We start from the raw sequence: 56,009 nt of genomic DNA on the forward strand, positions 1-56,009 counted from the left end.
AGATGTGTATAAGAGACAGCCCCCTGACCGGCGACAGGGACAGGGGGAGCCAGGCCAGGGCCATGATCGTGGCTCCTGTCCAGAGGGTGGTGTGGAGGGTCGTGAGGTCCGTCAGGAGGCCCGACAGGGCTGCGCCCAGGGCCAGGGCGCCGGTCAGCATGAAGCGGAAGGTGGCGTTCATGCGGCCCAGCAGGGCGTGCGGGGTCAGGTGCTGGCGGAGGCTGACGGCCAGGACGTTGTTCGAGCCGATCTTCATCATGGCCAGCAGCCACCCCGCGCCCGCCACCCAGAGCCAGACCCCACGGTCCAGCAGCGGTACCAGCAGGGTCGCCGGGGTCAGGCTCAGGACCAGCGCACGGCCGTAGCCCACCCGGGCCGCGAACGGCCGGGCCAGCCGGGCGCCCAGGAGCAGCCCCACGCCGCCCGTGGCCCAGAAGAGGCCGAGAGTGGCCGGGGACAGCCCGAGCTCCCGTACGAACAGCACCGGCAGCATGGTGTTGATGATCGCGCCGCCGAGGTTGCTGAGGGCGGCGTTGAGTGCCAGGGCCCGCAGCTCGGGGTGGCCCAGTACGTGCCGCAGCCCCTCGCGGATCTGGGCCCGCAGCGGTGTCCGGTCGGAGGCCGGCGGGGCCGGGGTGGCATCTATGCGGGTCAGGCGGAGCGCGGAGGCGAGGTACGCGGCCGAGGCGAAAGCCAGTGCGAGGGGGGCCGAGAGGATGGCGACCAGGGCTCCGCCCGCCCCGCGGCCGGCGATGTTGGCGACGGCCATCAGGGTGACGATGGCCGCATTGGCCCGGACCAGCCCCGCGCGGCCGATCAGCCGGGGCAGCACGCTCTGGGCGCCGACCTCCGAGAAGACCGTGGCGCAGCCGCCGAGCAGCACGACCGCGTACAGCTGCGCGAGCGTGAGCCCGTCCAGCCACCAGGCGACGGGGAGGGAGGCGAACAGCGCCGAGCGGGCGAGGTCCGCGGCGATCAGGACCCGGCGGGTGCGCAGGCGGTCCACCCAGGCTCCGGCCGGCAGCCCGATGAGGAGGAACGCGGTGGTGGACAGCGCGGCGAGGGTGCCGACCTGGCCGGCGGTGGCATCGAGGGCGGTGAGGGCGAGCAGCGGGACGGCAACGTGGCCGGTGTTGGAGCCGAGCTGGCTGAGTGTGGTGGCGGAGAAGAGGGTGCGGAAGTCCTTCGTGCGCCAGGGCGAGGGGTCGGCGGTCCCGGACCCGGTCTCGGTCTCTGTCTCGATGGCGGGTGTCATGCGGAGAACCGTGCCGGAAAACGATCTCTAAGGACAAGTTAATTGTTCTCCGGAATTGATTAAGCGTCGCTACGTCCGTCTCGAGTTCCGGGGTCGTGGCCGGAACTGCGCGGAGGCATGGCAGGCTTGGGGCATGGCCGCTCAGATTTATCCCAGCATCCTGTCCGCCGACTTCGCGCGCCTCGCCGACGAGGTGAAGGCCGTGGAAGGGGCCGACTGGCTGCATGTCGACGTCATGGACAACCACTTCGTCCCCAACCTCACCCTCGGTATGCCCGTCGTGGAGTCCCTGAGCCGCGCCACGGACATCCCGCTGGACCTGCACCTGATGATCGAGGACCCGGACCGCTGGGCCCCGCAGTACGTCGAGGCCGGAGCGGGGTCGGTCACCTTCCACGCCGAGGCCGCCGCCGCGCCCGTGCGGCTCGCCCGGGAGATCCGGGCCAAGGGGGCGCGGGCGTCGATGGCGCTCAAGCCCGCCACGCCGATCGAGCAGTACGAGGACATCCTCCCCGAGCTCGACATGCTGCTGATCATGACGGTCGAGCCGGGCTTCGGCGGCCAGCCCTTTCTCGACATCATGCTCCCCAAGATCCGCCGTACTCGGGAGCTGATCGCCAAGCACGGTCTGGAGCTGTGGCTCCAGGTCGACGGCGGGGTCTCGGCCTCGACGATCGAGCGGTGCGCCGAGGCCGGCGCCGACGTGTTCGTCGCGGGGAGCGCGGTCTACGGGGCGGTCGACCCCGCCGCCGCCGTGCGTACCCTGCGGGAGCAGGCGGACGTCGCGATCGCCGCGGCGCCCTGGGCCTGCGACCACTGAGACAAGGGTTGGTGAACAGCTCGGTGAACGGAAGCTGTCCAGGCTGATCAACGGCCGCCGGATCTGACAGGATGAACGGCGAGTCGAGAGTGTGAACAGCAGTGAGGAGAACGCGGTGTCTGCAATGTCGGCGGGACGGTCAGCCCTGCGGATGGGACCCGCGGAGCTGGTGCAGGCGGCGGCCATGGCCCGCCGCTTCTACCTGGAGGGCAAGTCCAAGATCCAGATCGCCGAGGAGTTCGGCGTGAGCCGCTTCAAGGTGGCCCGGGTCCTGGAGACCGCCCTCGAGCGCGACCTCGTACGGATCGAGATCCGGGTGCCCGCCGAGCTCGATGCGGAGCGGTCCGACGCGCTGCGGGCCCGGTACGGGCTCCGGCACGCCGTGGTGGTCGAGTCCCCGGCCGATGCGACCGAGGACGCGCCGGATCCGGAGAACCTGGGCGCGGTCGCCGCCGACCTGCTCGGCGAGCTGGTCAACGAGGGCGACGTACTGGGCCTGGCCTGGGGGCGGTCGACCATCCACATGGCCGCCTCCCTGCACCGGCTCCCGCAGTGCACCGTGGTGCAGCTGACGGGCGTGTACGACGCCGGTACGGCCGAGCGCGGGTCCGTGGAGGCCGTACGGCGGGCCGCCCAGGTCTCGGGCGGCGACGCGCACCCGATCTACGCGCCGATGCTGCTCCCCGACCCGGCGACCGCGGCCGCGCTGCGGAACCAGACGGGAATCGCCCGGGCCTTCGAGTACTTCGACAAGGTGACCGTCGCGGCGGTCTCGATCGGGTCCTGGGAGCCGGGGATCTCGACCGTCCACGACATGCTCACGGACGAGGAGCGGGCGCACTACGCCTCCCTGGGTGTCGCCGCCGAAATGTCCGCCCACCTGTTCGACTCCGAGGGTCGGCGCGTCGGACGGGACCTGGGTGAGCGCTGCATCACCGTCGAGGCGGACCGGCTGCGCCGGATCCCCGAGGTCGTGGCGATCGCCGGCGGGCTGCGCAAGGCCTCGGCGATCGGGGCGGTGCTCCGGTCCGGCCTGGTGACCAGCCTGGTCACGGACACGGCGGTCGCGGACTACCTGCTCACCGAGTCGGCCCCTGGGCTGAGGCCGGCGCTGGAGCGGGCCGACCCGGACGACTGATCCGGGGCGGCGGGTCCCGCGGCGGGCGTCGTGGGACGCCGTGAGGCGGATGGTGCCGCAATTGAGATCCGAACAGCGGGCCGTGCGGCGGCCTGCGGGGCGCATACTGGTCTCAATGACAAAGTCAGCAGTACCTCGCCGCCATTTGCCGTCCAGCCCGTTCAAGGCCCCCGTGGAACCGCCGCTCCGGCAGTTCAGCGTCGGCGACCGGGTCTCTCACGATGAGCACGGCCTCGGCCGTGTCGTCGGTATCGAGGAGGGGATCGCTGTCCTGGTCGACTTCGGGTCGGTCCAGAAGAGAATTCTGAGCCCTTACACCAAGATGTCCGCACTCTGAGGGTGCCGCCGTCGCGGAGACCGTTACCACGCGATTCGCGGGCGAATCGGATATTTGGCACGATCGGTGCATGATCTTCAGGGACGTGCCCCGGTCGTTGCTGCGTTGCGTCGTGGGGGCGGTGTTCCTTTGCGTCGCGCTGGTCGGCGTGGCGGGGTGCGGTGGGGAGAAGGCCGCGCCGTCCGCCGCGGCCGGGGTGAGTTCGGGGGCTGATGCCCCTGCGCCCGTTTGGGCCAAGGGGATGACCACCGTACGGGCCGATGCGCTGCCTTCGCAGGCGCGGGACGTGCTCGTGCTCATCGACAAGGGCGGCCCCTATCCGTACCGGCAGGACGGGACCGTCTTCGGGAACTTCGAGAAGGTCCTGCCGCAGCAGAAGCGCGGCTACTACCACGAGTTCACGGTGAAGACCCCGGGTGAGCGCGACCGCGGGGCCCGGCGGATCGTGACCGGTGAGGGTGGGGAGTTCTTCTACACGGACGACCACTACGACACCTTCAAGGCGGTTCTGCGATGACCCTGGACCCGCAGCCGCCCGCCCCGGCGGTGGCTGCCGCCGAGAAGGCGGGCTGGACGACCCTCCGGGTGGACCTGGCCGGCGTACGCAGCAAGGCCGAGCTGATGCGGCGGTGGGGAGCGGCGTTGGCCGTGCCGGCGTGGTTCGGCGGGAACTGGGATGCGCTGGCCGATGCGCTGATCGACTTGTCGTGGCTGCCGCAGGTGCCGGGGCGGCTGGTGGTGGTGACGTCGTGGTCCTCGTACGCGGGGGCGCGGCCGGGGGACTGGGAGACGCTGCAGGAAGTCCTGGAGGGGGCGCTGGAGTACTGGCGCGACGCCGAGGACGGGGCGTTGGCCGTGCTTCTGGCCGAGCCGCCGCCCGCGGGGTGAGGACCGGAGATGACCGTGGGGGCGGAGGCTTGGCCTCCGCCCCCACAGGGCACTAGCCCTTCGGGATCCACGGGGGTGTTTGGCCCCAGGACCAGACCGGGATCTTCGCCGCGTCCACCGGTGGGGGGTTGGGGCCCGAGTAGATCAGGGCCATGCGGGTGCCCCATTCGATGTAGTACGCGAACACCGCTCGGAACTCCGGGTCCGTCGGCAGGCCGACCTCGTCGGCCGTGTCCATCAGCAGGTCCACCCAGCGGCGGCGCTGCTTCTCGGTGATGCCGCGGCCCAGGTGCTTGGTGGCCATGTGCTGGTGGCCGCCGTGGTGGGCCGTGTACTGCGCCGGGCCGCCGAAGACCTCCGACAGCCAGACGGCGACGTGCCGGGGGTGCTCGGAGTCCATGCCCGCGAAGACGGGGGCCAGGATCTCGTCCTGCAGGGCGTGCGCGTAGAAGGCGTCCGTGAGGCGGTTCATCGCCTCCGCTCCGCCCATCCACTCGTAGATGGTGGGAGTGGTGCCGGGCGTGGTGCTCATGACTGGGGTGCGGCCTTTCCGGGGCCGGCCACGTCGGTGACGCGGTAGTGCTGCATCTCCTCGATGGCCTTCACGTACGGGCGGATCGCGCTGAAGAACGCCGGGAAGTGCTCGCCCTTGCGGAATCCGTTGAGGTGGGCGTCGACCGACGTCCAGCGGATGCGGAGGATGTAGCGCTCCCGGTCGTTCTCCTCCTCGCAGCGGGCCAGCTCGTAGTCGATGCACTCGGGTGACGCGGCCAGGGCCTCAGCGGCCTGGCGGTACGAGTCCTCGAAGGCCTGCTGGTCGTCCAATGCGATCCGGTAGCGGATGTATTCGACGGTGGTGGTCATGGGGCGTGCCTCTCCCTGCGATCGAGTGCCTGATGCCGGTTGCCGGCCGGCTCGCTGTCAGACTTGCGTGATCATGCCCGGGTGGGGAGGGCTTTCGTCATTCCGACCCAGACTTCTGGGAGTCCGGGATATCGGGGCCGGCCGCGCGGACCTGCTGGACCTTCGCCAGCGAGTCGCGGAGCTCGGTCAGCCACTCGTCCGTGTTGCGGCCGACGAGGCGGACGCACCAGGCGAGGGCGTCGGCCCGGCTGCGGGCGACGCCGCCCGCGACCAGCGTGTCGAGGACCTGGCGCTCCGGCTGGCGCAGGCGCGTCATCACAGGGACCGCCAGGTGCGTGAACAGGACGCGGTCGTCGCCGGACTGGACGGCCCAGGCGACCTTGCGGCGGTAGAGCTCCTCCGCCTCCCGTGCGACCTCGATGCGCTGCTCGCGGGTGCGCTCGCGGAACTCCTTGACCGACTCGGTCGCCGGGATGGCTCCGACGACCGTGATCTCCTCGCGGTCGACCGCCACGTCGACCAGGGACTCGTACACGTCCACCGGAAGGCGGTCCGCGAACCACTTGCGAAGCTGCTCGCTCTGCTCGGGTGTAATCATGTAATCAACGTTGCATCCGGCAGCCGCTTGATCGCAAGGGATTCGCGTTCGCTCTCAGCCCAGCCCCTCGGCCCAGCGCCCCCCGCCCGGCGCCCTCAGCCCATCGACCGGTAGCGGTGGATCAGCGAGACCGCCATCGCGCCCTCGCCCACGCCCGAGGCCACGCGCTTGACCGAGTGAGCCCGGACGTCACCGGCCGCGAAGACGCCCGGGACGCTGGTCTCCAGCGGGTAAGGGGCGCGCTCCAGGCTCCACTCCGCAGGGAGTTCGCCGCCGTTCGCGATCAGGTCGGACCCGGTGAGCACGAAGCCGTACTCGTCGCGTTCGACCACGCCCGACAGCCAGTCTGTGTGCGGCCGGGCGCCGATGAAGGTGAACATGAAGCGGGCCGGGACCTCCGTGTCCTCACCCGTCGTCGAGTCGTGGAGGGTCAGCTTCTCCAGGTGCTCGTCGCCGTCCAGCCGGACCACCGTCGTACGGACCCTGACCTCGATGTTGGGGGTGCGGTCGATCTCGTCGATCAGATAGCGGGACATGCTCGCGTCCAGGGAATCCGCCCGGACCAGGATGGTCACCTTGGCGGCGTACTTGGCGAAGTGCACCGCCGCCTGGCCGGCCGAGTTCGCGCCGCCCACGATGAACACGTGCTGCGAGATGCACGCCGAGCTCTCGGTGGTCGCCGCGCCGTAGTAGAGCCCGGCGCCTTCGAAGCGGTCCGCGCCGGGGGCCTCCAGGCGGTTGTACGAGACCCCGGTGGCCAGCAGCACCGTCTCGGCGCTGATCTCCGTGCCGTCGGCCAGGATCAGGATCTTCGCCGGGTCGTCCCGGGTCAGCGAGACCACCTCCACCGGGTGCAGGATCTCGGCGCCGAAGCGGGAGGCCTGGATGGTGGCCCGGCGGGTCAGGTCACCACCGGAGAGGCCCGAGGGAAAGCCGAGGTAGTTCTCGATCAGGCTGGAGGTGCCGGCCTGGCCGCCCGGGGCGCGGGAGTCCAGCATCAGCGTCGAGAGGCCCTCCGAAGCCGCGTACACGCCGGCCGCCAGGCCCGCGGGGCCCGCGCCGACGATGACGCACTCGTAGTGCGGGCGGGAGGCGGTGGTGGCCAGCCCCAGCCGCTGGGCGAGCGCGGTGTCGGACGGCGCGGAGAGCACCGTTCCGTCCGGGAAGCGGACGAGGGGGAGCGCCGCGTCGGGCTGGGCCGCGATCAGGGTCAGGGCCTCCGGGTCCCGCTCGACGTTGAGGAAGCGGAACGGCTGGCCGTTGCGGGTGAAGAAGTCCCGGACGGCGTGGGTGCCGGGGGAGACGAGGTGGCCGGCGACGATGATGCCGTCGTACGCGGGGCGGTAGGTGGCCAGCCAGTCGGAGAGCAGGTCGTCCAGGACCGGGAAGAGCCGTTCGTGCGGCGGGTCCCACGGCTTGAGCAGGTAGTAGTCCAGCCGGACCCGGTTGATGGCGGTGATCGCCGCGTCGGTCTCCGCGTACGCCGTGAGCAGGACCCGGCGGGCGTCGGGGAAGCGGCTGACGGCCTCGAGGAGGAACTCGACACCGGTCACGTCGGGCATCCGCTGGTCCACGAGGAACAGCGCCGGGTCGTGGCCCCGCTCGTCGAGGGAGTCCAGGATCTTGAGGGCGTCGGCGGCAGAGGACGCGCCGAGCACCCGGTAGCGGTCGCCGTAGGCGCTGCGCAGGTCGCGGCGCACGGCCCGCAGCACCTGCGGATCGTCGTCCACGGCCAGGATGACGGGCTTCCTGCTCTCCGCGCGCTCCGCCGCGGCCCCGGTGGCGGGGGTGGCGGCGTGGACGGTGGCGCTCTCCGGGGCCGCACTCATGCCGCGTCCAGCATCAGCTTGTCGGCGTAGCACCAGGCCCAGGTCTCACCGGGCTCGTGCGACGCGGCGATGGGGTGCTCGCTGCTGCGGTAGTGCTTGGTGGCGTGGCGGTTCTTGGAGGAGTCGCAGCATCCGACGTGCCCGCAGCTGAGGCACATCCTCAGGTGCACCCAGGTGTCGCCGAGGGCGAGGCACTCCTCGCAGCCCTCGGTGCCTGGCTTCACCGGACGTATCTGATCGATGTGTGTGCACAACAGGTCCGTCGTCATCGTCCCCGTCCCTCTCCTCGGTCCTTCGCGCACCCGTGATTCACGGAGCGTCCAGACCATAGGGCGGTGCCCCGGTAATGGTTCACTGATTCGGCCGAAGTCAGGAAGTCCCGCGGCTACTTCATGACCTCCGGCAGCGACTACGTGAGGTGCCCGTGCGACCTGCCTTCCTACCTCACGAAGTCGCATACGGGCGCTTTGACGCAGGCTCCGGGCGCAAGCAGTGTGGGTCACGCCAACGACAACAGGCGGCGCCTGGAGGAATCCGTGAGCAGAAAGATTCTGGTCATTGTCTCCGAACACGGTTACTGGGCCGAAGAACTGATAGGCCCCGTATCGAAGTTCGATGAGCGGGGCTACGAAGTCGTATTCGCCACGCCGACCGGAAAGCGTGCCCACGCTCTTCCGCCGAGCCTCGACGCGAACTTCATCGATCCTCCACTGGGACGGTCGGTCACCACCGAGGAGAACGCCCGACTGGGCCGGGAGTTCGAGCAGTCGAGCCGGCTGGACTCCCCGCTCGACATCGAGGCGTGGGTCCCCGAGCGCCCGTACACGAGCGAAGGGGGCTATCTGCGCAAGCTCGAGCAGTACCACCGCGACCTGGACAAGCTCGAGGCCGACATCGCCGGCTACGACGCGGTCCTCATCGTCGGCGGCAGCGGGCCCATCGTCGACCTCGCCAACAACGAGCGCGTGCACGCCCTGATCCTGGCCTTCAAGAAGGCCGGCAAGGTCGTGGCGGCCGAGTGCTACGGCGTGGCCTGCCTGGCCTTCGCCCGGGACTGGGGCGACCGCAAGAGCATCATCTGGGGCAAGCACGTCACCGGCCACTGCAAGGAGTACGACTACAAGGACGGAACCGGATTCCTCGGTACCGACTTCAACATGGGCCCCCCGCCGTACCCGCTGGAGTACATCCTGCGCGACGCGACCGGCCCGCGCGGGGCGTACCACGGGAACTTCGGCCACCCGCTCTCGGTGATTGTCGACTACCCGTTCGTGACCGGCCGTTCCACACCCGACTCGTATCTCACGGGGCAGAAGATCGTGGAAGTCCTGGAGGAAGGCCTCACCCGCTACGGGTGGTGATCCGGAAACCCGTGATCCGGAAACCCGTGATCCGGAAACCCGTGATCCGGAGACCGTGAGAATGAGGGGGAATTCATGGAAGCCACTCCCGGACGGGAAAGGCTGATCGAGCAGTTCAAGGCCGACGGCCTGAATGTGATGTTCGGAAATCCGGGGACGGTGGAACAGGGATTCCTCGACGCGGTGGACGCGGCGGAGGACTTCTCGTACGTCCTCGCCCTCCAGGAGACCGTGGCCGCCGGCATCGCCGACGGCTACGCCCGGGCCACCGGCGGCGCGGCCCTGCTCCAGCTGCACTCCGGAGTGGGGCTGGGCAACGGCATCGGGATGCTCTACCAGTCGCTGCGCGGCCACACCCCGCTCGTCGTGGTCGCCGGCGACGCCGGGGTCCGCTACGACGCGATGGACGCGCAGATGGCGTCCGACCTGGTGGCGATGGCGAAGCCGGTGACGAAGTACGCGACGCGGGTCACCGACCGGCACTCCGTACTGCGCACCATCCGCCGGGCGGTCAAGATCGCCCTGACCCCGCCGCGCGGCCCGGTGTTCGTGGCGCTGCCGATGGACGTGCTGGACGAGCTGAACTCCGAGCCCGTCCTGCCCGCCGCGGTGCCCCTCACGGACGTTGCGCCCTCGTCCGCCTCGGTGGGACGGGCGGCCGAGCTGCTCGCCTCCGCGGAGCGGCCCGTGGTCCTCGTCGGTGACGGGGTCTCGCTCTCCGGGGCCCAGCGCGAACTGGTCGCCGTCGCCGAGCTGCTGGGCGCCGACGTGTACGAGGTGGACTCGTCCGAGGTGAACATCGCGGCCTCGCACCCGCTGCGCCGCGGCCAGACGGGCCACATGTTCGGCCCGCACAGCAAGGAGCTCGTCGCCGACGCGGACGGGGTGCTGATCGTCGGCACCTATGTCTTCCCGGAGGTGTTCCCCGAGCTGGAGAGCCCCTTCCGGGCCGGCGCGAAGGTCGTCCACATCGACCTGAACGCGTACGAGATCGCCAAGAACCACCCGGTGGACCTCGGCCTGGCCGCCGACCCCCGGCAGGCGCTGCGCGCGCTGGCCGGCGTGCTCGAACGCCTGCTGACCCCGCAGCGGCGGGCGGCCGCGGCCGCCCGGCTCGACACCCGCACCCGTGAGCGGGCACTGTCCGCCCGGTCGGGGGAGGCCGAGCAGGACGGCACGCCGATGGCCGTCTTCCTGCGGACCCTGGCCGAGCGGACCGGCGGGGACCTGATCGTCTTCGACGAGGCACTGACCACCTCGCCGCTGGTCACCCGGTACCTGCCGCCGGAGCGGCCCGGCGACTACCACCTCACCCGGGGCGGTTCGCTCGGCGTGGGCTTCCCGGGGGCGGTCGGCGCCAAGCTGGCCCGTCCGGACCGCCTCGTCGTCGGGTTCGCGGGCGACGGCGGGTCGATGTACACGTACCAGGCGCTGTGGACCGCGGTCCGGCACGGCATCGACGCCAAGTTCGTGGTCTGCAACAACCGCAAGTACCGGCTGCTCGACGACAACATCGCCCAGTACTGGCGGGAGCGGGACATCCCGGAGCACGGCTTCCCGGGCTCCTTCGACCTCTCCCACCCCGAGATCGACTTCGCCGGGCTGGCGCGGGCGCTCGGCGCCGAGGGGATGCGGGTGGAGAAGCCGGACGAGGCGGTCGCCGCCGTGGCCCGGATGCTCGACCACCCCGGTCCCTTCCTCGTCGACGTACAGATCTGACGCACCGCTGCGCCCCAGACCCAGCGCACAGCACACCACCACGGACAGAAGGAGACCGCATGCCCGCCGAGCGGCTGACCGAGGAAGCGATCCGCACCTTCGCGGAGAACTGGTACGTGGCCCTGGACCAGCACCTTCCGCTGGACCGGGTGCTCCCGCTCATCACCGAGGACCTGGAGTTCAAGGTCCCCGAGGACACCTTCCTCGGACACCAGGGCTTCGGCCGCTGGTACGCGGCGGTCACGAACCGCTTCTTCGACGAGGTCCACACCGTCACCAAGGTGGAGCCCGTCATCGAGGGCGACCGGGCGATCGTCCGGGTCCTCGTCAACTGGCAGGCCAAGATCTGGGACCCGCCGGCGGCCCGCAGCCAGTGGCTCGGCTTCGACGCCGACCAGACCTGGACGGTCGTGGCCGGTCCCGACGGACCGCTGATCCAGCAGTACACCGTCAACGACCTGGCCCCGATGCCCGGTTCCGGCTCGCTCTGAACACGGGCACCGGCGAAGGAGAAGCGACGATGACCGAAGTGACACGGGAGCGGGTCGAGGCGGCGTACGCCGCCCTCGGCTCAGGCGACCGCGCCCGCATCCTCGAGTACTACTCCGAGGACCTGCGGTGGCTGGTGCCGGGCAACCACCCGCTGGCCGGCTGGTACGAGAGCCTGGACGCCTTCCTGGAGCTGATGGGGCAGACCCACAAGCTCACGGGCGGCACCTTCCGCATGGACATCCAGTCCGTCCTCGTCGGCGAGGACTGCAGCGCCGACGTCTGCCGCAACGTCGCCCTGCGCGACGGCGCGGACCAGGGGAGCCGGTCGCCGTACGAGCGGATGGACTACCCGGTCTTCCACTTCATGCGGTGGCGGGACGGCCGGATCGTCGAGGGCCGTGACGGGCTCTTCGGGGACTCGGCGACCGCATTCAGCCAGTTCTGGGCGCCGTTCGCGCCCGACGGAACCCGCCGGGACCGATAGGGGGAGGAGCGCGATGAGCGCTGTGGACGCACGACGGATCCTTGAGAAGTACTACGAGTACGCCAACGCCGGCGACTGGGACCGCTGGTGCGACCTGTTCGCCGAGGACCAGGTCATGGACGAGCAGCTCGCCGGACACATCGAGGGCCTGGAGGTCCTGCGCTCGATGATGAAGGGCATGGGGACGATGTACCGCGTCTTCCGGAACAAGCCCGTGCACTTCCTCGTCGACGGGGAGAAGGCCGCGGCCGTCTCCCACCTCAGCGCCGTCAGCGCCTCCGGCGAGGCGATCGAGGCCGAGGTCATGAACTTCTTCCGGATCGTGGACGGAAAGATCGCCTACATGGCGAACTACCACGACACCGTCCCCTTCCAGGTGCTGGGCCAGGGCTGAGGGAGGCCGACTCGTGGCGATCGCCGAGAGAGAAGAGTACGACTACGTCATCGTGGGATCCGGCACCGCGGGCAGCGTCCTCGCGAACCGGCTCTCCGAGGACCCGGACCTCTCCGTCCTGGTCCTGGAGGCGGGCGGCAACCGCATCCCGCCCGAGGTGGACGACCCGTCCTCCTGGTACAAGCTGCTCGGCGGGCCCGTCGACTGGGGTTACACCAGCGTCCCGCAGCCCGGGCTCGACGGGCGCCGTACGTACGAACCGCGCGGCAAGGCACCCGGCGGCAGCAGCAACCTGTACATCATGATGCACATCCGGGGCCACGCCTCGGACTTCGACAACTGGGCCTACCAGGGCGCCGCCGGCTGGGGGTACGAGGACGTCCTGCCGTACTTCGCCCTCCTGGAGGGCCAGGAGGACGCCATCGCGCCCACCACCGGCACCCGCGGCCCGCAGCGCATCACCAACGCCGGGCAGCACGGCCCCAACCCGGTCTCCCGCGCCTTCATCGACGCGGCCGTCGAACTCGGCCACCAGGAGATCGCCGACTTCAACACCGACGGGCCCCGTCGCGGCCTCTTCGGCACCGGCTGGCACCACATCGACGTGGCCGACGGGCGCCGCCAGGGCACCCTCGCCGCCTATCTGGAGCCGGCGCTGGAGCGACCCAACCTGACCCTGCGCACCAGCGCCCAGAGCACCCGGCTGCTCTTCGACGGCGACACCTGCACGGGCGTCGAGTACATGCAGCTCGCACCGCCCGCCGAATTCCCCGGCCGGACCGTGCGCGACGGCCACAGCGCCACCGCCGAGCCCGGACTGCACTCCGTACGGGCCCGCCGCGAGGTGATCGTGGCCGCCGGGGCGATCGAGTCCCCGAAGCTGCTGCTGCTCTCCGGCATCGGGAACCCCGAGCAGCTGGGCGAGCACGGCATCGAGACGGTCGCGGCCCTGCCCGGGGTCGGCGAGAACTTCCACAACCACGTCCTGACCGGGCTGATGGCCGAGGTCACCCAGGAACTCCCGCCGCCGGCCCAGAACCTGTCGGAGAGCGCTCTGTTCCTCTCGTCCCAGCCCGGTCTGCCCGCGCCCGACCTGCAGATCGCCTTCGTCCACGTGCCGTTCGACGTGATCGTCGGCAAGGACCACCCGAACACGGTGAGCATCCTGCCCGGTGTCGTACGGCCCGTCTCGCGCGGCTGGATCAGGCTCGCGAGCGCCGATCCGCTGGCCCACCCGCTGATCAACCCGAACTACCTGGGCGACCGGTGGGACCTCGAGCGGATGGTGCAGGGCATCAAGCTGGCCCGCGAGATCTTCGCGACCTCGGCCTTCTCGCCCTGGTACAAGCAGGAGCTCCAGCCCGGTCCCGGCTACGGCACCGACGAGGACCTGCGGACCTTCGCGCAGCAGAAGTCCGAGAGCTACCACCACCAGGCCGGCTCCTGCCGCATGGGCATCGACGACCTCTCGGTCGTCGACCCCGAGCTGCGCGTGCACGGCGTACGCAACCTGCGCGTCGTCGACGCCAGCGTGATGCCCGCGGTCCCGTCGGGCAACTGCCACACCGCCATCGCGATGATCGCCGAGCGCGCGGCGGACTTCCTGAGGGGGGTGTCCCGTGCCTGACGTCGTACTGCGCGAGGGTGCGCTGAGCGGGACCCGGATCGCGGTCCTGGTCGAGAGCGACTTCTACGAGCCGGAGATCTTCTACTACCAGCACCGGTTCGCCGAGGAGGGCGCCGAGGTCGACTTCCTGACCCGGCTGTGGGGCAACGACTCCATCACCTTCTCCGGGCACGAGTACCGGGCGCCGTTCACCGCCGACAAGTCCCTGGAGGGGCTGAGCGACGAGGACCTGCGCCGGTACGCGGCGATCATCGTGCCCTCGGGCATGGTGGCCGACCGGCTGCGCTACACCGAGGACGTCGACGTCCTCGCGCCGGCGACCGAGCTGCTGCGCCGGGCCTTCGAGGAGCCGACGGTCCTCAAGGGGATCATCTGCCACGGCATGTGGCTGGCCTCCTCGATCCCGGGCAAGGTGCGCGGCCGCAAGGTGGTCTGCCACAACAACCTCATCGGCGACGTCCGCAACATGGGCGGCGAGTACGTCGACGAGGACGTGGTGGTCGACGGTGACCTGGTCACCGGCCGCACCGGCGCCCACCACCACCTCTTCGCCCGCCGGATCATCGAGCTGATCGCGGCGGGGCGGGGCCGGGGGGCCGCCTGATGGCCGGGATGGTCTGGTCGCACGTGGGCCTGAACTGCACGGACCAGAAGACCACCGAGGAGTTCTACACCCGGTACTTCGGCTTCACCCGGGCCAGGGTGGTCGATCTCGGGGAGGCGCAGATCGTGTTCCTGCGCCGCGGTGACGCGTACCTGGAGCTCTTCGCGGCCGGCACCGAACCGGCCCGCCAGGCGCACGACGACGGGCCGCAGGCCCCGGGCCGGATGCGCCACCTGGCCTTTCAGACCGACAGCGTGGACGCGTTCCTGGCGGAGCTGGGCGACGCGGCCGAAGTGACCCTGGGCCCGCTGGACTTCGACGACTTCATCTGCGGCTGGCGGACCGTGTGGGTCCGCGATCCCGACGGGGTGATCGTCGAGGTCAGTCAGGGATTCGAGGACGACCGCTCACACGACAAGGACGGTGCATGACATGGCGGACGCCGTGAGCTTCTCCTTCTCCGACACCATCGCGGGCTACGTCGGCCGCTTCGACTCCGAGTCCCGCGTGCTGCGGCTGAAGACCTCGGACGGCCGCGAGTTCGACGTTTCCCTCGCGGGGGACCCGAGTGCCGAGCTGGTCCGCAACCTGGACGAGCCGTACATCGACGCCTCCGGGCACATCGACGAGATGCTCTCGCCGGGCCGGTTCCTCTTCGTCTACGGCGTCCACTACCCGGAGCACGGGGGCCGCTTCGAGGCGAAGCGCCTGGTGTTCCTGGGCCGCGGCGCCGAGGACTACCGGTTCGAGGAGGCCAGCTGGTGGGTCAAGCAGATCGAGTCGCTGGCCGACTTCTACAAGCGGGCGCAGTTCGGCGAGGGCCCGGTGGACTTCACCGAGTACCGCACCGAGATCCGGCTCGGCGGCGACAAGACCGCCAGCCACGTCCAGGAGACCGACACGATCTCCCGCCTGGTCTACGGCATGGCCTCGGCCTACCTGCTGACCGGCAAGGACGAGTACCTCGAGGTCGCCGAGCGCGGCACCGAGTACCTGCGCAAGCACATGCGGGTCGTGGACAGCGAGGAGGACGTGGTCTTCTGGTACCACGGCATCAGCGTCGACGGGGACAGCGAGCGCAAGCTGTTCACCTCGGAGTTCTCCGACGACTACGACGCGATCCCGATGTACGAGCAGATCTACGCGCTGGCCGGCCCGATCCAGACGTACCGCATCACCGGTGACATCCGGATCAAGAACGACGCGGACGCCACCATCCGCCTGTTCGACAAGTTCTTCCTGGACCGCGAGCAGGGCGGCTACTACTCGCACATCGACCCGATCCTGTTCAGCGCGGACCACGAGTCCCTCGGCGAGAACGCCGAGCGCAAGAACTGGAACTCGGTCGGCGACCACGCGCCCGCGTACCTGATCAACCTGTACCTGGCGACCGGCGAGCAGAAGTACGCCGACTTCCTCGAGTACACCTTCGACACCATCGCGGACAAGTTCCCGGACTACAAGAACAGCCCGTTCGTCCAGGAGCGCTTCTTCCGCGACTGGTCGCACGACACCGCGCACAGCTGGCAGCAGAACCGCGCGGTCGTCGGGCACAACCTGAAGATCGCCTGGAACCTGATGCGGATGAACTCGCTGAAGGCCAAGCCGGCGTACGAGGAGCTCGCCAAGAAGATCGGCGAGATCATGCCGGCGGTCGGCAGCGACGTCCAGCGCGGCGGCTGGTACGACGTCGTGGAGCGTGTGAAGGACGGGGACCAGGAGGCGTATCGTTTCGCCTGGCACGACCGCAAGGCCTGGTGGCAGCAGGAGCAGGCGATCCTCGCCTACCTCATCCTGAACGGCACGGTCGGGGGCGACGCCTTCCTGCGCGAGGCCCGGCAGGCGGAGGCCTTCTACAACACGTTCTTCCTCGACCACGACGAGGGAGCCGTCTACTTCAACGTGCTCGCCAGCGGTACGCCGTACCTGCTCGGCACGGAGCGGCTCAAGGGCAGCCACTCGATGTCCATGTACCACTCGGCGGAGCTCTGCTACCTGTCCGCCGTCTACAACAACCTGCTCATCAACGGGCGGGAAATGGACTTCCACTTCAAGCCCGACCCGACCGACCTGCCCGACCGCGTGCTGCGCGTCTCGCCCGACCTGCTGCCCGCGGGCTCGGTGCAGATCGCGTCCGTCGAGATCGACGAGAAGCCGTACCGGGACTTCGACGCCGACGGTCTCACCGTCCGGCTGCCCGACGTCCAGGGGCGGGTCAAGGTCAAGGTCCGGCTGCGCCCGGTGACTTCATAGCGCTCAACGGGGGGCGCCCCGACAAGAGGGGAAAGCAAAGCCATGTCTCTGAACGTCAAGGAACGCCGCAACAAGGGCGGTACCGTCCTCGTCGCCACCGGCGAGATCAACAGTGAGACCTCCGGACAGCTGCTGCAGGCCCTGCTGCCGCTGGTCCGCGAGGGCCGGCCGCTGCGCATCGACCTCACGGCCGTCACGTACGTGTCCAGCGCGGGCCTGCGCACCCTGCTCGTCGTCTACCGCGAGGCCCAGCACGCCGGGGTCGCGGTCACCCTGTACGGGGTGAGCGAGGAAGTCCGGTTCGTCATGTCGGCCACCGGCTTCCTCGACTTCTTCGAGACCGGTGAAGCGGCGGCCGCGGAGTCCAAGTCCAAGACGGCACTGAAGGCCGCTCCCATGCAAGACGTGGTCGCGCGATGACCGAGGCCCAGTCCGAGCAGGTCCTGCGCGTCGACGCGTACCCGACCCACGAAGTGGGCGGGTACCGCGTCCGCGCCGGCAAGCCGTTCCCCTTCGGGGCCAACGTGGTCCCCGGCGGGGTCAGTTTCTCCGTCTTCTCCGACCAGGCGACCACCATGACCCTGGTCATCTTCAAGCGCGGAGAGCCCGAGCCGATGGCCGAGCTGGAATTCCCCGAGGAGTTCCGCACCGGCAGCGTCTTCGCCATGACGGTCTTCGGCCTCGACCACGAGAACATCGAGTACGGGTACCGGGCCGACGGCCCGTACGACCCGGTCACCGGCCACCGCTTCGACGCCCGGCAGATCCTCTCCGACCCGTACGCCCGGCTGATCGCCGGCCGCGACGTGTGGGGCGTGGAGCCGGACCGAAGCCGCGGCTACCAGTACCGTTCGCGCGTCTGCCTCCAGGACTTCGACTGGGGCGACGACACGCCGCTGCGGCTCCCCGCCGAGGACCTCGTCGTCTACGAGACCCACGTGCGCGGCTTCACCCGGCACCCGTCCTCGCAGGTCACCGCCCCCGGCACCTTCGCGGGGCTGCGGGAGAAGATCCCGTACCTGAAGGAGCTCGGGATCAACTGCATCGAGCTGCTCCCGGTGTTCGAGTTCGACGAGAGCGACAACATGCGCTCCAACCCGGAGACGGGCGAGCACCTCTTCGACTACTGGGGCTACAACACCGTCTCGTTCTTCGCGCCCAAGGCCGGCTACGCGGCCACCGGACGCTACGGGATGCAGGGCGACGAGTTCCGCACCCTGATCAAGGACCTGCACGCGGCCGGCATCGAGGTCATCCTCGACGTCGTCTTCAACCACACCGCCGAGGGCAACGAGCAGGGCCCGACGATCTCCTTCAAGGGGCTCGACAACGCCACGTACTACATGCTCACGCCCGAGGGGTACTACTTCAACTTCAGCGGCACGGGCAACACGGTCAACTGCAACCACCCCGTCGTGCGCAACTTCGTGCTCGACTGCCTGCGCCACTGGGTCGCCGACTACCACATCGACGGCTTCCGCTTCGACCTCGCGGCCATCCTCGGCCGGGCCCTGGACGGCACTCCGCTGCCCAACCCGCCGCTGCTGGAGCTGCTCGCGTACGACCCGGTCCTGCGGCACACCAAGCTCATCGCCGAGGCCTGGGACGCCGGCGGCCTCTACGAGGTCGGCAACTTCCCGGCGTACGGCCGCTGGGCCGAGTGGAACGGGAAGTACCGCGACACCGTGCGCAGCTTCCTCAAGGGCGACCCCGGGGTGACCGGGGAGCTCGCCACCCGGATCGCCGGCTCGCCCGACCTGTACTCGAGCCGCGGCACCTCCGCCTCGGTCAACTTCCTCACCGCCCACGACGGTTTCACCCTGGCCGACCTCGTCTCGTACAACGACAAGCACAACGAGGCGAACGGCGAGGGCAACAACGACGGGGCCAACGACAACAACAGCTGGAACTGCGGGGCCGAAGGACCGACGGACGACCCCGAGGTCAACCGGCTGCGGCTGCGGCAGATGAAGAACGCCCTGGCCATCCTCTTCACCAGCCAGGGCATCCCGATGCTGCTGGCCGGCGACGAGGTCGCGCGCACCCAGCAGGGCAACAACAACACGTACTGCCAGGACAACGAGCTGTCCTGGTTCGACTGGAGCCAGGTCGACGACAACGCCGAACTGCTCCGGTTCACCCGGGAGATGATCGCCTTCCGCGGGCACCACCGCGAACTGCGCTCCACCTCCCACCCCACCGGCCAGGTCCGCGAGAGCCTCGGACTGCCGGACATCAGCTGGCACGGCGAGCGGGCCTGGCAGCCCGACTGGTCGGCGGAGAGCCGGCTGCTGGCGGTGGCCCGCTCCGGCACCGGGGACGACGACGTGGTGTACGTGGCCATGAACTCGCACTGGGAGCCGCACGACCTGGAGCTGCCCGCGCTGCCGCACGGGCGCAGCTGGCACCTGTTCGCGGACACCGGGGCCGAGGCCCCGCACGACATCCGCACACCGGGCGGTGAGCCCGAGCTGGAGAACGCCGGGAAGTACCTGATCGGTCCGCGCTCGGTCGTGATCCTGGTCGGCCGCACGCCCGATCCCGAGCTCTAGCCGCACCTGCCCTGACCCAACGCTCCCACCGTACGGCCGAAGGAGACCTCACATGCCGCTTTCCGTGTCCCTGAGCATCGAGGGCGACACCACCGTGATCGAGCTGGCGGGCGAGCTGGACGCCAAGACCGCGCCGGAGTTCCACCAGACCATCGAGAAGGCCGCCGGGCACGGCACCGGCACGGTCGAGATCAGGATGGCCGGTGTCGGCTACATGGCCAGCGCCGGACTGCGGTCCCTGGTCTTCGCCCAGCAGAAGGTGGCGGACCACGTGACCATCAAGGTGGTCGGCGCGATCGAGCCCGTGTCCCGGACCATCCGGACGGCCGGGCTGGACCGCAGCATCGTGCTCTCCGATGAGTGAATCGCATGAGTGACATGGTCGAACTGGCGAGGACGCCCGCCGAACTGGAGGTACCCGCCACCGTGGGGGCACTGGGCGACATCGCCTCGTTCGTCCTGCGGCTGGCCGGCCGGGCGGCGCTGGACAAGGGCGCCGCGTACCGGATCCGGCTGGCCGTGGACGAGCTGGCCACGAACATCGTGATGCACGGGTACCGGGGCGGCGACGGGCGGATCACCGTCCGCGGCCGCTCCGGTCCCGGCCGGGTGCAGATCTCCATCGCGGACTCCGCACCGGCCTTCGACCCCGTCGCGGGCTGCCTGCCCCCCGCCCCCGGGACTCCCCCCGAGCGGCGGCGGATCGGCGGACTCGGCATCCACCTGGCGCTGACCAGCGTGGACGAATTCAGCTACGAACGCAGGGACGGCCGCAACATCAGCACGCTGACTGTGAAGGCTGAGGGGACGGACCCATGCCCTCCACGACCGTGATCATCCTCGACGAGTACCCGCCGCCTCCGCCCGAGCTGCTCGACGCGCTCCGGTCGATGGACGCGGAACTCGTCGCCCGCACCCTGACGGAGCTGCACACCGGCACGCTGGAGGAGCTGCCCACCGCCGACGTGTTGCTCGCCCCGGCCGAGGCCGACGGCGAGTCGGTACGCCTCGCCGTACGGCGGCTGCGCCGCTGGGGCGGGGCCCCCATCGTGGTCGTCTGGACGGTGACGGAGTTCGCCGCCCTGGAGGAGCACGTCCGGCTCGGCCACGACTACCTCGTACCGCCCTTCCTGCCCGCCCTCGTCGGGGCCCGGCTGCACAGCTGCTCGGAGCGCGCCGGACTCGGGCGCACCCTGCGCGAAGCCGATGCCCGCGCCGAACTCATGGGGTACGAAAAGGAGTTGGAGATCGGCCGGGAGATCCAGGCCGGCTTCCTGCCGGAATCGCTGCCGGTCCCCGAAGGCTGGGAGATCGACGTCCGGTTCCGGCCCGCCCGGCAGGTCGCCGGGGACTTCTACGACGTCTTCGAGATCTCCCGCGGCCGCCGCCTCGCCTTCGTCGTCGCCGACGTCTGCGACAAGGGCGTCGGCGCCGCGCTGTTCATGGCGCTCATCCGCTCGCTGCTGCGGCACACCGCGGAGAACAGCGGACTGCAGCACCTGGTGGCCGCCGGACGGGCCGGCGGAAGCCGGCGGGTCCCGGTGGTCGGCGCGACACCGCTGCTCAACGCGGTCACCGCCACCAACGGCTACCTGACCCGCAACCACCTGAGACAGGGCTACTTCGCCACCCTGTTCTTCGGTGTGCTCGACCCGCTGACCGGCAGCCTCGTGTACATCAACGGGGGCCACAACGCGCCGCTGCTGCTGCGCGCCGAAGGCGGCGACCCGCTCGCCCTGGAGGTCACCGGGCCGGCCGTCGGGGTGCTGCCGGACTGCGTGTACACCCTCGGCTACGCCCAGCTGGACCCCGGCGACACCCTGTTCGCGTTCACGGACGGAGTGCCCGAGGCCCGCTGTCCGGCCGGCAGCTTCCTCGGTGACGAGCGGATGCTGGAGCTGCTCGCCGGCCCGCCGGTGAGCGGCAGGGAGGTGGTCGACCGGATCGACACGGCCGTACGGGAGCACACGGGCACGGCCGAACAGCACGACGATGTCACCATGCTGGCCCTGCACCGGCCACGTGCGGCGCGGGGGCCGCACGGGGACCGGCCCGCGGCGGCCCGTACGGCGGTGGCCTGATGACCCGGACCATCGTGGTGCACTCGCACCGCGGCGGCACCGGGAAGTCCTCGGTACTGGCGAACCTGGCCCTGCTCATCGCGGGCGAGGGACGCCGGGTGGGGGTGGTCGACACGGACATCCAGTCGCCCACCCTGGACCTGCTCTTCCGGCTCGGCCCGGGCCCCTCCCTGGCCGACTACCTGCTCGGGCGCTGCGAGATCGAGGCCACGGCCCAGCAGGCCGGCGTGCCCGGGCTGTACGTCGTACCGGCCCGGACCGGGACGGCGGCGCTGCGCGAGCTCATGACGAGCGGCTACGACGTGGGGCTGCTGCCGGAGGGCTTCGACCGGCTGGCCGACCACTACGCGCTCGACGTGCTGCTGCTCGACACCCACGCCGGGCTCAACAACGAGTCGGTGACCGCCATGGCGAGCGCCGACGTACTGATGATCATGGCCCGGGCCGACCGGATCGACCTCTCCGGAGTCGAGGAGACCATCGCCCTGGCCGGGCGGCTGCCCTGCCGGCGGACCCTGGTCATGAGCATGGCCCCCGAGGGCATCGACGGGGAAACGGTCCGCCGGCGCTGCGAGGAGGTGTACGGCGCCCCCCTGGCCGGAATCCTTCCGTATGTGCCGGAAATGGCCGCCCTGTGCGGTGAACGCATATTCGCCGAAGCGCACCCCGACCACCCCCTGGTCGGTGAATTCCGCACCATCATCTCCGCGTTGGACGCACCTCACGAAGTATCGCGCGCCTGACGCTCCCCCCTTACGCCCCCTGCGGGGGGCGTGTTGAATCGGCAGCGATTCCAGAACAAGGAGAGAAGTCATGAAGATTCTCGTCGTCATGACGGCCAAGGCAACGCTCCACCTGTTGGACGGGGAACAGCACCCCTCGGGATTCTGGGCCGAGGAATTCGTCGTCCCCTTCACCCTCTTCAAGGCCGCAGGCCACACCGTGGACGTGGCGACGATCGGGGGCCAGGCCCCCACGGTCGACCGGACCAGCATCGACCCCCAGTTCCTCCAGTGGGTCCGCCCCCAGGGCTCGCCGGACGAGGACGCGGCCAACGCCGCCGAGTACGTCAGAGTCATCGAGAACACCCCCCAGCTCAAGAACCCCCTCGCAGTGGAATCCCTCACCGAGAAGGACATCGCCGACTACGACGGCATCTACGTCAGCGGCGGCCACGGCGCGATCGGGGACCTGCCCAAGTCCGACGAGCTCGCCCAGATCCTGCGGTGGGCCATCGCCGCGGACAAACCGCTCGCCACCGTCTGCCACGGCCACACCTCCCTGCTCTCCCTGCGCGACGGAGAAGGCCACTGGCCGTTCGAGGGCTACCGGATGACGGCCTTCTCGCACAGCGAGGAGATGGTCACCAACATGGCCGGCCGGCTCCCGCTGATCCTCGAGGCCGAGCTCACCCGGCTCGGCGCGCGCTACGAGAAGGCCGAGGCGATCTGGGACTCGCACGTGGTCGTGGACCGCAAGCTCACCACCGGCCAGAACCCGTACTCCTCCAAAGCCCTCGCAGAGACGTTCCTGACGCAGCTCGCGAAGGGCTAGCACAGCCCCCGCATCCGACACCGGAAGGCAGCCATGACCAAGCGCGCGCTCAGCGACCAGCCCTTGGCCAACCCCGGGAAGCTGTTCATCGGCGGCACATGGGTCTCGGCCCAGGACGGCCGTACCGAACCGGACATCAGCCCCGTGGACGGACAGGAGATCGTGCCGGTGGCCCAGGCCACCGCCGCCGACGCGGACGCCGCCGTGGCGGCCGCCCGCCAGGCGTACGAGGAGGGTCCCTGGAGCAGACTGTCCGCCCAGGAACGCGCGCTGCGGCTGAACCGGGTCGGTGAGCTCATCGAGCGCGACCTGGAGGAGATCGCCCTGCTGGAGACGGTGGACATGGGCAAGCCGTTCGCCTTCTCCAGCACGGTCGACGCCCCGATGGCCGCCCAGCTCATGCACTACTACGCCGGCGCCGTGACCCGCGTCGACGGCTCCTCGCGGGCCCCGGCCGGCGGGCAGCTCGCGTACACCCTGCGCGAGCCGCTGGGCGTGGTCTGCGCCATCACCCCGTTCAACTTCCCGCTGCTGCTGTCGATGACGAAGATCGCACCGGCGCTGGCGGCGGGCAACACGGTCGTCCACAAGCCCTCCCCGGCCACCCCGCTCACCGCACTGAAGATCGCCGAGCTCTTCCAGGAGGCGGAGATCCCGGACGGCGTGCTGAACGTCATCACCGGTCCGGGCGTGGAACTGGGTGAGACCCTCACCGGCCACCCCGACATCGACAAGATCGCCTTCACCGGCTCCACCTCGGTCGGCCAGACGATCATCCGCAAGGCCGCAGGAACCCTCAAGAAGGTGACGATGGAGCTCGGCGGCAAGTCCGCCAACATCGTCTTCGCCGACGCCGACCTGGACGCCGCCGAGGAACTTGCCTTCTTCGGCATCTACTACAACAAGGGCGAGATCTGCACCGCGGGCTCCCGGCTGCTGCTCCAGCGCCCCATCCACGACGAGCTGGTCGAGCGCCTGGTCCGGCGCGCGGCCGCCCTCAAGCCCGGCGACCCGCGCGACCCGGAGACCCTGTTCGGGCCGCTGGCCCACCGCGGCCAGTTCGAGAAGGTCAGCTCGTACATCGAGGTCGGCGAGAAGGAAGGCGCCATGCTGCGCACCGGCGGCACCGGCTGGACCCCGGAGGGGGCCTCCAGCCAGGGCCTGTACTTCCTGCCGACGATCTTCACCGGCGTCGACAACGGCATGCGGATCGCCCAGGAGGAGATCTTCGGGCCGGTCCTGTCGATCATCCCCTTCGACACCGAGGACGACGCGATCCGGATCGCCAACGACAGCGCGTACGGGCTCGCCGCCGGTGTCCACACCAAGGACCTGCGGCGCGCCCACCGGGTGGCCTCGCAGATCAAGGCCGGCACGGTCTGGGTGAATTGCTACAACCAGTACGACCCCTCCGTGCCGTACGGCGGCTACAAGGCTTCCGGATACGGGCGCGAGTGCGGACCGGAGTCCCTCGAGAGCTACACCCAGACCAAGTCGGTCTGGATCGGCATGGACTGACGACAGACCGACAGGCCGACAGGCCGACTGAACGACAGACCGACCGAGCGACCGAGTAGGAGCGGCAATGCGCACAGGCATCATCGGCACCGGGCGGATCGGTTCCACCCTCGCGCGGATCCTGGTGGCGGCCGGACACGAGGTCTTGTTGGCCAACGCCCGCGGCCCCCGGTCCATCGGCCCGTTACTGGCCGAACTGGGTCCGGCGGCCTCGGCGGCGCACCCCGCCGAGGCCGCCGACCAGGCCGAACTGCTGGTGCTGATGGTGCCGTACGCGAGCATCCGCGGGCTCCTTGCGCCCGCGGCCGTACAGGACAAGGTGCTGGTCGACGCCACGAACGCGTTCGGCGGCGCGGGCGCACCCGCGGATCTGGGCGACCGCAGTTCCAGCGAACTGGTCGCCGAGTGGTATCCCGGCGCCCGCGTCGTGAAATCCCTGAACACCATGCATTTCGAGACTCTCGCCGTCGCCGGCACCGCGGGGGGCGAACGCCTGGCCCATTTCACGGCGGGCGATGACGAGAAGGCGAAGGAAATCGTCGCGGGAATCATCACGGATCTGGGATTCGCCCCCGTCGACACCGGCTCGCTGCACTCCGGAGGAATTCTCCAGCAGCCCGGCGGGCCCCTTTTCAACCGGCCGCTCACGGAAGCGCAGGCGCTGGCATGGATATCTCACTGAACGTGAACGGAAGACCCGAGCAGTTCTCGGCGGAGCCGAACGAACTGCTGGTGGAACGGCTCCGTGACGGCCTCGGGCTGACCGGCACCAAGGTCGGCTGCGACACCGGCCAGTGCGGGACCTGCGTCGTCCAGCTCGACGGCCGGTCCGTCAAGAGCTGTCTGATCCTCACCGCGTCGGCGGCCGGCTCCCGGGTCACCACCATCGAGGGCGTGACCGAGCGCGGCGGCGAACTCACCGGCCTCCAGGAGGCCCTGCGCCAGGAGCACGGCACCCAGTGCGGGTTCTGCACCCCCGGCATGGTGATGGCGCTCGGCGAGCTCGTCGAGAACACCGCCGACCGAGAGGCGCCCACCGAGCCCGAGATCCGCGAGTGGCTCACCGGCAACCTGTGCCGCTGCACCGGCTACCACAGCGTCGTACGGGGCGTGCAGCGCGCCTGCTCCGCAGCCCGGGCCGAGCTCCCCGAGGAGATCACCGAGGGCGCCGCCGTCGTTGCGTCCGCCGGGTCCGCCGCGTCCGCGTCGGCCGCCGCGTCCGGCAAGGAGGTGTGAGGGAGATGACCGCAGTGACGGGGGAGGTTCCCCTCCAGGGATCGGGCCTGCTCGGACAGCCGCTGGACAGCCGCGAGGATCCGCAGCTGCTGCGCGGCGAGGCCACGTACGTGGCCGACATCGACCTCCCGGGCACCGCCCACATGGCGATCCTCGGCAGTCCGGTGGCCCACGCGAAGATCCTCTCCATCGAGACCAAGGCCGCCGAGCAGCTGCCCGGCGTGCTGAAGGTGGCCACGGCGGCCGACTTCACCGGCGTCATGCCGCTGCCCTGCATCTGGATCCCCGGCGGGGTCGAGAGCCACTTCCCGCCCCACCCCTACGGACTTCCCGGCGCCCGCCCGGTCCTGACCGGCGACACCGTCCGGCACGTCGGCGACCCGATCGCCGTGGTCGTCGCCGAGACCCCGCGCCAGGCCGCCGCCGCGCTGGACGCCATCGCCGTCGAGTACGAACCGCTGCCCGTGGTCACCCGGGCCGACGTCGCCCTCGCCGAGGGCGCGCCCCAGCTGCACGAGGCCGTACCGGGCAACCTGAACGCGTACTGGACCTGCGGCGACAAGGACCGCACCGACGCGGCCGTCGCCGAGGCCGCGGTCACCGTCGAGCTCGACCTGGTGAACCAGCGCACCATCAACAGCCCCATCGAGCCCCGCGGCGCGGTCGGCGACTACAACGCCGCCACCGACGAGTACACGCTCTACGCCTCCACCCAGGGCCCGCACAACCACCGCTTCCTGCTCTCCGCCCTGGTCCTCGGCATCCCCTTCAACAAGCTCCGGGTGATCGCCCCGACCGTCGGCGGCAGCTTCGGCACCAAGGGCTACCTCTACCCCGACATGGCGCTGGTCCTGCTGCTCTCCAAGGCGCTCGGCCGGCCCGTGAAATGGGTGGACACCCGCACCGGCCTGATGAACTCCACCGTCCAGGGCCGCGACCACCGCCAGCACGTGGTGCTCGCCGGCACCCGCGACGGCCGCATCACCGGCCTGCGCGCCACCAGCTACGCCAACCTGGGCGCGTACCCCTCCACCATCGGCCCCGGTGTCGCCACCGCCCTGATGGGACGCTCCATCAGCGGCATGTACGACATCCAGGCCTCCTTCTGCGAGGTGTACGCCGCGTTCACCAACACCGTCCCGCTCGGCGCCCAGCGCGGCAGCGGGCGCGCCGAGGCCGCCTTCCTGATGGAGCGGCTCGTCGACCGGTACGCCTCCGAGATCGGCATGGACCCGGCGGCCGTCCGGCGCAAGAACCTGGTGCCGAAGGAGAAGTTCCCGTACGACAACGGCCTCGGCTGGACGTACGACTCCGGGGACTACCGGCTGAACTTCGACAAGGCGATGGAGCTGTCGGGCTACGCCGACATGCCCGCCCGCAAGGCCGAGGCCCGCGGCCGCGGCAAGCGGCTCGGCGTCGGCATCGCCACCTACGTGGCCATCTGCGGGGTCGGCCCCTCGACCCGGATGTCCAAGGAGGGCATGCTCGGCGGCACCTGGGAGAGCGCGAACATCCGCGTCCACCCGACCGGCGAGGTCACCGTCACCGTCGGCTCCGCCTCCACCGGCCAGAGCCACCACACGGTCTTCGCGCAGGTCGCCGCCGACGAGCTCGAGATCGACCCGGCCCTGGTCCAGGTGTACGAGGGCGACACGCTCAAGGCCCCGTACGGACAGGGCACGTACGGCTCGCGCTCCTACAGCATGGCCGCGCCCGCCGTCGCCCTCACCGCCCGGAAGGTCAAGGCCAAGCTGGTCAAGGCCGGGGCCGTGTTCCTGGGCGTCCCGGAGGAGAAGGTCGTCTACGCGGGCGGCAAGGTCTACGAGGACGGCAACGAGGAGAACGCCAAGACCTTCTCCGAGATGGCGATGGCCCTGTGGTACGGCTGGGGGCTGCCCCACGAGATCGAGCCCGCCATCGACGAGACCACCCACTTCGACCCGCCGGACTTCAACTACCCCTTCGGCACGCACGTCGCGGTCGTCGAGGTCGACGAACTCACCGGTGAGACCGAGGTGGTGGCGTACACCGCCGTCGACGACGCCGGCAACATCGGCAATCCGAAGATCGTCCTCGGGCAGATCGAGGGCAGCATCACGCACGGCCTCGGCCAGGCGCTGATGGAGGCCGCCGTCTACGACGAACAGGGCCTTCTCGTCAGCTCCGACCTGACCACGTACGCCCTGCCGCGCGCCGCGGACGTGCCGTTCTTCACCCTCGGCAAGACCACCACGCCCAGCCCGCACAACCCGCTGGGCGCCAAGGGCGCCGGCGAGATCGCCACCGTGCCGCCCGCCGCGGCCGTCGTCAACGCGGTCGTCGACGCCCTGTCCGACCTGGGCGTGCAGCACATCGACATGCCGCTCACCCCCGAGAAGGTCTGGCGCCGCCTGCGAGGAGAAGCCGAGTGATCCTCACCGAGTTCGACTACGTACGGCCCGCCGGCCTCGCCGAAGCGCTGACCCTGCTGTCCGGCACCCGGGGCGCCCGGGTGCTGGCCGGCGGCCAGAGCCTGCTGCCCGGGCTGCGCACCGGGGAGGACACCGCCCGGCTCCTCGTCGACGTACGCCACCTCGAGGAGCTCCGCGGGATCGAGCGGACCGCCGACGGGATCCGGATCGGCGCGCTCACCACCCTCGCCCAGCTCGCCGCCGACCCGGCCCTCCTCGCCGAGGCACCGGAGGTGGCGGCCGCCGCCCGGGCCAACGGGGACCCCCAGGTCCGCAACCTCGGCACCGCCGGCGGGAACCTCGCCGCCGGCGGGCGCGCCACCGACCTGCCGGTCGCGGCCATCGCCGCCGACGCCCGGGTCGAACTGGCCGGACCCGGCGGGCGGTCGACCGTGTCCGCCGAGGAGTTCACCGCCTCCGGGGTGCCCGCCGGGTCCGTGGTCACCGCACTGCTGGTGCCCGCCGCCGGTCGGGCCGCCGCCTTCGAGAAGACCGCCGACCGGGCCACGCGTTACCCGGTCTGCGCCGCCGCCGTACGGATCACCGCGGACGGGCCGCGCATCGCGGTCACCGGGGCCACCGCCCGCCCGCTGCGGCTGCGCGGGGTCGAGGACCGGCTGCGCGGGGGCCCGTACACGACGGAGGCCGTGCTCGCGGCCTTCCGAGCCGAGCCCAGGGAGCTGTTCGTCCCCGGGCGCGGCACCTCGGCCGAGTACCTCGGCCACCTCGCGGGGGTGCTCACCGCCCGCGCGCTGCAGAGGGCAGACCAGGCCCTCGCCTGACCGCCCACCACGGGGGAGTTGACGCAGTGGCCGAATTGTCCAGGACGACCACGGGGGTACCGGCCGGTCCGGCCGCCCAGGCGGCGGCCGCGGCACCCGGAGGCTCCGGCTTCTGGGTGGTCGGGGCCGTCCTCGTCCTGCTGATGCTCTCCTCGTCCGTACCCTCCGCCCTCTACGTGCTCTACCAGGAGAGATGGGGGCTGTCCTCCGGCACGATCACGGTGGTCTTCGCGCTGTACGCGGTCACCGTGCTGGTCGGGCTCCTGCTGTTCGGGTCCCTGTCGGACACCCTGGGCCGGCGCCCCGTGCTGGGCGTCGGCCTGGTCCTGGCGATCGTCTCCATGGGGTTGTTCGCCGGAGCCCGGGGGCTCGGGCTGCTGCTGGCCGCCCGCGCCGTGCAGGGCCTCGCGGTGGGCCTGGCCACCGGGGCGATGGGAGCAGCCCTGCTCGAACTCACCCCGCGCTCGCGGCCGGCGCTCGGCGCCCAGGTCAACAGTGCGGGGCCGACGGTGGGGATCGGGCTCGGCGGGATCGGGGCCGGGCTGCTCGTCCAGTACGCGCCCGCCCCGACCGTGCTCAGCTACCTGCTGCTGGTCGCCGCCTTCGCGGTCACGCTGGTGGGGGTGGTCCGGATGCGTGAGAGCGCTCCCGGCACCCGCTCCGGGGGCCGGATGCGGATCAGCGCACGCCGGATCCACGTCCCGGCCGCCGTGCGGGGCCGGTTCGCGGTCCTCGTCCTGACCATCGTCGCCGTCTGGTCGGTCGGCGGCTTCTACCTCTCGCTCGGGCCGCACCTGGCCCTGTCCCTGCTGCAGAGCAGCAACTACCTCGTCGGCGGGGCCACCGTGGCCCTGCTCGCGGGCGCCGCCACCGCGGCGCAGCTGCTGCTGGGCCGTACCGAGGCCCTGCGCACCGCCGTCCTGGGCCTGTGCGGGCTGCTGGCCGGGCTCGGCCTCGTCCTGCTCGCGCTGGGCCTCGGCTCGGCCCCCGTGTTCCTCGTGGCCACGGCCGTGCTCGGCAGCGGCTGGGGCGCGGCGTTCCTCGGCTCGTTCCGGGCGCTGAGCGCGCTGGCCGAGCCGGCGCACCGCGGCGAACTGACCGCCGCCGTCTACGTCTTCGCGTACCTCGCGATGAGCGTGCCGGCGGTGCTCGCCGGAATGCTCACCAACATCCACGGACTGCACCGCACCTCGGTCGGCTTCATGGCCGCCGTCGCCGGGGTGTGCGCGCTGGCCCTGTTCGTCACGCTGCGGCTCGCCGCCCGCACACGGGCCGAAGGGAGCACCACATGAAGGCTGCCGACATGAGCGCCGCCGAGCTGCGGTCGGCCCTGCTCGCCCTGGAGATCTTCGCCGGGCTCACCGAGGAGCAGCTGGACTGGCTGGCCTCCGTCTCCGAGCCCCGGGTGCTCGCCGACGGGGAGGTCCTCTTCCGCGACGGCGAGGAGGCCACCGGCTTCCACGTCCTGCTCGAGGGCGGGCTGGTGGTCACCAAGGTCGTCGACGGCCGGGAGGAGGTGCTCACCCGGCACTCCACCGAGGAGGAGAGCGCCGCCGCCGAGGAGCACGACGGAAAGCCCTCCGCCGCGCACCGCTTCACCGGCGAGCTGCCGCTGCTGACGGACGGCGCGTACGTGGCCACCGCCTCCGCGAGCGGGCCGGCGACCACCGTCGTGGCGTACCCGAAGCCGGTGTTCTTCGAGATGCTGACCCGCTGCCACGGCGTGGCGGCCGTCCTGATCCCGGTGCTGGCCTGGCGGATCAAGTCCTCCGAGGTGCAGGCCCGCAAGCGGGCCACCGTCGAGGCGCTCGGCACCCTGGCCGCAGGCCTCGCGCACGAGCTGAACAACCCGGCGGCCGCCGTGGCCCGGGCCGCCCAGGAGCTGGCACCGGCCCTGGAGGGGCTCACCCGGACCGCCCAGGCCTGGGGCGCCGCCGCGACGGGCGCGGAGCGCTCGGTCTTCGACCGGCTCGCCGAGGAGCTCGACAAGCTGCCGCCGCCGGTCACCACCGATCCGTTCGCCCAGGCCGACGCCGAGGAGGAGATCGCCGACTGGGCCGAGGAGGCGGGCGCCGAACGGCCCGGGCTGCTCGGCTCGGGGATCTCGGACCTCGCTCTGGAGCTGGGCTGGCTGCAGGAGCGGCTGGAAGGGGTCGGGGAGACGGCCCTGCCCGCTGCCCTGGACCACCTGGCGGCCCTGCTGGAGATCCGCTCGCTCGCCGCGGAACTGCGCGCCGCCGGTCCCAGGATCTCCCAACTGGTCGCCGCCACCCGGGATTACGCCAATCTCGACCGGGCGCCCGAACAGCGTTTCGCGGTGGCCGACGGGATCGAGAACACGCTGGTCGTGCTGCGTGCCAAGCTCGCCGGCATCACCATCGTGCGTGAGTACGAGCCGGGCCTGCCCGAACTGACGGGCTACCCGAGCGAGTTGAACCAGGTGTGGACCAACCTGGTCGACAACGCGGCCGAGGCCATGGAGGGCGCCGGAACGCTCACGCTGCGGGTCCGCGCCGAAGGCGTCTGCCTCGTCGTGGAGATCGCCGACACCGGCCGGGGCATCCCCGCGGACTCGCTGCCGCGGATCTTCGAACCCTTCTACACGACCAAGGACGTGGGGAAGGGCACGGGCCTCGGACTGCACCTCAGCTACCGCATCGTGACCCAGCGCCACCACGGCTCGATCACCGCCCGCTCGCGTCCCGGCGAGACCCGGATGGTCGTACGGCTGCCGCTCACCGCGGCCGCCGCCTGCGCCGAAACACCTGATCAACGCACCTCCACCCGCTCCACCACCAGTTGAGAGAATGGAGTCGACATGGCCAAGTACGACCTCTCCAAGCTGCACCCGGTGTTCGTCCGCCAGATGGAGGCCCTGGCCGCCCTGGACATCGAGGCGGTGATGAAGAACTACACCGACGACGCCGTCCTGCTGCGCTTCGAGGGGGTCTCGGTCGGGATCGAAGCCGTGCGCGAGACGTTCACGGGCTACCTGACGGTGAAGCCCACGCTGGTGGAACTCCAGGAGTACATCGAGACCGAGGACACGATCTTCTACCGCGCGATCATGAATCTGAACGGCGAACCGGAGCACGCGTTCGGGACACTTGTGGTCCGCGATGGCCGGATCTGGCGCCAGACCGCCGGTTTCGGCGGCTGACCACCGATATCTGGGTAGCGTGTGCGGGGAGAGCGAAGGCAGCGCTCTCCCCGCACGTGCAGGCCCCGCCGGAGACCGCGGCGAGGGCCTCGCTGGTGAAATGGCAAAGGGGAGGTCATGGAACGCGAAACCGGGCGTGTCGAGGCATTCAGTGACGGGGTATTCGCCATCGTCATCACGATTCTCGTTCTGGAACTAAAAGTTCCGGAAGAAACGGGATCGGACTTCTGGCACGGCGTGTGGGAACAGTGGCCGCACTACGCCGCATACGTGGTGAGTTTCCTCATCATCGGCGTGATGTGGGTGAACCACCACACCATCTTCAGTCACCTCAAGCGGGTGGACAGGCCGCTGTTGTTCCTGAATCTCATGGTGCTGATGGTGGTGTCGGTGATTCCGTACACCACCACCGTGCTCGCCGAGCACCTCGTCGAGGAAGGCGGCTCCGCCAACGCCGCCGCGGTCCTCTACAGTTCGGTCACCGTCGTCTACGCGCTGGCGTTCCTGGCCTTCTGGTGGTACGTCACCCGCGTCGGCCACCTGTTCCACGAACGGGTGGACAGGGACGGCGCCCGGGCCACCCGCGTCCGCTTCGGCCTCGGCGCCGTGGCCTACCCCCTGACCGTTCTCCTGTCCTTCTTCTCCGCACCGCTCACTCTCGTCGCGCACTTCCTGATCGCGCTCTACTACGCGGCGAACCAGATCCCCATCCCCCTCGTGGTAGAGGAAGAGCGGCTCGAATCTGCCAGCGACCTCAGGAAGTAGCCGCCGTGGCCTACGGCCGTTCTGTACGGTCAAGTAGGGTATTGGATCTAGTGGTCGCGGGGGAGGCCCAGATGGCTCGCGTAGTCCTTCCGGAGGATTCCACGAAGGAAATCTCCGAATTGATCGACGTCCTGATCTCTCTTTTCTTCGAGTCCTTACCCCGGCGGGACCAGCGAAACTGGGCCCGCGTTTATCTCAACGGCCTGGTGCGGACGAGTGGGAAGAAAACAATCCGTAACATTGCCGGAACGGGCGCCAGTTCCGTCGAGCAGAGCCTCCAGCAGTTCATCAGCAAGTCACCCTGGGACTGGACCCCCGTACGCCGCTCCCTCGCCCAGTACCTCGAACGCACCGCCCAGCGCCCGCTGGCCTGGGTGGTCCAGCCCATGGTCATAGAGAAGGCCGGCGACCGCTCGGTGGGCGTGGGCCGCCAGTTCGTCCCCCAGCTCGGCCGTACCGCCAACTGCCAGCAGGCCAGCGGCATCTGGCTCACCTCCAGCGAGGCCAGCTTCCCCGTCGAATGGACCCTCACCCTCCCCGGGCCCTGGACGAGCGAGCTGCTGCGCCGCCGGCGGGCCGGCATCCCCGACACCGCACGCTCGCTCACCCCCGCCCAGGACGCCGTACACGCCGTCCAGCGGATGGCCGCCAGCTGGCAACTCCAGCGCCGGCCCGTGGTGATGGAGGTCGCCAACACCGACATCCCGCAGAGCATCGAGTCCTTCGCCCTGCAGGACATCCCTTTCGTCTTCAAGGTCGACGGCTCGCTGCCCGTCTCGTTCGGCGGCGCCGGCCGGCACAAACCGGGGCCGCACACCGCCCCCGCCCGCGAACTCATCGACTCCCTGCGCTCCCAGCGGCGCGTCGTCGAATGGACCCGGCACGGCCGCGCCGAAGGAGCAGTGACCCTGCTGACCTCGGCCGCCATCCTCGCGACCCCCGGCGAGGACCGGTCCGCACCCCTGCCGCCCACCCCGCTGCTGCTCGTCGGCGCCTGGACCGAAGCCGCCCTGCTGCCCTCCGAGTTCTGGATCACCAACATCGGAGACAGGCCGCTGGCCCAGCTCTTCCTCCTCGCCAAACTCACCGACCGGGTATCCCTCGATTTCACCGAGACCTGCGAACCCGTAGGCATCCGTGATTTCGAGGGCCGCTCCTTCCGTGGCTGGCACCACCACGCCACGCTCGCGAGTGTCGCCCACGCGTCGATGCTGCTCGGTGCACGCGGCAGGATCCCCGACGGATTCCCCGGGGGGCACGCACGGCCCCCGCTCGGCGCGACGCCCGGTCCCGTGTCCCGGACCGGGGCACCCGGCCCCGTGGCGCGCACCGGCCCGCCGCCGGTGCTGCCGCCGCGGCCGCTGATCCCCGGCCAGAGCGCGAGACGCGAGTACATCCGCTGATGCTCGACATCGCCGAGGAACTCCGCGCGTGGTGCACCGCGCACCGCGAATTCGCCCTGGCCACCGTGGTCGCCGTCAGCGGGAGCGCGCCGCGCGGCCCGGGCGCCTCGCTGGCCGTCGACGCCGGCGGCACCGCGCTCGGCTCCCTCTCCGGGGGATGCGTGGAATCCGCCGTGCACGAGCTGTGCCTCGACGCGATCGCCTCCGGCGAAGGCGGCGTGCACCGCTTCGGGTACAGCGACGACGACGCCTTCGCCGTCGGCCTGACCTGCGGGGGAGTCCTGGACGTGCTGGTCACCCCGGTGCGCGGGCACGACCCGGTGCGGCCCGTCCTCGGCTCCGTGCTCGAGGCCGCCGCCGCAGGGGCCCGGGCCGCGCTGGCCCGGGTGGTCTCCGGCCCGCCGCCACAGCTCGGCCGGGCCCTCGCCGTCCACCCCGACGGCTCCTACGAGGGCTGCCTGGGCGGGGAGCCGGCCCTGGACCGGGCCGCCGCCGGGTACGTACGGGACCTGCTGCTGGCCGGGCGCACCGGGACCGCCGAGCTCGGCACGGCGGGCGGGCTGTGCGGGCAGCCCCTCACCCTGCTGGTCGAATCCGCCGCCGAACCGCCCCGGCTGATCGTCTACGGCGCCGTCGACTTCGCCGCCGCCCTGGCCCGGGTCGGGGCCTTCCTGGGGCACCGGGTCACCGTCTGCGACGCCCGGCCCGTCTTCGCGACGCCGGCCCGCTTCCCCGACGCCGACGAGGTGGTCGTGGACTGGCCGCACCGGCACCTGGCCGCGGAATGGGAGGCGGGCCGGCTGGATTCCCGTACGGCGGTCTGCGTCCTCACCCACGACACCAAGTTCGACGTACCCCTGCTGGCCCTCGCCCTCCGGCTGCCGCTGGGCTACGTGGGAGCCATGGGATCGCGGCGCACCCACGCCGAACGCGAGCGGCGGCTGCGCGAGGAGGGGGTGGCGCAGGCCGCGCTCGCCCGGCTGCGCTCACCCATCGGGCTGGACCTGGGCGGCGCCACCCCCGAGGAGACGGCCCTGTCCATCGCCGCCGAGTTCACGGCTGTCCGGTACGGAGGATCCGTCGCCCCCCTGGCCGGGCGCCGGGGTCCGGTCCACGGGCGCACCCGGTTCACCTCCGGGACGAAGGTCCCGTAGGAAAAGACCACGGGGCCCGGTATGTCCTGGACGATCAGCCCGGGCGGCATTCATGCCGGGCCATGGGAGAATGAAGTACGTGCGTTTCCTCGGCTGCCTGCCTGTCGAGGCCGTAGACGGATCCTTCGATCGACTGGGATGTTCAGCACGTGCGTTTCCTCAATGACCAGAAGCCGCCGTACGACCTGACGTACGACGACGTATTCATGGTGCCGAGCCGCTCCGCGGTCGGTTCCCGCCAGGGCGTGGACCTCTCCTCGCCCGACGGCACCGGCACCACCATTCCGCTCGTGGTCGCGAACATGACCGCCATCGCGGGCCGGCGCATGGCCGAGACGGTCGCCCGCCGCGGCGGCATCGTGGTCATCCCGCAGGACATCCCGATCGAGGTCGTCACCGACGTCATCTCCTGGGTGAAGACCCGCCACCTCGTGCTCGACACCCCGATCACGCTGGCGCCCGCCCAGACCGTCGCCGACGCGCTGTCCCTGCTGCCCAAGCGGGCCCACGGCGCCGGTGTCGTCGTCGACGCCGACGGCCGCCCGGTCGGTGTCGTCACCGACCACGACCTGACCGGCGTGGACCGCTTCACCCAGCTCTCCGAGGTCATGTCGAAGGAGCTCCTGCTCATCGACGCCGACATCGACCCCCGCGAGGCGTTCAACAAGCTCGACGCCGGCCACCGCAAGCTGGCCCCGGCCGTCGACGAGGACGGCAAGCTGGTCGGCCTCCTGACCCGCAAGGGCGCGCTGCGCGCGACCCTGTACACCCCGGCGACCGACGCCAACGGCAAGCTGCGCATCGCGGCGGCCGTCGGCATCAACGGCGACTTCGTGCAGAAGGCCAAGCAGCTGCTCGACGCGGGCGTGGACACGCTCGTCATCGACACGGCCCACGGCCACCAGGAGTCGATGATCAACGCGATCAGGGCCGTGCGCGCGCTGGACCCGCAAGTCCCGATCGTCGCCGGCAACATCGTGGCCGCCGAGGGCGTCAAGGACCTCATCGACGCCGGCGCCGACATCATCAAGGTCGGTGTGGGCCCCGGCGCCATGTGCACCACCCGCATGATGACCGGCGTGGGCCGCCCGCAGTTCTCCGCGGTGCTGGAGTGCGCGGCGGAGGCGAAGAAGTACGGCAAGCACGTGTGGGCCGACGGCGGAGTCCGCCACCCGCGCGACGTGGCGATGGCGCTGGCCGCCGGCGCCGCGAACGTGATGATCGGCTCCTGGTTCGCCGGGACGTACGAGTCCCCGGGCGACCTGCAGCAGAGCGCCGACGGCCGGCTCTACAAGGAGTCGTTCGGCATGGCCTCGGCGCGTGCCGTGCAGAACCGCACGTCGGAGGAGTCGGCGTACGACCGGGCACGCAAGGGCCTGTTCGAGGAGGGCATCTCCACCTCGCGGATGTTCCTGGACCCGGCCCGTCCGGGCGTCGAGGACCTGATCGACTCGATCATCGCGGGTGTGCGGTCCTCCTGCACCTACGCCGGTGCGGGCTCCCTCGCCGAGTTCGAGGAGAAGGCCGTGGTCGGCGTCCAGTCGGCGGCCGGCTACGCCGAAGGCAAGCCGCTGCACGCCAGCTGGAGCTAGCTCCCCTTTTCCGGTGGCCCCGGGCCCGTCCTCGCGGACGGGCCCGGGGCCACCGGCGTTCGGGGCGCAGGGACCCCGGGGACCGTTCGGCGTGCCGTTCGACCGGTCGGCGCAGATGGCGGGCGGATACGCCAAGCGGCGGATAACTCCGGGCGCCGGGTCCGCCACGCTCAGGTCATCCGACCTGGAAGGGGCACCCCGTGGCCAGTACCCTCCGCCGCCGCACCGACGCGCACGCCCTCGCGCGACTGCACAGCGAGCACGGCAAAGCCCTCTACGGCTTCCTCCTCGGTCTCACCTTCGGCGACCGGCACCGCGCCGAGGACCTCCTCCAGGAGACCCTCTTCCGCGCCTGGAAGCACCCCGAGGCGCTGGAGAGCGGCCACGCGTCCATGCGGCCCTGGCTCTACACCGTCGGCCGGCGCCTCGCCATCGACGCCCGGCGGGCCCGCCAGGTCCGGCCCGCCGAGGTCGGGCCGGACGCCCTGGACATCCACCTGCCCGTCGCCGACGACCGCACCGAGCAGGCCGTCGCCGTCCTCGACGTCCGTGACGCGCTGAGATCACTCAGCCCCGAGCACCGCGCCGTGCTCGTGCAGATCTACTTCCGCGGGGCGTCGGTGTGCGAGGCCGCCGAGGCGCTCGGGGTTCCCGCCGGGACCGTCAAGTCGCGTACCCACTACGCCCTGCGCGCCCTCCGGGAGGCCATGCCCGGCTACGGTCCCGGCCCCGCTTCCGGACCGCGTACGGGCTCCGGGCCCGTGCGCCGCGCAGCCGCCTGAGCGGCCACCCCCGCCCGCGAGCGGACCTGCAGCTTCGCCAGGATGTGCGACACGTGCGTCTGGACCGTCCGCGTGGACAGGAAGAGGGAGCCCGCGATCTCCGGGTTCGACCGGCCCTGCGCGACGAGCCGGGCCACCTTCAGTTCCGCGGGTGTCAGCGCCTCCCACCCGCTGGCCGGCCGCCGCCGCGACGAGCGGCTGCCGCGCCGGACGCCCAGGCTCCGCAGCCGGGCGTCGGCCCGGGCGGTGTCCCACCGGGCGCCCAGGTCCTCGTACGCGGCCACCGCGCGCGTCAGCGCCGACCGGGCCGCCGCCAGGTCGCCGTGCCAGGCCCGGGCCACCGCGAGGTCCTCCCACGCATGGCCCAGCACCAGCGGCCAGCCGCCGCGCTCCGCCCGCTCCAGAGCCTGCGCCAGCAGCTGCGGGTCCTGCGCGAACAGCCCCCGGCAGCGCAGCAGCGCCAGCGCCGGGCCCGGATAGTCCGGCAGCGCCGCCGCCGTCCGCCCGCAGGCCGCCACCGCCGCCCGGGCCGTCGCGGTGTCCCCGCTGTCCAGGGCCACGCGGACGATCTCCGACAGCACCCAGGGGCGCTCGTACGCCCCCGCCTCGTCCGGGCTGTCCGCCAGCGCCGGCAGCAGCTCGCGCACCGCGTCCGCCGGGCGGCCCGCCCGCTCCGCCAGCAAGGCCCGGGCCAGGAGCACGTGCCCGCTGTAGCGGCGGGCCGCCGGGGCCGCGAACGCGTCCGGCGCGAGCAGCGCGAGCTCGGCCTGCGCCGCCTCGCGCTCGTCCCGGTGGCCGAGTACGAGGGCCCGCAGGCCGTGCACCACCACCGGCAGCCAGCCGTCCGAGACCGGCAGCCCGTCCGCGCGGGCGACCCCGGCGAGCGCCGCGTCCCAGTCCCCGAGCCGGTAGTGGAACTCCGCGAGCCGCGCCTCGGTGACCACCAGCCGTCCCGCCGAGCGGGTGGCGAGCGCCAGCTCCCGCGCCTCCCGCAGCGCCGCGGCGACGGTCTCCGGCTCGTCGAACCGCAGGTGCGCCTCGGCCTGGTTGGCGAGCAGCAGCAGCCGCATGTCGTTGGCCTCCTGGCTGCGCCGGGCGCAGGCGATCCCCTCGGCGACGTGCCGCAGCGACTCCCGGCCGCGGCCCAGGTGGAACAGGGCGAAGGCCATCGCGTGGTGGGCCTCCGCCCCGCACAGCGGATCGCCCAGCCGGGCCGCCTCCGCCACCACCGGCACGGCCAGCGCATGGGCCTGCGCCGGGCAGTGCAGATCGGCCAGGGCCAGCACCCGGCAGGCCTCCAGCCGCAGCCGGAGCGTGGGGGAGGCGACCTGCTCCGCCAGCGCGTCCTCGGTGACGGCCAGCGAACGGGCCATGTCCCCCTGGATCATCAGCGCCGACACCAGCTTGAAGGCCAGCGCCGCCCGGTGTCCGGGGTCCGTGGCCCGCCCGTGCAGGGTGGCCAGGAGCTCCACCGATGCGGGGCGGCGCAGCATCAGGGCGGCGTCCGCGAGGCTCCCCTCCAGGGCGTCCCGGTCGTCGCAGTCGGCCTGTGCGACGGCCCGCTCCAGCAGTTCGGCGGCCGCTCCGGGCGCCGCCGAGATCAGGGACTGCGCCGAGTGGGCCAGCCAGTGCACCGCCCAGCGGTCCAACAACCCGCCGGCCAGCAGCTGTTCGGCGGTCCGCTCCGGATCGTGCCCCGCCTCGGCCAGGGCCCGGGCCGCGTCCTGGTGCAGGGCGGACCGGGCGGCCCGGGGGAGCTCCGCGTACAGGGCCCGGCGCAGCGCGGGCTGGCGGAAGCGCAGTCGCTCGCCGGTGTCCTCCAGCAGCCCGGCGAGGAGCGGCTCCTCCAGCTCGGCCAGCACCTCGCGCACAGGTCTGGCCTGTACGAGGGCCAGTTCGCGCGGGGTGAAGGCCGGGCCGAGCAGCGCTGCATGCCGCAGGGTGGTGTACGCGGGGCGGGAGAGGTAGCCGATGCCCCGCGGGAGGGAGGCGGGCGGCTCGGGCAACTCCGCCTCGGGCAGGATCAGTTCCGCGACGGCGACGGCGACGGCGTGGGCGTCCGCGGTGCCGTTCCCGCCGTCGCCGCTGCCGTCGTCCCGGTACCCACCGGTGATCTCGATGGACCGGGACCACTGCGCGGTCAGGTCCCGCAGCAGCCGGGGATTGCCGCCCGCCTGCCCGGCGGCCTCCCGCAACCGCGGCCCGGGCGCCGCCCCCAGCATGGCGCGGAGCAGCTCGGCCGACTCCGTCCCGGTCAGTGGCTCCAGCCGGACGGTCCGCCCGCGCGGGCCCGCGCCCAGCTCGGCGCACAGCTGCTCCACCTCGGGCCGCCGGGGCAGCGGTCTTCGGGTCGCCGCCAGCAGCAGCGGCAGCCGGTCCACCGCCCGGGCCAGGCGCTGCCACAGCAGCAGGCTGGCCGGGTCCGCCCAGTGCAGGTCGTCCAGCACCAGCAGCAGCGGGCGCCGCGCGCACCACTCCTCGACCCCGGACACCAGCAGGTCCATGGCCGCAAGCCACGCCCCGCCGGGCTGCGCCGCCTCCCGGGCCTCGCGGAGCAGCGCGACCACGGCCGCCCGGCCGGGACCCCCGGGATGCAGGCAGTCCAGCGCGGCCCGCAGCGGCAGCTCCGCCGTGAAGGCGTCGGCGGCCCCGTAGCGCACCCGGCTGCCCAGCGCGGCCGCCTCGGCCAGCGCCTCGCGCACCAGGGCGGTCCGGCCCGCGCCGGGCTCGCCCTCCACGATCAGGCGGCCCCCGCTGCCGCGCGCACCGCCGCGCACCCAGTCCCGTAACTCTTCTCGCAGTCGTTCACGCCCGACCCGCACGTCGGCGTCCTCCCCAGACGTCTCCCGGCTGCCGGCGGGGCATCCCCGCCGGCCGGTCCGCGCCTGTGCCAGGATGGCATGCCGGCGGGGGCGGTCAGTAGCGGGGGAGCTGCTCACCCGGCGATGAACTGTGCACGCCCGCACGGTACTTGGGGAGCCGAAGGGTGATCTTCATGCCCGCGCCGACACCCGTCTCGATCACCGGTCCGTACGCGTCCCCGTACACCTGCCGGATCCGCTCGTCCACGTTCGTCAGCCCGATGCCCGACGAGGAACCGCTCCGCTCCCCGGCCAGGATCCGGCGCAGCAGGGCCGGATCCATCCCGACCCCGTTGTCCTCGATGGTGATCACGGCCTCCGCGCCCGCGTCCCGGGCGGCGATCGTGATCAGGCACTCCCCGGTGGTGTCCTCCAGCCCGTGCTTGACGGCGTTCTCCACCAGCGGCTGCAGGCACAGGAAGGGCAGCGCCACCGGCAGCACCTCGGGCGCCACCTGGAGGGTCACCTTCAGCCGGTCCCCGAACCGGGCCCCGGCCAGGGACAGGTACTGCTCGATGGAGCGCAGCTCCTCGGCGAGGGTGGTGAACTCGCCGTGCCGCCGGAAGGAGTAGCGCGTGAAGTCGGCGAACTCCAGCAAAAGGTCCCGGGCCCGCTCCGGATCGGTGCGCACGAACGAGGCGATCGCGGCGAGGGAGTTGAAGATGAAGTGCGGAGAGATCTGCGCCCGCAGCGCCTTGATCTCCGCCTCCATCAGACGCGTCCGCGAGCGGTCCAGCTCGGACAGCTCCAGCTGGACGGAGACCCAGCGGGCGACCTCCGTCGCGGCCCGCACCAGCACCGCCGACTCGCGCGAACCGTACGCGACGAGCGCGCCGAGCATCCCGTCCTCGCCGGTGAGCGGGGCGACCACCGCCCACTTGAGCGGGCAGTCGGGGCGGGTGCACTCGGTCCGTACGCTCTGGCTGCGCCCCGAGTCCAGCATCACGGTGACCCGGGCCATCGCCCGCCGCTGGTGGTGGTCGGCGCCCGGGCCGTCCCAGGCCAGGACCGCATCGCGGTCCGTGAGGCACAGGGCCTCGGTGCCCAGCAGGGAGCGCAGCCGTTTGGCGGCCTTGCGGGCGGCGTCCTCGGTGAGCCCGGCGCGCAGCGGGGGAGCGGCGAGCGAGGCGGTGTGCAGGGTGTGGAAGGTGGCCCGCTCCACCGGGGTCCCGAGGTCCAGTCCGGTCGCCCGTTCGCCGCGCCGGGCGTGCCACCGGCCCGCGGCCCAGCCCAGGCCGAGCATCAGGGCCGCACCCGCTGCCGCCAGAACCGCGAGCACCGCTCCGGTCACGGAGCACCGCCCACGCGGGTGCCGGATCCGGCCCCGGCCCCGGTCACGCTTTCCGGCAGGTGCAGCCGGGCCAGGGTCGCCGCCGTACCCGCCGGTACCCGCGACCGGGTGGCCAGCGACACGAGCACCATCGTCAGGAACCCCAGCGGTACCGACCACGCCGCCGGCCACGCCAGCAGCGTGTGCACCCAGCCCGCCGGGGGCAGCCCCGCCCGCGTCGCCAGCACCGCGCCCAGCGCCGCCCCACCGCCGGTGACCAGCCCCGCCACCGCACCCGGCGGGGTCAGCCCGCGCCACCAGATGCCCAGCACCAGCAGCGGGCAGAACGACGAGGCCGACACCGCGAAGGCCAGCCCCACCGCGTCCGCCACCGGCACGTCGGTCAGCGCCATGCTCCCGGCCAGCGGTACGAGCATCGCCACCAGCACCGCGAACCGGAACGTCCGCACCCCGCGCGTCGGCAGCACGTCCTGGTGCAGCACCCCGGCCACCGCCATGGTCAGTCCCGAAGCCGTCGACAGGAACGCCGCGAACGCGCCCCCGGCCAGCAGCGCCCCCAGCAGGTCGCCGAGCACCCCGCCCAGCATCCGCTCCGGCAGCACCAGCACCGCCGCGTCCGCGTCCCCTGTGAGGGCGAGCTCCGGCGCGTACGTGCGGCCGAGCACCCCGTACACCGGCGGCAGCAGGTAGAAGCAGCCGAGCAGCCCGAGCACCACCAGCGTGGTGCGCCGCGCGTCACGGCCGTTGGGGCTCGTGTAGAAGCGCACGGCGACGTGGGGCAGGCCCATGGTGCCGAGGAAGGTGGCCAGCACCAGCCCGTAGGTCGCATACAGGCCGAGCGCCGGCCGGTCCCCGTCCAGCGGCTGGGACCAGCGGGAGGCCTCCGGCCCGGACGTCGCCCGGGTCTGCGGGACCGGGGTGTCCGGGGCGAACTCGAGCCGCGCGCGGGCCCGTACGGAGTGCTCCCCGGGATCCAGCGTCAGCGGGGCCGCCGCGTACGTCCGCCCGTCCACCTGCCCGGTGACCTTCAGCGTCAGCGGCGCGTCCAGGGACAGCCGGACGTCCTCGGCGAGCGTGACGGCGGTGTGCTCGCGGAAGACCGCCGGGGCGTCGAACGAGGCCCGGGGCGCGCCGTCACCGGCCCAGGCAGCGAGCAGGAAGAAGGCGGGCACCAGCAGCGCGGTGAGCTTGAGCCAGTACTGGAAGGCCTGCACGAAGGTGATGCTCCGCATCCCGCCGGCCGCGACGGCCGCGGTCACCACGAACGCGACGACCACCCCGCCCACCCAGTGCGGGGCCCCGGTCAGGATCTCCAGGGTCAGCCCGGCGCCCTGCAGCTGCGGCAGCAGGTACAGCCAGCCCACCCCGACCACGAACAGCACCGCGACGCGGCGCACCGCCTGCGACTGCAGCCGGGCCTCGGCGAAGTCGGGCAGCGTGTACGCCCCCGAGCGCCGCAGCGGGGCCGCCACCAGCGCGAGCAGCACCAGGTATCCGGCGGTGTAGCCGACCGGGTACCAGAGCATCTCGGGCCCCTGGAGCAGCACCAGCCCGGCCACTCCCAGGAAGGAGGCCGCGGAGAGGTACTCCCCGCTGATCGCGGCCGCGTTGAGCCGGGGCCCCACCGTCCGCGAGGCGACGTAGAAGTCGGAGGTGGTCCGCGATATCCGCAGGCCCAGCGCGCCGACCAGCACCGTGACCAGGACGACGACGGTGACCGCGGTCAGCGCGTACGTCTGGTTCACCGGTCGGTCCTTCGCCGCGGGGATGCAAGGGGGTACCGGAGTCTACGCACGCCCCCGGACCGGGCAACAGGCGTGATCCCGGCCGATCCCGACCGCTCCCACCGGCCGAAAAGGGGCGTCGGCGTCAGCGCGCGGGGTCGCGGTGCTCCGCGCAGTCCCGCAGGGCGATCTCCAGTTCCACGTACGAATCCTCGGCTCGCCGGAAGGCGAGGGTCAGGGCCGCCTCCGCGCGGGGCGGCAGCTGCTGGCGGACCCCCTGGTTGGCCTCGTACAGTACGTCGGCCCAGCGCGCGGCGGCGCTGCGCAGCCGGGCGATCAGCACCTCGGCCTCGGCGGGGCCGGCGGGCGGGGTCCTGGGCAGGACGGCCAGCGCGTCGAGCAGCGCCTGGATCTCGGCCATCCGCACCCCCCGCTCGTTCCGGCCTGTTCCTTCCGGACCGGCGGCTCCACGATAGGTGCGGGCGGGACCGGCCGCGGGCGCCGGAGCCCGCCCTGCGACCGACGGCGGCAGCGGGGCGCCGTACGTCCCTTGCGGTGCGACGAACGGCGCCCCGGAACGCCGGACGGTCGGTGCGCCCGCCGGACGGCCGCGCGGCAGTGCGGCTGTCCGGTCCCGCGGCTATCCGGTCGCCTGGCGCATGAGCAGGTCCCGCAGCTGCCGGGCGTGGCGGCGGCTGACCTGGAGCTCGGCCGATCCGACGCGGACGCTGGTGGTGCCGGCGTCGAGCCGGAGCTCGTCGATCCGGCCCAGTGCCACCAGGTGGCGGCGGTGGATGCGGACGAACCCGCGGGCCGCCCAGCGCTCCTCCAGCGTGGAGAGCGGGATGCGGACCAGGTGGCTGCCCTCGTCGGTGTGCAGCCGGGCGTAGTCGCCCTGGGCCTCGACGTACGCGATGTCGGCGATCGCCACGAACCGGGTGACGCCGCCCAGTTCGACGGCGATCTGGTCCGCGGTGCGGTCGGCGACGGTGACCTCGGGGACGGGGCGGCGCTGAACGGGGACGACCGGACCGGCCGGTTCCGCGGGCTCGGGCGGCTGCGCGGCGGCCCGGCCGAGCTGGGCGCAGGCCCGCCGGACGGCCTCGGCGAGCCGCTCCGGGCGGACGGGCTTGAGTACGTAGTCCACGGCCTTGAGGTCGAAGGCCTGTACGGCGAACCCCTCGTGGGCGGTGACGAACACGATCAGCGGCGGCTGGGCGAACCCGGCCAGCAGCCGGGCGATGTCGAGGCCGGTCAGTCCCGCCATGTGGATGTCGAGGAAGACCACGTCGATGCCGTCGGGCCCGTCCGGGCCGGTCTCCAGGGCCCGGGTGATCCGCCGCAGGGCCTCGGTGGCGTCCGAGGCGCCCTCGGCGCTCAGCACCCGGGGGTCGGAGCGCAGCAGGTAGAGCAGTTCCTCGAGGAGCGGTTTCTCGTCGTCGACGGCCAGTACGCGCAGCATGCGGTGGAGTCTATGGACGAGTGCGCCAGGGCGGAACGGTGCGCGGCCCGCCTGCCGGGGGGAGGGGGCAGGGGGCCGCGCGGTCCGGGAGTGGGGGGGAGGAGGAGCGGATCAGGAGGTGGTGATCAGCTTGCCGTCGGGGGAGACCGCGTACCAGGTGCCGCCGACGCCCTGGCCGTTGATGTCACCGGGCTTCTTGTCACCCGTGAAGGTGTAGACGGGCCAGCAGTCGATCGCCTGCTGCTTCATGCCGTCGGGGCGGTCCAGGACGGAGTAGCCCTTCTCCACGATGCCCTTGGCGTTCGCCTTGTCCACCGGGGGCACCACCGGCCACTTGGCCACGCAGTCGCCGGTGCAGTTGGAGGCCATCGGCCAGGCGGTGTCCTTCTTGAAGCGGTAGACCGTCATCCCGTTGCCGTCGACGATGTGGTCGCCGAGCTTGGCGTCCTTGGTCACGGTCAGTGCGCCCGAGGCCTGGCCCGCACCGGCGGGCGCGGCGGGGGCGGGGGCGGCCGCGCCCTTCGCGGCCTTCTTGCCGTCGGGGGCGAGGGCGAACCAGGTCCCGCCGACGCCCTGCCCGTTGGTCTCGCCCGCGTTGGTGTCCTTGCTGTAGCGGTACACGGGCCAGCCGGCCACCGTCAGCTGCTTGCTGCCGTCGGTGCGGACGACCTCGCCGAGCAGTGCCGGGTCCATGCCCGCGGCGGCGGTGGCGTCGCCGGCCGCGACCACCGGCCAGGTCTTCGCGCAGTCCCCTTCGCAGTTGGACTTCGGCGGCTTGGCGGTGTCCTTGTCGAAGCGGTAGAGGGTGAAGCCGGCGCTGTCGGCGAGGACCGGGCCGAGCTGCTCGTTCTGGGCGATCGCCAGCTGGCCTGCGGCCTTGGCACCCGATTCGGAGGCGGTCCCCGCACCTGCGGCGGATCCCGCGCCGTAGTCGGAGCCGTAGTCGCCGGCTCCGGAAGCGGGAGCCTGGGACGCGGCGCCGGCCGGCTTCGCGGCGCCGGCCTTGGTGTCGTCCCCGCCGCAGGCCGTCGCCGTCAGGGCGACGACAACTGCCACGGCCGCCAGGGTGGTTCCGCGCTTGATGCCCATCTTGATCTCTCCCACGTGTGGTGTGCCCGTGTCCGCCGCCCGTTTCCGGTGCGTCGGCAACTCTGCGAAGGACACGCCCTGTCGGGGTCGATCTGTTCAAGCGGATTCCTGTGGGCTGTTTCACTCACCCGGCATCGAACCCGGCCCGCCGCAGAGCCGTGACCACAGCGAGGCCGAGGACCTGGTGTCCGGTGTCGTCGGGGTGCAGCCCGTCCGCCAGGTGCTCCGGACCGAGCAGGTCACGGCCCGGCAGCAGGGCCAGGTGGTCGTCCCCGGCGGTGATCCGGTCGCGGGTGGCCCGCTCCATCGCATCGCGCAGGGCGCCCAGGGTGGCGCCGAGCCGGTTCGGGGTGCGTTCGGCGTCGGGCCGCAGCACGGGGGAGACCAGCAGCAGCGGCGTCCGCGGGTGCCCCTGGCGGACCAGGTCGAGGAACGCGCGGGTGGTCTCGTACAGCAGTGGCGCCGAAAACGGTACGCGGGACCAGCAGTTGGTGCCGAAGGCGAGGGTGAGGACGTCGGCGGGGAGGCCGGCGAGCTGCTCGGCGGTGGCGAGCTCCCCGCGCGCGGCACCCGCGTACCCGAGGTTGACGGTGTCCCACCCGAGCGCCCGGCCGGCGACCGCGGGCCAGCCGTGGGCGGGCCGGGTGGACCACCAGCCCTCGGTGATCGAGTCGCCGTGCACCACCCAGCGCCGTGCGGGCGGCGCCGGGGCCACGGAGCCGCCGATCCCGCGCAAACCGAGGATCAGCGGGGACTGCCCCTCAGGCGGATACAGGATGAACGGGCCGGGCCCGCCCGGGAGTTCGATGCGTACGACGGCCTCCACGGCCGGTTCGGTCCACACCTCACGGATCACCCCGTGGCGGTCCCACAGGGCGAAGCCGTGCGCGAGGTCGCGCAGCGCGTCGGTGGGGCCGGGCACGGTCGCCCGGTAGCGGATCTCCACCGCGTGGGCCGCCTGCGCCGTGAACTCCAGACGCACCCCTATCGGCAGGGTGGCCCGCTCGCCGGTGTCCCAGGGCAGCCGCATGCTGTCCGCCGGGTCGGCCCGTACCGGGCGCCCCTTGTCCAGCCAGGCGACTCCGCGCAGGAAAGGCCCCGGGTCGAGCCAGTGCGTGGCGGTGCTCTCGGCGTTCACTGCGCGCCTCCGGTCGTCGGTGGATCTCGGAGCCGAGGGGGTCCGTGCCCCCCGGTGCCACCGCGTTCACCCGTACCCCGGACGGGCCCGGTTCACCGCCGCGGAGCGCACCCGCGCGATCGGGCCGGCCCGGGCGGCATGCTGCGGCAGATCTGACGAGGTGTCAATAAAGGGGGGTGAGGGCGTCGGGCGCACCGATCGATCATCCGTGCGCAACAAAGGACCATCCGGGACAGATCCGCGCAACGATCGTGCGGCAATGTGCAAGGATGGTGCATTACGGGCGCTATCAATCAGCTCGTAGGCTCACTCGCTGTACGTGGAGTGGCGTGGACCGCCTGCTCGGCGGTCCTCCCCATGCCCAGGCTCTTGTCTGTGTCCTGCTCCGGACCGCTGCGGTCGATGCCTCAGTCCCCATCCGCAGTGTCTAAGGAGTCCCCTCGTGCTCGAAACCGGCCAGGCGCCACCGCTCGCCTCCGAGCCCCGCAAGCCTGTGAACCCGCTGCTGCGCCGCAAGCCGGTCGAGCAGATGGTCGCCGAGGGAGGCCAGGGCGAGGGCGGCACGCTGCGCCGCTCGCTCACCATGTGGCAGCTGACCATGATCAGCATCGGCGCCACCCTGGGCACCGGCATCTTCGTCGTCCTCGGCGAGGCGGCCCCCAAGGCCGGCCCGGCCGTGACGATCTCCTTCATCATCGCGGGCCTGACCGCGCTCTTCTCGGCCCTCTCCTACGCGGAGCTGGCCGGATCGGTGCCGGTCTCCGGCTCCTCGTACTCGTACTCGTACGCCACCATGGGCGAGTTCATCGCCTGGATCTGCGGCTGGTGCCTGGTCCTGGAGTACGCCGTCTCGGTCTCCGCGGTCGCCGTCGGCTGGGGCCAGTACCTCAACGAGCTCCTCGAGGGGACCATAGGCATCACCCTCCCGGAGAAGCTCTCCGCCGCCCCGCTGGGCGACGGCGGCTTCATCAACCTGCCGTCGCTGGTCGTCGTCCTGCTCGCCATGGTCTTCCTGATGCGCGGTGCCAAGGAGAGCGCCCGCATCAACACGATCATGGTCGTCGTGAAGATCGTCACCCTGGTGCTCTTCATCGGCATCGGCGTCATGGGCATCAAGTCCGGCAACTACGCCCCGCTGGCCCCGCTCGGCGTCACCGGCATCAGCGCCGCCGCCTCCACGCTGTTCTTCTCGTACATCGGCTTCGACGCCGCCTCCACCGCCGGTGAGGAAGCCAAGAACCCGAAGAAGGACCTGCCCCGCGCGATCATGCTGTCGCTCGGCATCGTCACCGTCCTCTACGTCCTCGTCGCCTTCGTCGCCGTCGGCGCCATGCCGTGGCAGGACTTCGAGGGCACCGAGGCCGCGCTCGCCCAGATCATGACCGACGTCACGGGCCACAGCGTCTGGGGCGTCGTCCTCGCCGCCGGCGCCGTCGTCGCCATCGCCTCCGTCGTCTTCGCCGTCCTCTACGGCCAGACCCGCATCCTCTTCGCGATGTCCCGCGACGGCCTCGTGCCCAAGGTCTTCGCCAAGGTCGACGAGAAGAGCGGCGCCCCCCGCGCCAACGTGCTCATCGTCTCCCTCTTCTGCGGCGCCCTGGCGGCGTTCATCCCCCTGGGTGAGCTCGCCAACGCGACCAGCATCGGCACCCTCTTCGCCTTCGCCCTGGTCAACGTCGCCGTCGTCATCCTGCGCCGCACCAACCCCGACATGCCCCGCACCTTCAAGGTGGCGCTGTTCCCGGTCACGCCGATCCTCGGCTTCGTCGCCTGCGCCTACATGATGTACAGCCTGCCGGTCGCCACGTGGGTCGCGTTCGGTGGCTGGATGGCCGTCGGCCTCGTGGTCTACTTCCTGTACGGCATCCGCCGCTCCCGACTGGCCACGGCAGAAGTGGCCACAGCAGAAAAGTGATCCACCCGCAGTGCGACTGAACGATCTCGACGAACGCATCGTGCACGCCCTCGCCGAGGACGCCCGCCGCTCCTACGCGGACATCGGCTCCGAGGTCGGACTCTCGGCCCCGGCCGTGAAGCGACGCGTGGACCGGCTGCGGGTCGAGGGAGCCATCACCGGCTTCACCGTCCGCGTCGACCCCGCCGCCATGGGCTGGGAGACCGAGGGCTTCATCGAGATCTACTGTCGCCACAACACCTCGCCGGACGACATCCGGCGGGGGTTGGAGCGGTACCCGGAGGTGGTGTCCGCGTCGACCGTCACCGGCGACGCGGACGCCCTCGTCCAGATCTTCGCCTCCGACATGCGCCACTTCGAGCGGGTGCTCGAGCGCATCGCGGGCGAGCCCTTCGTGGAGCGCACCAAGTCGGTGCTCGTCCTCTCCCCGCTGCTGCGCCGCTTCACCTCGGGCGCGCCTGCATGAGGCCCGGCTACGCCCTCGTGCCGGCCTCGGCGGTGTGCGCCGGGCCCAACAGGGCCCGGCGTTCCTCTTCGGTCAGCCCGCCCCACACCCCGAACGGTTCGCGGGTCCGCAGCGCGTGCTCCAGGCACGCGGCACGCACGGGGCAGACGGCACACACCCGCTTCGCGGCCTCGTCGCGGTCCTCTCGCTCCTCGCCCCGCTCGCCGGCCGGGTGGTAGAACCGCCCGGGGCCCAGGTTCCGGCAGGCCGCCCGTAGCTGCCACTGCCAGTGATGGTGCGCGGCGCCGGGCAGGCGGGAGACGTCGGTCATGGCAGTTCCTTTCGCTGTCCTCGGCATGACCTCGCGTGTGACCGCTCCGCGCGCCCTGAAACCTGTCGTTTCGTCCCTGCCGGCGCCGGCCTCCGTCAGGCCCCGGTGTCCGGGGTGAGCAGCCCGATGAACAGCGGCCGGCGGCGCAGCGTGAACCCCATCGACTCGTAGAGCGCGATCGCCCCGGTGTTGTCCGCCGCGGCGTGCAGGAACGGGCGGTCGCCGCGCTCCCGGATCCCGGCGGCCACCGCCCGGATCAGCCGGCCCGCGAGCCCCTTGCCCCGGTGGTCCGGGTGCGTGCACACCGCACTGATCTCCGACCAGCCCGGCGGCCGCATCCGTTCCCCGGCCATCGCGACGAGCCGGCCCTCGTGCCGGATCCCGAGGTACGTGCCCAGCTCGACGGTGCGCGACAGGAACGGTCCCGGCTTCGTGAGCTCGACCAGCTCCCGCATCTCCGGTACGTCGCCGGGCCCCAGCAGGACCGCTTCGGGCGCGGCCTCGGCCCGTACCGCCCCGCCGTCCAGCTGTACGCCCGGTATCGAGGCCGCCGTCGTCCACCCCGCGGGCGGGATCGGCAGTCCGGTGACCCAGACGGGGGCGCCGGGCCCGGCCAGCGCGGCCAGATCGGCCCAGGCCCGCGGGTCGTCCGGGTCCGCGAGCGCGGCGAACGGCGAGGCCTCCGCGACGTACCGGGCCGCGAGGCCGGCGGGCCCGGTCTCGGCGAAGGCACGGCTCGGGCCGCTCAGAGCGGCCCAGACCGGATTGTCGAGTACGTGGACATCGTCGAGTACGTGGACGGGCGTGGCCGTGTCGGTGTCGGGCGACATGGGGTGGCGGACTCCTTCCTTCGGCAGCGGCCGCAGGCCCGTCCACCAGCTCCTTGACGGCCCCGCGCACCGCCACGAGACTGCTGGTGACGACGGTCATGAGGGTCAGCGTCCGCCGGGGGCGGGTTTATGCCCCGGCCGCCGTGCAGAGCGGCCAACGGCCCCGCGCAACGAATCTCCGTCCCCGCCGCGAAACACGCAACGAATCGATGCGCGGAGCGCAACAGTCATGGCTTGTCGGGGTCGAACGGGTGAACGTACCTTCAATAGGAACCCCTCCCCTCCTGCCACAGAGGTACGCCCATGCCCCCGCTGCGCACCGCCCTCCTCCAGAGCTCCGGACGGCTCGGCGACACCGCCGAGAACCTGAAGGCGCTCGACGGGGCTGTGGAGCGCGCCGCACAGGCGGGTGCGGGACTCCTCGTGACCTCGGAGATGTTCCTGACCGGCTACGCGCTGGAGGTCCAGGACATCGCCGCCCTCGCCGAGGCGGCCGACGGCATGTCGGCCCGCGCCATCGGCGAGATCGCCCGCCGCCACGGGGTCGCCGTCCTGTACGGCTACCCGGAGCGCGAGGGCGAGACCGTGTACAACGCGGCCCAGCTCGTCGGCCCGGACGGGGTCCGGCTGGCGAACTACCGCAAGACGCACCTGTTCGGCTGCTTCGAGCAGGACGCCTTCACCCCCGGCGACACCCCCGTCGTCCAGGCGGAGCTGAACGGCCTCCGCGTCGGCATCATGATCTGCTACGACGTGGAGTTCCCGGAGAACGTCCGCTCCCACGCACTGGCCGGCACCGACCTCCTCCTGGTGCCGACCGCGCAGATGCACCCCTTCCAGTTCGTCGCCGAACAGCTCGTCCCCGTACGGGCCTTCGAGAACCAGATGTACATCGCGTACGTCAACCGCACCGGTCCGGAAGGCGAGTTCGAGTTCGTCGGACTCAGCTGCCTGGCCAGCCCCGACGGGGTCACCCGGACCAGGGCAGGCCGCGGTGAGGAGCTGGTGATCGGCGAGGCTGACCCCGAGCTGCTGGCCGCCTCGCGCGAGAACAACCCGTACCTGCGCGACCGCCGCCCCGGGCTCTACGCCTCCCTCGTCTGAGTCCCGCCAGCGCCCTCCCCCCCTGCCCCACCCCCGCAAGGAGCCGTACCCCATGACGTCCACGGTGCCCACCACCGCCGTCCCGCACAGCGACGGACAGCCGCCGATCACCATGTTCGGTCCGGACTTCCCGTACGCGTACGACGACTTCCTGGCCCACCCGGCGGGCCTGGGCCAGGTCCCGGCGACCGAGTTCGGCACCGAGGTCGCGGTCATCGGCGGCGGCCTGTCCGGCATCATCTCGGCGTACGAGCTGATGAAGATGGGCCTCAAGCCCGTCGTGTACGAGGCCGACCGGATCGGCGGCCGGCTGCGCACCGTCGGCTTCGAGGGCGCCGGCACCGAGGGCCTGACCGCGGAGATGGGCGCCATGCGCTTCCCGCCGTCCTCCACCGCGCTCCAGCACTACATCGACCTCGTCGGCCTGGTCACCGAGCCCTTCCCGAACCCGCTCGCCGAGGCCACCCCCTCGACGGTCGTGGACCTCAAGGGCGAGACCCACTACGCCGAGACCATCGCCGACCTCCCGCAGGTCTACCGCGACGTGTCGGCCGCGTGGAACGCCTGCCTCGACGAGGGCGCCGACTTCTCCGACATGAACCAGGCGATGCGCGAGCGGGACGTCCCGCGCATCCGCGAGATCTGGGCGAAGCTCGTCGAGAAGCTCGACGACGAGACCTTCTACGGCTTCCTCTGCAAGTCCGAGGCCTTCCAGTCCTTCCGCAAGCGCGAGATCTTCGGCCAGGTCGGCTTCGGCACGGGCGGCTGGGACACCGACTTCCCGAACTCCATCCTGGAGATCCTCCGCGTCGTCTACACCGAGGCGGACGACCACCACCGCGGCATCGTCGGCGGCTCGCAGCAGCTGCCGATGCGCCTGTGGGAGCGCGAGCCCGAGAAGATCGTCCACTGGGCCCAGGGCACCTCGCTGTCCTCCCTGCACGACGGCACCCCGCGTCCGGCGGTGACCCGCCTGCACCGCACGGCCGGCAACCGCATCACGGTCACCGACGCCGACGGCGACATCCGTACGTACCGTGCCGCGATCTTCACGGCCCAGTCCTGGATGCTGCTGTCGAAGATCGCGTGCGACGACACGCTCTTCCCGATCGACCACTGGACGGCGATCGAGCGCACCCACTACATGGAGAGCTCGAAGCTCTTCATCCCGGTGGACCGGCCGTTCTGGCTGGACAAGGACGAGGAGACGGGCCGCGACGTCATGTCGATGACCCTCACGGACCGCATGACGCGCGGCACGTACCTCCTGGACAACGGCCCGGACCAGCCGGCCGTCATCTGCCTCTCGTACACCTGGTGCGACGACAGCCTGAAGTGGCTGCCGCTGTCCGCGAACGAGCGGATGGAGGTCATGCTGAAGTCGCTCGGCGAGATCTACCCGAAGGTCGACATCCGCCGCCACATCATCGGCAACCCGGTGACCGTGTCGTGGGAGAACGAGCCCTACTTCATGGGCGCGTTCAAGGCCAACCTGCCGGGCCACTACCGCTACCAGCGGCGCCTGTTCACCCACTTCATGCAGGACCGCCTCCCCGAGGACAAGCGCGGCATCTTCCTCGCGGGAGACGACATCTCCTGGACGGCGGGCTGGGCCGAGGGCGCGGTCCAGACGGCGCTGAACGCGGTCTGGGGCGTCATGCACCACCTGGGCGGCTCCACGGACGCCACCAACCCCGGCCCGGGCGACGTCTACGACGAGATCGCCCCGGTCGAACTCCCGGAGGACTGACCCACCCGGTCCCTCCGGCCCCGTGACCACGGGCCGCCCCCGCGCCACGAGCGCGGCGGCGGCCCGTCTTCATGCCCCGGCTCAGGAGGTCGGGGTCAGGAGGCAGCGGCCGACCAGGCCGACGCCGGCGTCGAGCGAATCCGTGAACTCCTCCGCCAGATCGGGGGAGCGGCGCAGGGTCCACAGCAGGCGGGCCGCCGACCAGGCGGCGCCCCGGGCCCGGTCCAGGCTCCACGAGCCGAGCAGGTGCGTCAGCGGGTCGGCGACCTCCAGCAGGTCCGGGCCCGGCATGAGGTCCTCCCGGATGTGCTCCTCCAGGGAGACCAGGGTGTCGCCGACCCGGTCGAAGTCCGCCTCCAGGGCCCGCGGTTCGCAGTCCAGCGCCCGGCAGGTGGCCACCACCGCCAGCGCGAGGTCGTGCCCGATGTGCGCGTTGATCCCGGCCAGCGCGTGCTGCAGTGGGCGGATCCCCGGGTGACGGCGGTACTGCAGCAGTGGCCGCCAGCACGCCGGGGCCCGGTCGGCCTCCACCGCCGTCAGGTACCGCTCCGCGAACCGCACGCTGAGCGCCTCCGCCCGCCGCGGCGCGGGGAACTCCCCGTGGGAGATGCGGGCGTGCAGCGTCTCCGTCACGGTCAGGTACACCCGGTTGAAGACGGCGACACCGTCCTGCGCGGGGAGCCGCTCGTCCAGGGCGCGCATCCGCGCGAGCACCGCTTCCATGGGAGGCAGCGTCCCAGCCGGCGGTGCGGATCCGGGGAACTTGGCCGTGTGCTTCCCCGGTTCGGGCGAACCCGGCTCAGGATCGCGTGTCCCGCGCGGCCGGTTCCCCGCCCGCGTCGCCCTCGCCTGGCGGGGCTCGCCGCGCCCGCCCATCTGAAGACGCGGAGCGGCCTTCGCAAGGCTACGGCCGGATACCTGCCGGTTCGTCCCGCTCTGCGGGCGCGGAGCCCGCGGCCACCGGCTTCTGCCGCAGTACGGCGGCCCCCGCGACCAGAGCGAACGCGAGCAGGGTGACCAGCCCGAAGGACACCACGAGCGAGGTCGCGTCCGCCACCGCACCGATCGCCGACGGCGCGATCAGCCCCGACGTGTACGTGATCGTCGCGACGCCCGCGATGGCCTGCGCCGGGGCCGGTCCGCTGCGCGCGGCTGCCGCGAAGGCCAGCGGGACCACCACGGCGATGCCCAGTCCGATCAGGCCGAAGCCCGCCAGCGCCGCGGCCGGGTGGCGGACCGTCACCACCAGCAGCCCGCCCGCGGTGGCCAGTACCCCGCCGGCCCGCACCGTGTGCACCGGCCCGAACCGGTCCACCACCCGGTCCCCGGCGAGCCGGGCGACGGCCATGGTGAGCGCGAACGCCGTGGTGGAGGCGGCGGCGAGACCGGCATCCGTGTCCAGGACGTCGCGCAGGTAGACCGCGGACCAGTCCAGGCTCGCGCCCTCCGCGAAGACGGCGCAGAACCCGATCGCGCCGATCAGCAGGGCGGACTTCGGGGGCAGCGCGAAATGCGGCGGCGCCTCGGCTCCTGCGGCGCTGCGCAGGTCCAGCACCCCGCGTACGGCGACCAGCCCGGCAGCGGTCAGGGCGAGCGCGGCGAAGAGGTGGTGCAGCCGGGCGTCGGCCCCGGCATGGGCGGCGACCGTGCCCGCCGCCGAACCCAGCAGCGCGCCCACGCTCCACATGCCGTGCAGCGAGGACATGATCGAGCGGCCGAGCCGGTTCTCGGTCTCCACGCCCAGCGCGTTCATCGCCACGTCCGCCATCCCGGAGGTGGCGCCGTAGACGAAGAGGGCGCAGCACAGCGTGGCCAGGTTCGGCGCCAGGCTCGGCAGGAGCAAGGACAGGGTCCACAGCGCCAGCAGCGCGCGCAGCGCGGTACGGTCCCCGAAGCGGTGGTTGATCCGGCCGGCCAGCGGCATCGCGAGCGCCGCGCCCAGGGCGGGGAAGGCGAGGGCGAGGCCCAGGGTGCCGGCGCTGAGCTGGGCGTGGTCCTGGATCCAGGGGATGCGGGTGGCGAAGGAGCCGGTGACGGCCCCGTGGGCGCAGAAGACGGCGGCGATGGCGAAGCGGGCCCGGCGCAGGCGCGCCGGGCCGAGGTCTGTTTCCCCTGTCATGGCATTAAACTATCAGGGACCCTGCCTGATAGTTAGCGGCGTGGAGCTACCTAGGATGGGCGCCGTGACTCCTGCCAAAGCCCTGGCCCCAGCCGCCACCGCTCCGTCGCCCGCGTCGCCGAGTACGGCCCGGGCCATCAACGACCGGCTCGCCCTGCGATTCCTCCAAGAGGAAGGGCCGCTGACCGCCACTCAGCTCAAGACGATGACCGGCCTCTCCCGCCCTTCGGTCGCCGATCTCGTCGAGCGGCTGACCGG

General features: G+C 71.8%; 56 protein-coding genes (1 of these 56 running past the window's edge). 39 read left to right on the top strand and 17 right to left on the bottom strand.

Translation table 11 applies throughout. From position 1 onward, the window contains the following. A partial coding sequence (locus tag IF09_RS0123360) for an MFS transporter (protein ID WP_051832761.1) occupies nt 1–1,255 on the bottom strand: 1,255 nt, incomplete at its 3' end. A gap of 133 nt (nt 1,256–1,388) precedes the next feature. Here IF09_RS0123360 and rpe point away from each other — a divergent pair. The 5 genes from rpe (at nt 1,389) to IF09_RS0123385 (ending at nt 4,438) form a co-directional block, all read left to right on the top strand. Then, complete coding sequence (rpe, locus tag IF09_RS0123365; RefSeq protein WP_030298765.1) at nt 1,389–2,075, top strand: ribulose-phosphate 3-epimerase; 687 nt, start codon at nt 1,389–1,391, stop codon at nt 2,073–2,075. 91 nt (nt 2,076–2,166) lie between these two features. Next, nucleotides 2,167–3,213: a sugar-binding transcriptional regulator gene (locus IF09_RS0123370; RefSeq protein ID WP_199828124.1), complete on the top strand. Its 1,047-nt coding sequence runs from the start codon at nt 2,167–2,169 to the stop codon at nt 3,211–3,213. Nucleotides 3,214–3,328: 115 nt separating this feature from the next. Then, nucleotides 3,329–3,550: a CarD family transcriptional regulator gene (locus IF09_RS0123375; protein WP_030157491.1), complete on the top strand. Its 222-nt coding sequence runs from the start codon at nt 3,329–3,331 to the stop codon at nt 3,548–3,550. Nucleotides 3,551–3,620: 70 nt separating this feature from the next. Further along, entirely contained in the window at nt 3,621–4,067 is a 447-nt protein-coding gene (locus IF09_RS0123380; protein WP_030298767.1) for a ribonuclease domain-containing protein, read from the top strand. Continuing rightward, complete coding sequence (locus IF09_RS0123385) at nt 4,064–4,438, top strand: barstar family protein (protein ID WP_037635782.1); 375 nt, start codon at nt 4,064–4,066, stop codon at nt 4,436–4,438. The genes IF09_RS0123380 and IF09_RS0123385 overlap by 4 nt, the downstream gene beginning before the upstream one ends. Before the next feature lie 52 nt (nt 4,439–4,490). On the opposite strand, the gene IF09_RS48245 is transcribed toward IF09_RS0123385, so the two are convergent. The 5 genes from IF09_RS48245 to IF09_RS0123410 form a co-directional block, all read right to left on the bottom strand. Next, on the bottom strand, nt 4,491–4,970 hold the full coding sequence (locus IF09_RS48245) for a group II truncated hemoglobin (protein WP_030298769.1): 480 nt from the start codon (nt 4,968–4,970) through the stop codon (nt 4,491–4,493). Continuing rightward, nucleotides 4,967–5,302, bottom strand: a complete 336-nt coding sequence (locus IF09_RS48250) for a putative quinol monooxygenase (RefSeq protein WP_030157498.1) — start codon at nt 5,300–5,302, stop codon at nt 4,967–4,969. The genes IF09_RS48245 and IF09_RS48250 overlap by 4 nt, the downstream gene beginning before the upstream one ends. A gap of 97 nt (nt 5,303–5,399) precedes the next feature. Beyond that, nucleotides 5,400–5,900 (bottom strand): hypothetical protein, encoded by a 501-nt coding sequence (locus IF09_RS0123400; RefSeq protein WP_030298771.1) that lies wholly within the window; start codon nt 5,898–5,900, stop codon nt 5,400–5,402. A gap of 95 nt (nt 5,901–5,995) precedes the next feature. Continuing rightward, nucleotides 5,996–7,729, bottom strand: coding sequence for an FAD-dependent oxidoreductase (locus IF09_RS0123405; protein WP_030298773.1), 1,734 nt, complete (start codon nt 7,727–7,729; stop codon nt 5,996–5,998). Continuing rightward, complete coding sequence (locus IF09_RS0123410; protein WP_030298774.1) at nt 7,726–7,998, bottom strand: UBP-type zinc finger domain-containing protein; 273 nt, start codon at nt 7,996–7,998, stop codon at nt 7,726–7,728. The genes IF09_RS0123405 and IF09_RS0123410 overlap by 4 nt, the downstream gene beginning before the upstream one ends. 267 nt (nt 7,999–8,265) lie before the next feature. Here IF09_RS0123410 and IF09_RS0123415 point away from each other — a divergent pair, with 267 nt between their 5' ends. The 29 genes from IF09_RS0123415 to IF09_RS0123555 all read left to right on the top strand — a co-directional run bounded on the left by IF09_RS0123415 (nt 8,266) and on the right by IF09_RS0123555 (nt 37,692). Continuing rightward, a complete protein-coding gene (locus IF09_RS0123415) occupies nt 8,266–9,090 on the top strand; it encodes a type 1 glutamine amidotransferase domain-containing protein (RefSeq protein WP_030298775.1) in 825 nt (274 codons plus the stop codon). Between the two features lie 75 nt (nt 9,091–9,165). Next, nucleotides 9,166–10,809, top strand: coding sequence for a thiamine pyrophosphate-binding protein (locus IF09_RS0123420; protein WP_030298776.1), 1,644 nt, complete (start codon nt 9,166–9,168; stop codon nt 10,807–10,809). Between the two features lie 59 nt (nt 10,810–10,868). Then, entirely contained in the window at nt 10,869–11,300 is a 432-nt protein-coding gene (locus IF09_RS0123425; protein WP_030298778.1) for a nuclear transport factor 2 family protein, read from the top strand. 29 nt (nt 11,301–11,329) lie between these two features. Beyond that, nucleotides 11,330–11,785, top strand: coding sequence for a nuclear transport factor 2 family protein (locus IF09_RS0123430; protein WP_030298780.1), 456 nt, complete (start codon nt 11,330–11,332; stop codon nt 11,783–11,785). Between the two features lie 13 nt (nt 11,786–11,798). After that, entirely contained in the window at nt 11,799–12,179 is a 381-nt protein-coding gene (locus IF09_RS0123435) for a nuclear transport factor 2 family protein (protein WP_030298783.1), read from the top strand. Between the two features lie 13 nt (nt 12,180–12,192). Next, entirely contained in the window at nt 12,193–13,806 is a 1,614-nt protein-coding gene (locus IF09_RS0123440) for a GMC family oxidoreductase (RefSeq protein WP_030298785.1), read from the top strand. Further along, complete coding sequence (locus tag IF09_RS0123445; protein WP_030298786.1) at nt 13,799–14,410, top strand: DJ-1/PfpI family protein; 612 nt, start codon at nt 13,799–13,801, stop codon at nt 14,408–14,410. The genes IF09_RS0123440 and IF09_RS0123445 overlap by 8 nt, the downstream gene beginning before the upstream one ends. Further along, on the top strand, nt 14,410–14,841 hold the full coding sequence (locus IF09_RS0123450) for a VOC family protein (RefSeq protein ID WP_030298787.1): 432 nt from the start codon (nt 14,410–14,412) through the stop codon (nt 14,839–14,841). The genes IF09_RS0123445 and IF09_RS0123450 overlap by 1 nt, the downstream gene beginning before the upstream one ends. A gap of 1 nt (nt 14,842) precedes the next feature. Further along, nucleotides 14,843–16,663 (top strand): AGE family epimerase/isomerase, encoded by a 1,821-nt coding sequence (locus IF09_RS0123455; protein WP_030298789.1) that lies wholly within the window; start codon nt 14,843–14,845, stop codon nt 16,661–16,663. A 42-nt stretch (nt 16,664–16,705) separates the two neighbouring features. Then, on the top strand, nt 16,706–17,083 hold the full coding sequence (locus tag IF09_RS0123460; RefSeq protein ID WP_051832763.1) for an STAS domain-containing protein: 378 nt from the start codon (nt 16,706–16,708) through the stop codon (nt 17,081–17,083). Then, nucleotides 17,080–19,215: a glycogen debranching protein GlgX gene (glgX, locus tag IF09_RS0123465; RefSeq protein ID WP_030298793.1), complete on the top strand. Its 2,136-nt coding sequence runs from the start codon at nt 17,080–17,082 to the stop codon at nt 19,213–19,215. The genes IF09_RS0123460 and glgX overlap by 4 nt, the downstream gene beginning before the upstream one ends. Before the next feature lie 52 nt (nt 19,216–19,267). Further along, a complete protein-coding gene (locus IF09_RS0123470; RefSeq protein WP_030298794.1) occupies nt 19,268–19,579 on the top strand; it encodes an STAS domain-containing protein in 312 nt (103 codons plus the stop codon). 5 nt (nt 19,580–19,584) lie between these two features. Continuing rightward, nucleotides 19,585–20,049 carry an ATP-binding protein gene (locus tag IF09_RS0123475; protein ID WP_234321115.1) on the top strand — a complete coding sequence of 155 codons (465 nt, stop codon included), beginning with the start codon at nt 19,585–19,587 and terminating at the stop codon, nt 20,047–20,049. Continuing rightward, nucleotides 20,031–21,296: a PP2C family protein-serine/threonine phosphatase gene (locus IF09_RS0123480; RefSeq protein ID WP_051832764.1), complete on the top strand. Its 1,266-nt coding sequence runs from the start codon at nt 20,031–20,033 to the stop codon at nt 21,294–21,296. The genes IF09_RS0123475 and IF09_RS0123480 overlap by 19 nt, the downstream gene beginning before the upstream one ends. Then, on the top strand, nt 21,296–22,039 hold the full coding sequence (locus IF09_RS0123485; RefSeq protein ID WP_030298804.1) for a MinD/ParA family ATP-binding protein: 744 nt from the start codon (nt 21,296–21,298) through the stop codon (nt 22,037–22,039). The genes IF09_RS0123480 and IF09_RS0123485 overlap by 1 nt, the downstream gene beginning before the upstream one ends. A 70-nt stretch (nt 22,040–22,109) precedes the next feature. Then, a complete protein-coding gene (locus IF09_RS0123490) occupies nt 22,110–22,850 on the top strand; it encodes a type 1 glutamine amidotransferase domain-containing protein (protein WP_030298806.1) in 741 nt (246 codons plus the stop codon). Nucleotides 22,851–22,883: 33 nt separating this feature from the next. Next, nucleotides 22,884–24,368 carry an aldehyde dehydrogenase family protein gene (locus IF09_RS0123495; protein WP_030298808.1) on the top strand — a complete coding sequence of 495 codons (1,485 nt, stop codon included), beginning with the start codon at nt 22,884–22,886 and terminating at the stop codon, nt 24,366–24,368. 67 nt (nt 24,369–24,435) lie between these two features. Next, on the top strand, nt 24,436–25,050 hold the full coding sequence (locus tag IF09_RS0123500; RefSeq protein ID WP_030298809.1) for an NADPH-dependent F420 reductase: 615 nt from the start codon (nt 24,436–24,438) through the stop codon (nt 25,048–25,050). 2 nt (nt 25,051–25,052) lie between these two features. Further along, nucleotides 25,053–25,604, top strand: coding sequence for a (2Fe-2S)-binding protein (locus IF09_RS0123505; protein ID WP_234321116.1), 552 nt, complete (start codon nt 25,053–25,055; stop codon nt 25,602–25,604). 5 nt (nt 25,605–25,609) lie between these two features. After that, nucleotides 25,610–28,015, top strand: coding sequence for a xanthine dehydrogenase family protein molybdopterin-binding subunit (locus IF09_RS0123510; protein ID WP_051832766.1), 2,406 nt, complete (start codon nt 25,610–25,612; stop codon nt 28,013–28,015). Continuing rightward, nucleotides 28,012–28,836, top strand: a complete 825-nt coding sequence (locus tag IF09_RS48000; protein ID WP_030298816.1) for an FAD binding domain-containing protein — start codon at nt 28,012–28,014, stop codon at nt 28,834–28,836. Before IF09_RS0123510 ends, IF09_RS48000 begins: the two co-directional genes overlap by 4 nt. 26 nt (nt 28,837–28,862) lie before the next feature. After that, complete coding sequence (locus tag IF09_RS0123520; protein ID WP_051832768.1) at nt 28,863–30,128, top strand: MFS transporter; 1,266 nt, start codon at nt 28,863–28,865, stop codon at nt 30,126–30,128. Continuing rightward, nucleotides 30,125–31,639, top strand: a complete 1,515-nt coding sequence (locus tag IF09_RS0123525; RefSeq protein ID WP_051832769.1) for an ATP-binding protein — start codon at nt 30,125–30,127, stop codon at nt 31,637–31,639. The genes IF09_RS0123520 and IF09_RS0123525 overlap by 4 nt, the downstream gene beginning before the upstream one ends. Nucleotides 31,640–31,654: 15 nt before the next feature. Beyond that, on the top strand, nt 31,655–31,996 hold the full coding sequence (locus IF09_RS0123530; protein WP_030298822.1) for a nuclear transport factor 2 family protein: 342 nt from the start codon (nt 31,655–31,657) through the stop codon (nt 31,994–31,996). Between the two features lie 117 nt (nt 31,997–32,113). Then, the gene (locus IF09_RS0123535; protein ID WP_030298824.1) at nt 32,114–32,761 is read left to right on the top strand and encodes a TMEM175 family protein; all 648 of its coding nucleotides are present in this window, start codon (nt 32,114–32,116) and stop codon (nt 32,759–32,761) included. 71 nt (nt 32,762–32,832) lie between these two features. Then, entirely contained in the window at nt 32,833–34,164 is a 1,332-nt protein-coding gene (locus tag IF09_RS0123540) for a transposase (protein WP_078613399.1), read from the top strand. Beyond that, complete coding sequence (locus IF09_RS0123545; RefSeq protein ID WP_030298826.1) at nt 34,164–35,318, top strand: XdhC family protein; 1,155 nt, start codon at nt 34,164–34,166, stop codon at nt 35,316–35,318. The genes IF09_RS0123540 and IF09_RS0123545 overlap by 1 nt, the downstream gene beginning before the upstream one ends. Before the next feature lie 149 nt (nt 35,319–35,467). Beyond that, nucleotides 35,468–36,910, top strand: a complete 1,443-nt coding sequence (locus tag IF09_RS0123550; protein ID WP_030298827.1) for a GuaB1 family IMP dehydrogenase-related protein — start codon at nt 35,468–35,470, stop codon at nt 36,908–36,910. A gap of 200 nt (nt 36,911–37,110) precedes the next feature. After that, on the top strand, nt 37,111–37,692 hold the full coding sequence (locus IF09_RS0123555) for a sigma-70 family RNA polymerase sigma factor (RefSeq protein ID WP_030298828.1): 582 nt from the start codon (nt 37,111–37,113) through the stop codon (nt 37,690–37,692). On the opposite strand, the gene IF09_RS48255 is transcribed toward IF09_RS0123555, so the two are convergent. From IF09_RS48255 to IF09_RS0123590, 7 genes are all read right to left on the bottom strand, one after another. After that, nucleotides 37,626–40,514: a helix-turn-helix transcriptional regulator gene (locus IF09_RS48255; RefSeq protein WP_158710021.1), complete on the bottom strand. Its 2,889-nt coding sequence runs from the start codon at nt 40,512–40,514 to the stop codon at nt 37,626–37,628. The two genes, IF09_RS0123555 and IF09_RS48255, sit on opposite strands and share 67 nt — an antisense overlap. A gap of 94 nt (nt 40,515–40,608) precedes the next feature. Then, on the bottom strand, nt 40,609–41,844 hold the full coding sequence (locus IF09_RS0123565; protein WP_030298831.1) for a histidine kinase: 1,236 nt from the start codon (nt 41,842–41,844) through the stop codon (nt 40,609–40,611). After that, complete coding sequence (locus tag IF09_RS0123570) at nt 41,841–43,589, bottom strand: cation acetate symporter (RefSeq protein WP_030298832.1); 1,749 nt, start codon at nt 43,587–43,589, stop codon at nt 41,841–41,843. The genes IF09_RS0123565 and IF09_RS0123570 overlap by 4 nt, the downstream gene beginning before the upstream one ends. 124 nt (nt 43,590–43,713) lie before the next feature. Further along, nucleotides 43,714–43,989 carry a hypothetical protein gene (locus IF09_RS0123575; RefSeq protein WP_030298833.1) on the bottom strand — a complete coding sequence of 92 codons (276 nt, stop codon included), beginning with the start codon at nt 43,987–43,989 and terminating at the stop codon, nt 43,714–43,716. 219 nt (nt 43,990–44,208) lie between these two features. Further along, entirely contained in the window at nt 44,209–45,030 is an 822-nt protein-coding gene (locus tag IF09_RS0123580; protein WP_030298835.1) for a LytR/AlgR family response regulator transcription factor, read from the bottom strand. 111 nt (nt 45,031–45,141) lie between these two features. After that, nucleotides 45,142–46,119, bottom strand: coding sequence for an SCO0930 family lipoprotein (locus IF09_RS0123585; RefSeq protein WP_030298837.1), 978 nt, complete (start codon nt 46,117–46,119; stop codon nt 45,142–45,144). Nucleotides 46,120–46,243: 124 nt separating this feature from the next. Beyond that, on the bottom strand, nt 46,244–47,257 hold the full coding sequence (locus IF09_RS0123590) for a GDSL-type esterase/lipase family protein (protein WP_030298839.1): 1,014 nt from the start codon (nt 47,255–47,257) through the stop codon (nt 46,244–46,246). 442 nt (nt 47,258–47,699) lie between these two features. On the opposite strand from IF09_RS0123590, the gene IF09_RS0123595 reads away from it, so the two are divergent. Together IF09_RS0123595 and IF09_RS0123600 are read left to right on the top strand one after the other, a co-directional pair. After that, nucleotides 47,700–49,172, top strand: a complete 1,473-nt coding sequence (locus IF09_RS0123595) for an amino acid transporter (protein ID WP_030298840.1) — start codon at nt 47,700–47,702, stop codon at nt 49,170–49,172. Between the two features lie 10 nt (nt 49,173–49,182). Next, nucleotides 49,183–49,638 (top strand): Lrp/AsnC family transcriptional regulator, encoded by a 456-nt coding sequence (locus IF09_RS0123600; RefSeq protein WP_030298842.1) that lies wholly within the window; start codon nt 49,183–49,185, stop codon nt 49,636–49,638. Nucleotides 49,639–49,645: 7 nt separating this feature from the next. Here IF09_RS0123600 and IF09_RS0123605 read toward each other — a convergent pair whose 3' ends face one another. Both IF09_RS0123605 and IF09_RS0123610 read right to left on the bottom strand, forming a co-directional pair. After that, the gene (locus IF09_RS0123605; RefSeq protein WP_030298844.1) at nt 49,646–49,948 is read right to left on the bottom strand and encodes a WhiB family transcriptional regulator; all 303 of its coding nucleotides are present in this window, start codon (nt 49,946–49,948) and stop codon (nt 49,646–49,648) included. Nucleotides 49,949–50,043: 95 nt separating this feature from the next. After that, on the bottom strand, nt 50,044–50,778 hold the full coding sequence (locus tag IF09_RS0123610) for a GNAT family N-acetyltransferase (protein ID WP_030298846.1): 735 nt from the start codon (nt 50,776–50,778) through the stop codon (nt 50,044–50,046). A 303-nt stretch (nt 50,779–51,081) separates the two neighbouring features. Between IF09_RS0123610 and IF09_RS0123615 the strand changes: the two genes are divergently transcribed. Continuing rightward, nucleotides 51,082–51,882 (top strand): carbon-nitrogen hydrolase family protein, encoded by an 801-nt coding sequence (locus IF09_RS0123615; protein WP_030298848.1) that lies wholly within the window; start codon nt 51,082–51,084, stop codon nt 51,880–51,882. Nucleotides 51,883–51,934: 52 nt separating this feature from the next. Then, nucleotides 51,935–53,632: a flavin monoamine oxidase family protein gene (locus IF09_RS0123620; protein ID WP_030298850.1), complete on the top strand. Its 1,698-nt coding sequence runs from the start codon at nt 51,935–51,937 to the stop codon at nt 53,630–53,632. Nucleotides 53,633–53,713: 81 nt separating this feature from the next. On the opposite strand, the gene IF09_RS0123625 is transcribed toward IF09_RS0123620, so the two are convergent. Together IF09_RS0123625 and IF09_RS0123630 are read right to left on the bottom strand one after the other, a co-directional pair. Continuing rightward, on the bottom strand, nt 53,714–54,355 hold the full coding sequence (locus IF09_RS0123625) for a DUF5995 family protein (protein ID WP_030298852.1): 642 nt from the start codon (nt 54,353–54,355) through the stop codon (nt 53,714–53,716). Nucleotides 54,356–54,536: 181 nt separating this feature from the next. Then, nucleotides 54,537–55,751, bottom strand: coding sequence for an MFS transporter (locus IF09_RS0123630; protein WP_030298854.1), 1,215 nt, complete (start codon nt 55,749–55,751; stop codon nt 54,537–54,539). 55 nt (nt 55,752–55,806) lie between these two features. Between IF09_RS0123630 and IF09_RS0123635 the strand changes: the two genes are divergently transcribed. Then, nucleotides 55,807–56,009, top strand: partial view of an ROK family transcriptional regulator gene (locus tag IF09_RS0123635; protein WP_051832777.1) — the 5' portion only. The gene runs 964 nt beyond the window's last position; the window shows 203 of its 1,167 coding nt (coding positions 1–203); its start codon is at nt 55,807–55,809; its stop codon lies off the right edge, out of view.

Source organism: Streptomyces katrae, from assembly GCF_000717655.1.
In the GTDB taxonomy this organism is placed as follows: Bacteria; Actinomycetota; Actinomycetes; order Streptomycetales; family Streptomycetaceae; genus Streptomyces; species Streptomyces katrae_B.

What these genes read in the sequence shown, in the direction of transcription:
- rpe (WP_030298765.1), top strand. Translation starts at nt 1,389, where the DNA reads ATGGCCGCTCAGATTTATCCCAGCATCCTGTCCGCCGACTTCGCGCGC.
- IF09_RS0123375 (WP_030157491.1), top strand. Translation starts at nt 3,329, where the DNA reads ATGACAAAGTCAGCAGTACCTCGCCGCCATTTGCCGTCCAGCCCGTTC.
- IF09_RS0123380 (WP_030298767.1), top strand. Translation starts at nt 3,621, where the DNA reads ATGATCTTCAGGGACGTGCCCCGGTCGTTGCTGCGTTGCGTCGTGGGG.
- IF09_RS0123385 (WP_037635782.1), top strand. Translation starts at nt 4,064, where the DNA reads ATGACCCTGGACCCGCAGCCGCCCGCCCCGGCGGTGGCTGCCGCCGAG.
- IF09_RS48245 (WP_030298769.1), bottom strand. Translation starts at nt 4,970, where the DNA reads ATGAGCACCACGCCCGGCACCACTCCCACCATCTACGAGTGGATGGGC.
- IF09_RS48250 (WP_030157498.1), bottom strand. Translation starts at nt 5,302, where the DNA reads ATGACCACCACCGTCGAATACATCCGCTACCGGATCGCATTGGACGAC.
- IF09_RS0123400 (WP_030298771.1), bottom strand. Translation starts at nt 5,900, where the DNA reads ATGATTACACCCGAGCAGAGCGAGCAGCTTCGCAAGTGGTTCGCGGAC.
- IF09_RS0123405 (WP_030298773.1), bottom strand. Translation starts at nt 7,729, where the DNA reads ATGAGTGCGGCCCCGGAGAGCGCCACCGTCCACGCCGCCACCCCCGCC.
- IF09_RS0123410 (WP_030298774.1), bottom strand. Translation starts at nt 7,998, where the DNA reads ATGACGACGGACCTGTTGTGCACACACATCGATCAGATACGTCCGGTG.
- IF09_RS0123420 (WP_030298776.1), top strand. Translation starts at nt 9,166, where the DNA reads ATGGAAGCCACTCCCGGACGGGAAAGGCTGATCGAGCAGTTCAAGGCC.
- IF09_RS0123425 (WP_030298778.1), top strand. Translation starts at nt 10,869, where the DNA reads ATGCCCGCCGAGCGGCTGACCGAGGAAGCGATCCGCACCTTCGCGGAG.
- IF09_RS0123430 (WP_030298780.1), top strand. Translation starts at nt 11,330, where the DNA reads ATGACCGAAGTGACACGGGAGCGGGTCGAGGCGGCGTACGCCGCCCTC.
- IF09_RS0123435 (WP_030298783.1), top strand. Translation starts at nt 11,799, where the DNA reads ATGAGCGCTGTGGACGCACGACGGATCCTTGAGAAGTACTACGAGTAC.
- IF09_RS0123450 (WP_030298787.1), top strand. Translation starts at nt 14,410, where the DNA reads ATGGCCGGGATGGTCTGGTCGCACGTGGGCCTGAACTGCACGGACCAG.
- IF09_RS0123455 (WP_030298789.1), top strand. Translation starts at nt 14,843, where the DNA reads ATGGCGGACGCCGTGAGCTTCTCCTTCTCCGACACCATCGCGGGCTAC.
- IF09_RS0123460 (WP_051832763.1), top strand. Translation starts at nt 16,706, where the DNA reads ATGTCTCTGAACGTCAAGGAACGCCGCAACAAGGGCGGTACCGTCCTC.
- glgX (WP_030298793.1), top strand. Translation starts at nt 17,080, where the DNA reads ATGACCGAGGCCCAGTCCGAGCAGGTCCTGCGCGTCGACGCGTACCCG.
- IF09_RS0123470 (WP_030298794.1), top strand. Translation starts at nt 19,268, where the DNA reads ATGCCGCTTTCCGTGTCCCTGAGCATCGAGGGCGACACCACCGTGATC.
- IF09_RS0123475 (WP_234321115.1), top strand. Translation starts at nt 19,585, where the DNA reads ATGAGTGACATGGTCGAACTGGCGAGGACGCCCGCCGAACTGGAGGTA.
- IF09_RS0123480 (WP_051832764.1), top strand. Translation starts at nt 20,031, where the DNA reads ATGCCCTCCACGACCGTGATCATCCTCGACGAGTACCCGCCGCCTCCG.
- IF09_RS0123485 (WP_030298804.1), top strand. Translation starts at nt 21,296, where the DNA reads ATGACCCGGACCATCGTGGTGCACTCGCACCGCGGCGGCACCGGGAAG.
- IF09_RS0123490 (WP_030298806.1), top strand. Translation starts at nt 22,110, where the DNA reads ATGAAGATTCTCGTCGTCATGACGGCCAAGGCAACGCTCCACCTGTTG.
- IF09_RS0123495 (WP_030298808.1), top strand. Translation starts at nt 22,884, where the DNA reads ATGACCAAGCGCGCGCTCAGCGACCAGCCCTTGGCCAACCCCGGGAAG.
- IF09_RS0123500 (WP_030298809.1), top strand. Translation starts at nt 24,436, where the DNA reads ATGCGCACAGGCATCATCGGCACCGGGCGGATCGGTTCCACCCTCGCG.
- IF09_RS0123510 (WP_051832766.1), top strand. Translation starts at nt 25,610, where the DNA reads ATGACCGCAGTGACGGGGGAGGTTCCCCTCCAGGGATCGGGCCTGCTC.
- IF09_RS0123525 (WP_051832769.1), top strand. Translation starts at nt 30,125, where the DNA reads ATGAAGGCTGCCGACATGAGCGCCGCCGAGCTGCGGTCGGCCCTGCTC.
- IF09_RS0123530 (WP_030298822.1), top strand. Translation starts at nt 31,655, where the DNA reads ATGGCCAAGTACGACCTCTCCAAGCTGCACCCGGTGTTCGTCCGCCAG.
- IF09_RS0123535 (WP_030298824.1), top strand. Translation starts at nt 32,114, where the DNA reads ATGGAACGCGAAACCGGGCGTGTCGAGGCATTCAGTGACGGGGTATTC.
- IF09_RS0123540 (WP_078613399.1), top strand. Translation starts at nt 32,833, where the DNA reads ATGGCTCGCGTAGTCCTTCCGGAGGATTCCACGAAGGAAATCTCCGAA.
- IF09_RS0123545 (WP_030298826.1), top strand. Translation starts at nt 34,164, where the DNA reads ATGCTCGACATCGCCGAGGAACTCCGCGCGTGGTGCACCGCGCACCGC.
- IF09_RS0123575 (WP_030298833.1), bottom strand. Translation starts at nt 43,989, where the DNA reads ATGGCCGAGATCCAGGCGCTGCTCGACGCGCTGGCCGTCCTGCCCAGG.
- IF09_RS0123580 (WP_030298835.1), bottom strand. Translation starts at nt 45,030, where the DNA reads ATGCTGCGCGTACTGGCCGTCGACGACGAGAAACCGCTCCTCGAGGAA.
- IF09_RS0123585 (WP_030298837.1), bottom strand. Translation starts at nt 46,119, where the DNA reads ATGGGCATCAAGCGCGGAACCACCCTGGCGGCCGTGGCAGTTGTCGTC.
- IF09_RS0123605 (WP_030298844.1), bottom strand. Translation starts at nt 49,948, where the DNA reads ATGACCGACGTCTCCCGCCTGCCCGGCGCCGCGCACCATCACTGGCAG.
- IF09_RS0123610 (WP_030298846.1), bottom strand. Translation starts at nt 50,778, where the DNA reads ATGTCGCCCGACACCGACACGGCCACGCCCGTCCACGTACTCGACGAT.
- IF09_RS0123615 (WP_030298848.1), top strand. Translation starts at nt 51,082, where the DNA reads ATGCCCCCGCTGCGCACCGCCCTCCTCCAGAGCTCCGGACGGCTCGGC.
- IF09_RS0123620 (WP_030298850.1), top strand. Translation starts at nt 51,935, where the DNA reads ATGACGTCCACGGTGCCCACCACCGCCGTCCCGCACAGCGACGGACAG.
- IF09_RS0123625 (WP_030298852.1), bottom strand. Translation starts at nt 54,355, where the DNA reads ATGGAAGCGGTGCTCGCGCGGATGCGCGCCCTGGACGAGCGGCTCCCC.
- IF09_RS0123630 (WP_030298854.1), bottom strand. Translation starts at nt 55,751, where the DNA reads ATGACAGGGGAAACAGACCTCGGCCCGGCGCGCCTGCGCCGGGCCCGC.